This window comes from Streptomyces sp. NPDC015144, from assembly GCF_043079735.1.
Taxonomy (GTDB): Bacteria; Actinomycetota; Actinomycetes; order Streptomycetales; family Streptomycetaceae; genus Streptomyces.
Genome location: NZ_JBIBUU010000008.1, coordinates 1 through 56973 on the forward strand (window position 1 = coordinate 1; position 56973 = coordinate 56973).

Genomic DNA, 56973 nt, shown 5'->3' on the forward strand with positions numbered 1-56973 from the left:
CGGGGGGTGCCGGTGGTGACGGTGAAGCCGAACTCGGCGCCGGTGGAGCCGTCGGCGGCCGCGGGTGCGGTCGAGGCGCTGGAGGTGGAGTTCGGTGAGGTGTCGCGGGGGACGCGGGTGGTGTCGCGGACGGCGCGTGAGTCGACGGGGCGTCCGGAGCTGACGGAGGCGGCGATCGTGGTCTCGGGCGGTCGTGGGGTCAATGGTGCGGAGAACTTCGCGGTGATCGAGGCGCTGGCCGATTCGCTGGGTGCGGCGGTGGGTGCGTCGCGTGCGGCGGTCGACGCGGGCTGGTACCCGCACGCGAGCCAGGTCGGGCAGACGGGCAAGTCCGTCTCGCCGCAGCTGTACATCGCCTCGGGCATCTCGGGCGCGATCCAGCACCGGGCGGGCATGCAGACCTCGAAGACGATCGTCGCGGTCAACAAGGACGCCGAGGCCCCGATCTTCGACCTCGTCGACTACGGCGTCGTCGGCGACCTCTTCCAGGTCGTGCCCCAGCTCACCGAGGAGATCAACGCCCGCAAGGGCTGACACCCCCCGGGACGGCGAACGGGTGCGGGGCCGCGCGGTACACACCGCACGGCCCCGCACCCGTTTCCCGTCACCATTGACGCAGGTCCGGGCGCCTTATAACTTCACTATACGGATTGTTGATTCCGGGAAGCGGAAACAGCGTGACTGTGAAGGGTGTGGAAATGGGTCAGCAGGAGAAGGTGGCAACGAGCCTCGCCGGTGCGGTCAGCGAGGAGATCAGTGCTTCCCTCACCTCGGTCGACGCCGAGCTCGCGCGCCGCTACCCGGGCGACCCGGGCACCCGCCAGCCGGTCCACACCGTCTACGTCCCCGGCGACGCCTTCGCCGCCGGCACCCTCCGGTCCTGGGGCGACCAGGCCCTGGCCGCCCTCGACGAGCACGCCCCCGACGCCGCCTCCTTCGCCGCCGTCCTCGGCATCCCGGAGGAGCTGGCCGGGCCCGTCCACGACCGGGTCCGGGCCAAGCTGGAGCGCGAGCCGGTCGAGGACCTGCGCATCGACTTCGAGGACGGATACGGCCCCCGCCCCGACGCCGAGGAGGACGCGACGGCGGCCCGCGCCGCCCGACTGGTCGCGGAGGCGTACGCGAACGGCACGGCGGCCCCGTACATGGGCATCCGGATGAAGTGCATGGAGGCCGCCGTCCGCGACCGGGGCATCCGTACCACGGACGTCTTCCTCACCGGCCTGATGGAGGCCGGCGGTCTGCCCGAGGGGCTCGTCCTCACGCTGCCCAAGGTGACCTACCCCGAGCAGGTCACCGCCTTCGTCCGGCTCCTCGAAGCCTTCGAGCGGGCGCACGGGCTGCCCGACGGGCGGCTCGGCTTCGAGATCCAGATCGAGACCAGCCAGTCCATCCTCGCCGCCGACGGCACCGCCGCCGTCGCCCGCATGATCGACGCGGCCCGGGGGCGGGCCACCGGTCTGCACTACGGCACCTTCGACTACAGCGCCTGCGTCGGCGTCAGCGCCGCCTACCAGGCCAGCGACCACCCGGCCGCCGACCACGCCAAGGCCGTCATGCAGGTCGCCGCGGCGGGCACCGGCGTACGGGTCTCCGACGGCTCCACCAACGTCCTGCCGGTCGGCCCCACCGAGCGGGTCCACGAGGCGTGGCGGCTCCACTACGGCCTCACCCGCCGCGCCCTGGCCCGCGCCTACTACCAGGGCTGGGACATGCACCCGGCCCACCTGCCGACCCGCTACGCGGCCGTGTACACCTTCTACCGCGAGGGCCTGGAGCAGGCCGCCGCGCGGCTCGCCGCGTACGTGGCCAAGGCCGGCGGCGACGTGATGGACGAGCCCGCCACCGCCAAGGCGCTCAGCGGCTACCTCCTGCGCGGCATCGACTGCGGCGCCCTCGACATCGCCGAGGTCGCCCGGCTGACCGGTCTGACGCGCGAGGACCTGGACGGCTTCGCTTCGCCCCGCCGGGCCGGCCTCACCGTCACCGCGCCGTAGCGGGTCCTTTGCGAGGGCCGCACCGGCCGCGTGGCTCAGGCGGGCGGAAGCTCGCCCGAGCCACGCGGCACGAGCCGGGTCGGCAGCTCCACCCGGGCCGGGGCGTGCCCCGCTCCGTCGAGCCGGCGGAAGAGGTGCTCGGCCGCGGTGCGCCCGGCGGCCGCGGCGTCCTGGGACACGACGGTGATGCCGAGCAGGTCGGCCAGCTCGATGTCGTCGAAACCGACCAGGGCGACACGGCGCTCCAGCTCGGCGAGGACCCGCACCACCGTCACCGTCACCCGGTTGTTGCCCGCGAAGATCGCGGTGACCGGCTCGGGGCCGGAGAGCATCCGCTCGGCGGCGTCCCGCACCCGCGCCGGGTCGGTCGGGCCGAGCGACACCCAGGCGTCCCCGGCCTCCGTACCCGCCTCCGCCAGCGCGGCACGGTAGCCGCGCAGCCGCTCGGCGGCGGTGTGGATGTGCGGCTGGTCGCCGATGAAGCCGATCCGGCGGTGGCCGTGCGCGATCAGGTGCGCGACGCCCTCGCGGGCACCGCCGAAGCTGTCGCACAGGACGGTGTCGGCGTCGATGAGGCCCGCCGGGCGGTCCACGAAGACGGTGGCGACGCCCGCCCTGATCTCCGGTTCCAGATAGCGGTGGTCGTCACCGGCCGGGATCACGATGAGCCCGTCCACCCGGCGGGCGCACAGCGCGAGCACCAGCTCCTGCTCGCGCTCCGGGTCCTCGGCGCTCGACCCGTTGATGAGCAGGGCGCCGTGGGCCCGCGCGACCTCCTCCACCGCGCGGCTCAGCGGTCCGTAGAACGGGTCGGCGAGGTCCTCCAGGACCAGGCCGATCGAGGCGGTGCGGCCCTTGCGGAGCACCCGCGCGCTGTCGTTGCGGCGGAACCCGAGCGCCTCGATGGCCTCCTGGACCCGGCGCTCGGTGTCGGACGTGACGCCCGGCTCGCTGTTGACCACACGGGAGACCGTCTTGAGGCCCACTCCGGCGCGGGCGGCCACGTCCTTCATGGTCGGCCGGTTGCCGTAGCGGGACTCGGAGTGACGGGCGGTCTCGGCCACGGTGCGCTTGTCCTGTTCTCTGGTGCGGATCGGCCGGCTCCCGCACGGGCGGTGCCACGGAGCGGGCCGGGTCGTGTGCGGTCGAGCATAGGCCCTGGACAACGTTGTCAGCGGCAGGGAGACTGAGCCGGACCGTTTCCGGAAGCCGCAGGTCCCCGCCCCCTACCCACGGAGCCGTACCCATGCCATCCGATCTCGTCGCCGCGCTGGACATCGGCGGCACCAAGATCGCCGGAGCGCTGGTGGGCGGCGACGGCACGCTGGTGGTCCGGGCGCGGCGTCCGACGCCGGCCCGGGAGGACGCCGGGACGGTGATGGGCGCGGTCGCGGAGGTGCTGGCCGAGCTGACCGGATCGCCCCGGTGGGCGCGGGTGACGGCGGTCGGCATCGGCAGCGCCGGCCCGGTCGACGCCTCGGCCGGTACGGTCAGCCCGGTCAACATCCCCGGCTGGCGCGGCTTCCCGCTGGTGGAGCGGGTGGCCGGGCTGGTCGGCGGGATGCCGGTCCGGCTGGTCGGCGACGGGGTCGCGATGACGGCCGCCGAGCACTGGCTGGGCGCCGCCCGGGGGTACGGCAACGCGCTGTGCATGGTCGTGTCGACCGGCGTCGGCGGCGGGCTCGTACTCGACGGCAGGCCGCACCCCGGCCCCACGGGCAACGCCGGACACATCGGCCATGTGAGCGTGGAACTGGACGGCGACCCCTGCCCCTGCGGTTCGCGCGGTTGCGTCGAGACCATCGCCAGCGGCCCCAACATCGCCCGCCGGGCGCTGGCGGACGGCTGGCGGCCCGGACCGGACGGCGACACCTCGGCGGCCGCCGTGGCCGCCGCCGCGCGGGCGGGCAACGGGGCGGCGCTGGCCTCCTTCGAGCGTGCCGCCCAGGCGCTGGCCGCCGGGATCGCCGCCACCGCAGCCCTCGTCGAGATCGACATCGCGGTGGTCGGCGGGGGAGTGGCCGGTGCGGGCGACGTCCTCTTCGTACCGTTGCGCCGGGCGCTGGCCCGGTACGCCACGCTCTCCTTCGTCCGCCGGATCGAGGTGGCCCCGGCGCTGATGGGGGCCGACGCGGGCCTGGTGGGCGCGGCGGCGGCGGCCCTGGGGGCGGGTCCGGACGGCGGGCCCGCCGCCCGCGGCTGACCGGTCCGCCGTGGTGCGGTGCACGGGACTCGTCCGGGCGGGCCCGCGGATGTCCGGTTCCGGGGTACGGGGATGCGCCGGGCGGGCTCCGGGGCGCGCGGTACGCGGCAGCCCGCCCGGCGATCCGTCAGCAGGTGATCCGCAGGTCCGCCCAGTCCGCGTGGTCGGAGTCGGTGCCGTCCCCGCCGTCGGTGACGACCAGGCGCACCACCCGCGCGCCGCTCACGTCCGCGGCGATCGGCTGCGCGGGCATCGCGTTGGTCAGCACGCCGGTGGACGCGGCCGCCCTGTCGTCGGCCCGGATCTCGAAGGCGACCGATCCCTTGGCGCCCTTCTCGTCGTCCACGCCGACCCGCGCCGTCACCGTGGAGCAGGCGCCGCCCGTGTAGAACTCGACGGAACTGTGGGCGTGCACACCGAGCCCCTTGGCGAAGACCGTTCCGCCGATCGTCATCGGGTTGCCGTCGCCCGCCGCGCTCTCCCCGTTGCTGGTGTCCCGCTCGACGGGGCCCCAGCCGTTGCTCGCGGAGAGCCGTGGCAGATCGCTCAGAAAGCTGGTGCCCGCCGGGGGCGCGACCACCACATGGGCGCCGAGCGGGACGGCGGACCGCGCGCGGGTCCCGTTCGGCGCGCGGTAGCGGACGTCGAGGGTCAGACCGTACGCGCCGGCGGGGGTGGACGCCGGGGCCGTCACCCGCCAGCGGGTGGTGAGGGAGCGGCCGGTGGGCAGGGCGGGCGCGCCGGTCGGCGACACCGCCTCCACCCGCCAGCCCGAGGGACCGTCCAGCCGGGCCGTCACCGCCTTGGCCGGGGTGCGGCCCAGATCGGTGACGGTGGTGGTCAGGGTGGTGGTGCGGCCGGCCTCCAGCAGGGGCGCGGAGTCGATCCCGAGCCCGACCGCGGGTGGGTACGCGGCCCAGCCGTCGTCGGCGGCCACCCGCAGCAGCACGGTGCCGTGGGCCGGGACGGTCGCCGCCAGGGCGCCCGCCGTGTTGTACGTCCGGTGCTCCCACAGGTCGCGCACCGTGTAGCCGTCGGCCTTCGGCAGCCCCGCCCCGGCTGCGGTCGTCGCGATGTGCTGGGCGCTGTCGGTCTCGTTGAAGAGGGCGACCGCGCGGCTGCCGTCCGCCATCTCCTTGGCGACCACCCAGCGTCCGTCGGTGGAGGACAGCACGGTGCCCTGCTTGCCGAGCGGGTCCTGGTCGACCGCGACGACCTCGCGGTTGGAGAGGATCTCGTAGGTCTCCGCGCTCGCCCCGCGCAGGTCGGAGCCGATGAGCAGCGGTGCCGCCATCACGGACCACATGGAGAAGTGCGTGCGGTACTCGGTGTCCGTCATGCCGCCGTTGCCGACCTCCAGCATGTCCGGGTCGTTCCAGCGGCCGGGTCCGGCCGCCGCGGCCAGTGGCAGGTTCTGCTTCATGATCGACAGCATGCTGCCCCAGCTGTCGTTGATGTCGCCGGTGGTGCGCCAGAGGTTGCCGACCTCACCGGCCCATTCCCAGGGCTTGTTCTGGCCCCATTCGCAGATGCTGTAGACGATCGGGCGGCCGGTCGCCTCCAGCGCGTCCCGCATCGTCCTGTAGCGCTGCCTGGCGTCGACGCCCTGGTTGTTGCAGTTGTCGTACTTGAGGTAGTCGATGCCCCAGTCGGCGAACTGCCGCGCGTCGCTGTACTCGTGGCCCAGCGCGCCCGGGAGGCCGACGCTGTCGCAGGTCCTGGTACCGGCGCTGGTGTAGATGCCTATCTTGAGTCCCTTGGAATGGACGTAGTCCGCGACGGCTTCGATGCCGTTCGGAAAGCGCTTCGGGTCGGCCTCCAGCTTTCCCTCCGCATTGCGCTGCGGTGCGGCCCAGCAGTCGTCGAGATTGATGTACTGATATCCCGCGTCCTTGAGGCCCTTCTCGACGAAGATGTCGGCGATCCCCTTGACCATCGACTCGTTGAACTCCGCCCGGCAATGCGTGGAGTTCCAGTTGTTGAATCCCATGGGCGGGGTGAGCGCAAGGCCGTTTTCGGACTGCGGGGCGGCGCGGTGCGGCGCGGGGGAGTCCGCGGCGCCGGCGGGTACGGCCGTTCCCGCCGCGCACAGCAGCCCGGCCGCCAGCGCTCCTGCGGCCCGGCGGGCCGCCCGAGCGGTTCGGGTTGTACGGGTTGGAAGATGACGCATCGTCACGTTCCTCCACACTCGCATGATCGGATGGCGACATGTGCACGCCAATGAGTGCGATTACGTTAGGGCGTGTTGGAGTCTGTTGGAAGAGGAGTGGTGCCAGTTAACTGGCATCTCGTCAAAACCCTTGACGGCATGAATAGTTGGGGGTGAGATCCAAGCGCACGTTCGGTTGTGTTGGGTTGCATCTCCGAGGGAGTCGGGCATGACGCAGTCTGATGACGGCAGGTACACCGTGCCGGGAAGTGTGGCGGGACACCGGATGTCCCGGCGGAGTCTGCTGCGGGGTGCGGCCGTCGGTGCCGGAGCCGTGGCGCTGCCCGCACTGCTGACCGCCTGCGGCAGCGGGCCCGGCGGCGACGGAAAGACGATCACCCTCGGGTCGAATTCCTCCGATCCGGTGCCGAAGAAGGCATTCGCCGACGCCTTCGCCGCGTACGAGGCGCAGTCGGACGGCCGGAAGGTGAAGGTCAACACCGTCGACCACAACACCTTCCAGGAGAACATCAACCGATATCTGCAGGGCAAGCCGGACGACGTCTTCATGTGGTTCGCCGGAAACCGGATGCAGTTCTTCGCCGAGAAGGGTCTGCTGCACGACATCAGCGATCTCTGGCAGGAATACGAGGGCTTCTCCGACGCGCTGAAGGCCCAGTCCACCGGGGCCGACGGAAAGCAGTACCTCACGCCGTACTACTACTATCCGTGGGCCGTTTTCCACCGCAAGAGCCTCTTCGCCGACCGCGGCTACCAGGCGCCGAAGACGCTCGACGCGTACGTGGCGCTCGCCCGGCAGATGCGGAAGGACAAGCTGGACCCGATCGCCTTCTGCGACAAGGACGGCTGGCCCGCCATGGGCACCTTCGACTACATCGACATGCGGACCAACGGCTACGCGTTCCACAAGAGCCTGATGGCCGGCGAGGTGGCCTGGACCGACCGACGGGTCAGGGAGGTCTTCGACACCTGGCGGCGGCTCCTCCCGTACTGCCAGCCCGGCGCCAACGGCCGTACCTGGCAGGAGGCGGCCGCAGGCCTCCAGAAGAAGGAGGCCGGCATGGGCGTCTTCGGACTGCCGCACCCCGGCGCCCAGTTCCCCAAGGACGAACAGGACGACCTCGACTTCTTCCCCTTCCCCGTCATCGCACCGGAACACGGGCAGGACGCCGTCGAAGCGCCGATCGACGGGTTCCTGCTGGCCGCGAAGTCGAAGAACCTCAAGAACCGCAAGACCCTGGAGAGCGCCAAGGACCTGCTCAGGTGGCTGGCCACCGGAAAGGCCGAGGACATCTACCTGAAGAGCGACCCGAACAACATCGCGGTCAACGACCGGGCGGACATCTCCGCGTACTCGCTGATCCAGAAGAAGGCGGTGGAACTCGTCTCCGGGGCGAAGCAGATCTCCCAGTTCCTGGACCGGGACACCCGGCCGGACTTCGCCTCCACGGTCATGATCCCGGCGATCCAGCAGTTCATCAGCGACCCGAACGACGTGGACGGACTGGTCAACAGCATCGAACGGCAGAAGAAGTCCCTCTTCGCCGCCGGATGACCCCGGCCCGCCCCGACACCATCCGACCGAACCTGGAGCCCCGACCGTGTCGTTGAACCCGGCCCGGCGCGCCGGACGGCGGTCTATGCGGCGGTTCACCGGCCGCGACCTCGCCGTACTCGGTGTGCTGCTCGGCATGCCCGTCCTGCTCGACATCGTTATCGTCTGGGGGCCGACCCTCGCCTCCGTGGCCCTCTCCTTCACCGACTGGGACGGGGTCGGGGACATCGAGTGGGCCGGTACCCGGAACTACGAGAACCTCTTCACCAACTACCCGCCGTTCTGGCCCGCGGCCCGGCACAATCTGCTCTGGCTCGCCTTCCTCGGCCTGGTCGCCACCCCGTTCGGCCTGCTGCTGGCCGTACTCATCGACCGGGGCGTGCGCTTCAGCCGCTTCTACCAGTCGACGCTGTACATGCCCGTCGTGCTCTCGCTGGCCGTGGTCGGCTTCATCGCCCAACTGGTCTTCTCCCGCGACCAGGGCGCCCTCAACGCCGTCCTCGGGGACACGGCCTCGCCCACCGACTGGCTCGGCGACCCGGACCTCAACATCTGGGTGGTGCTCCTCGCCGCCGCCTGGCGGCACACCGGCTACGTGATGATCCTCTACCTCGCCGGGCTGAAGGCCGTCGACCCCTCCCTCAAGGAGGCCGCCGCGATCGACGGCGCGGGCGAGGCCCAGACCTTCTTCCGTGTCGTCCTGCCCACCCTGCGCCCGGTCAACGTCATCGTCGGCGTCATCACCGTCATCGAGTCCCTGCGCGCCTTCGACATCGTGTACGCCGTCAACCACGGCCGCAACGGACTCGAACTGCTCTCGGTGCTGGTCACCGACAACATCATCGGCGAGGCCGGCCGGATCGGCTTCGGCTCCGCCATCGCAGTGGTCCTGCTGCTGGTCTCCCTGGGCTTCGTCGTGACGTACCTCGTCCAGGAGTACCGAGGGGAGAAGAACCGTTGAGCGCCCCAGCCGCCCCCGCCCGACCCGGCCCACCGGTGCGGGCCGCCCGCCGCCGCTTCCGCCCCGGCCGCGTCGGCGTCCACCTCTTCCTGACCGCGGTCTCCCTCGCCTTCCTCGCCCCGCTCCTGCTCGCGGTGTACGCCTCGCTGCGGCCGTACGACGAGACCTCGGAGCACGGCTACTTCTCGCTGCCGCGCCACCTCTCCCTGGACTACTACCGGCAGGCCTTCACCGATTCCGGAATGACGAAGTACTTCGTCAACACCCTGCTCATCGCCGTCCCCGGGGTGCTCGTCACACTCTTCCTCGCATCGTTCGCGGCCTTCGCGCTGGCCCGGCTGCACATGCGCGGCAGCCTCGTCCTGCTCATGTTCTTCACCGCCGGGAACCTGCTGCCCCAACAGGTGATCGTGACCCCGCTGTACGTGCTGTTCAACCGCGTACCGCTGCCGTACTGGATGTCCGACTCGATGACGATGTACGACTCCTACTGGGCCGTCGTCGCCGTGCAGATCGGCTTCCAGCTCGGCTTCTGCGTCTTCGTCCTGGCCAACTTCATGCGCACCCTGCCGCAGGAGATCCTGGAGGCGGCCGTCGTCGACGGAGCGGGCGTGTGGACCCGGTACTGGCGGATCACCCTCCCACTGTGCCGCCCGGCCCTGGCCGCGCTCGGCACGCTCCAGTTCACCTGGATGTACAACGACTTCCTGTGGGCGCTGGTCTTCATCTCCGACGGGGACAAGCTCCCCATCACCTCGGCGCTGAACAACCTCAGGGGGCAGTTCTTCACCGACTACAACCTGCTCGCCGCCGGATCGGTGATCGTCGCCCTGCCCACCCTGGTGGTCTTCCTGCTGCTCCAGCGCCACTTCATCGCGGGTCTCACCCTCGGCTCGACGAAGGGCTGAGGGGCCCGGCCGCCGCCGTCGGTCCCGTCCGGGAGACAACCGCCGCCCCGGCCGGGTTTTCGCGGCGGGGTGTTGCGGGCAAGCCTCAGGGGGCTACGGAAGAGGGGGAACCGTGATCGTCTGGGTGAACGGCGCGTTCGGCGCGGGCAAGTCGAGCGTCGCGCGTGAACTGATCGATCTGATCCCGAACAGCACCTTGTACGACCCCGAGCTCGTCGGCGCGGGGCTGCGGCAGCTGCTGCCCCAGAAGAGACTCGCCGAGGTGACCGACTTCCAGGAGCTGCCGATCTGGCGCCGCCTGGTCGTGGACACCGCCGCGGCGCTGCTCGCCGAGGTGCCCGGGGTTCTGGTGGTGCCGATGACCCTGCTGAGACAGGAGTACCGCGACGAGATCTTCGGCGGGCTGGCCTCCCGGCGCATCCCCGTGCACCATGTCCTGCTCGCACCCGAGGAAACGATCCTGCGTGCGCGGATCGCCGAACGGGTGGAGGACCCCGACGACCCGGAGCACAGCGAACGGGTACGGCAGTGGGCCTACCAGCACATCGAGCCCTACCGGGCGGCCCTCGGCTGGCTCACCCGGGACGCGCACCTCATCGATTCCGGGGCGCTGACCCCGTACGCGACGGCCGAGCGGATCGCCGAGGCGGTCGGCGACGGCACCGCCGCCCCGTGCGAGATCGTCCAGACCCCCGAGCCGACCGCGGAGACCGTGGCCGCCGGGGTGCTGCTCTTCGACGAGCACGACCGCGTGCTGCTCGTCGACCCGACGTACAAGCCCGGCTGGGAGTTCCCCGGCGGGGTGGTGGAGTCCGGGGAGGCGCCGGCCCAGGCCGGTATCCGCGAGGTGTTCGAGGAGATCGGCATCCATCTGGACCGGGTGCCCACGCTCCTGGTCATCGACTGGGAGGCGCCCGACCCGCCCGGATTCGGCGGGCTGCGACTGCTCTTCGACGGCGGGCGGCTCACCGGGGCGGACGCCCGGCGGCTGCTCCTCCCCGGCTCCGAACTGCGCGGCTGGCGGTTCGTCACCGAGGAGGAGGCGGCCGACCTGCTGCCACCCACCCGGTACGCACGGCTGCGCTGGGCACTGCGGGCCCGGGAACGCTCAACCGTGCTCAATCTGGAGGCCGGGGTCCCCGTCGGCTGAGGCGCGCAGCACCGCCGCCGCGCCCCCGGCCACCGGATCGCCGTGGCCGAAGCAGACCGTGTCCGGCTCCAGCGCGGCCAGCCGCCGGAAGGAGGCCAGGGCCAGGTCCGGGTCGATGTTGAAGACACCCAGCATCACCCGGCCGACACCGGCCACGCAGTCCCCGGTGAACAGCACACCGTGCTCCGGCAGATGGATCCCGATCGAGCCGGGGGTGTGGCCCGGGGCGTGCACCACCCGGGCCCCGCCGCCGAACCCGAGCACGTCCCCGTCGGCCAGTTCGCGGTCGACCCGGGTCGGCGGGGCGGCGGGGACGGTCCGCGTCCGCTCCCACAACGGGCGTTCCCAGTCCAGGAGCACGGGGGCCGCCATCGTCTCCTCGCCCCGGATCACCGCCGCGTCCGCGCCGTGCGCGAGGATCTCGGCACCGTGCCGGTCGGCGAGTTCCCGCGCGGCGCCGTAGTGGTCCTCGTGCCCGTGGGTGACGACGATCCGGGAGACATGGCCCGGGTCCAGGCCCAGTTCGCGTATCCCGGACTCGATCGCGGGCGCGGCGTCGGCGTCGCCCGCGTCGATCAGCGTCAGATCGGAGCCGTCACGCCACAGATAGGCCTGACCGATGGAGAAACGGAACATGTGCAGCCGGGGAAGCACTTCGACGAGGTCCATGCCGCGAACGTACGTCTCCGGCCCGCCCCGGGACCCCGTTCTACGCTCTCGGCGAGCTTCGCCGAACGCGTAGAGGGACCCGGAACGGGCCGGACGGGGGCGGTCAGCCCTGCTTGGACTCCGCGTAGTTCCGCAGGAACAGGGCCTCTGCGAGGGAGAGCCGCTCCAGCTCCTGGGGCGACACGCTCTCGTTCACCGCGTGGATCTGCGCCTCGGGCTCGCTCAGCCCGATGAGCAGGATCTCCGCCTCGGGGTAGAGGGCGGCTAGGGTGTTGCAGAGCGGGATCGAGCCGCCCATCCCGGACGTCTGCATCTTCTCGCCGGGGTACGCGAACTCCATCGCCCGCGCCATGGAGGTGTACGCGGGGCTGGACGTGTCCGCCCGGAAGGGCTGGCCCTGGCCGACCTGCTCCACCGAGATCCTGGCCCCCCACGGGGTGTGCGCCCTGAGGTGGGCGGTCAGCAGTTCCGTCGCCTCGACGGCGTCCTGGCCCGGCGGGACCCGCAGGCTGATCTGGGCCCGCGCGCTCGCCTGCACCGAGGGCGTGGCCCCGAGCACCGGCGGGCAGTCGATGCCGACGACGGTGACGGCGGGCCGGGCCCAGATGCGGTCGGCGACCGTGCCGGTGCCGATCAGCCCGACCCCGTCGAGCACCTTCGCGTCCTTGCGGAAGTCGGCCTCCGGGTACTGGAGTCCGTCCCACTCGGTGTCCTGGGCGAGCCCGTCGACGGTCGTCGTGCCGTCCTCGGCGCGCAGCGACGCCAGCAGCTGGATCATCGCGGCCAGGGCGTCCGGGGCGGCGCCGCCGAACTGCCCGGAGTGCAGGTTGCCCTCCAGGGTGTCGAGGGTGACCCGCAGCATCGTCATGCCGCGCAGCGTCGCGGTGACCGTCGGCAGCCCGACCCGGAAGTTGCCGGTGTCGCCGATGACGATGGTGTCGGCGGAGAGCAGTTCGGGGTGCGCCTCGGCGTACCGCTCCAGACCGCCGGTGCCCTGCTCCTCGGAGCCCTCGGCGATCACCTTGACGGAGACCGGCACGCCGCCGTTGGCCCGGAGGGCGCGCAGCGCGAGCAGGTGCATGATGAAGCCGCCCTTGCAGTCGGCCGCGCCGCGCCCGTACCAGCGGCCGTCGCGCTCGGTCAGCGTGAACGGCGGGGAGAGCCAGGCGGACTCGTCGAGCGGCGGCTGCACGTCGTAGTGCGCGTACAGCAGCACGGTGGGGGCGCCGGCCGGGCCGGGCAGGAAGCCGTAGACCGAGCGGGTGCCGTCGGGGGTGTCCAGCAGGGCGACGTCCTGGAAGTCCTCGGCGCGCAGCGCGTCGGCGACCCAGTCGGCCGCCGCCTCGCACTCGCTCTTCGGGAACTGCGCGGGGTCCGCCACCGACTGGAAGGCCACCAGCTCGGCCAGCTCCGACTTGGCGCGGGGCATCAGCGAGGAGATGGTCTCGGCGATCGGACGGGCGGTCATGGGCACGCTCCTCGTGGGTGCGACGTTATCTGGACGAATCCGGCCGCATGCGCACCGAGTGTGCGGCATCGCACGCAGGACGAACGTACGGTCGATCCTCCCACAGCGGGGGCCGGGGGAGACGCGCCGTAGGATGCCGTGAGCAGCATGGGCCACTGGTGGGATCGGGAGCAGAAGCACATCGTGAGCAGCGAGAACGCAGACGCCGTACAGGAGCACGAAGAGTCGTCCGTGTGGGACGTCGTCGTAGTCGGCGGCGGACCGGCCGGGGCCTCGGCGGCATACGCGGCGGCAGTCGCCGGTCGGCGGGTCCTGCTTCTGGAGAAGGCGGAGCTTCCCCGGTACAAGACATGCGGCGGCGGCATCATCGGGTTTTCGCGCGATTCGCTGCCGCCCGGGTTCGAACTCCCGCTGCGGGACCGGATCCACGCGGTCACCTTCTCGCTCAACGGCCGTCTGGCGCGGACCCGCCGCTCCAAGCGGATGCTCTTCGGGCTCATCAACCGCCCCGAGTTCGACGCGGGCCTGGTCGAGGAGGCGCAGAAGGCGGGCGCCGAGCTGCGCACCGGCGCGACGGTGACGCGGGTGGAGCAGCACGGTGCCGCGGTGCCCGACCGGCGCACGGTCGCCGTGGTGCTGTCCGGCGGTGAGACGGTGCTGGCCCGCGCGGTCGTCGGCGCCGACGGGAGCGCGGGGCGGATAGGAGCCCATGTCGGCGTCAAGCTCGACCAGGTGGACCTCGGCCTGGAGGCGGAGATCCCGGTGCCGCCCACGGTCGCGGAGGACTGGGCCGGCCGGGTGCTCATCGACTGGGGCCCGCTGCCCGGCAGTTACGGCTGGGTGTTCCCCAAGGGCGACGTGCTGACCGTCGGTGTGATCTCGGCGCGCGGCGAGGGCGCGGCCACCAAGCGGTACCTGGAGGACTTCATCGCCCGGCTCGGTCTCGCGGGCTTCGAGCCGAAGATCTCCTCCGGCCATCTGACCCGCTGCCGCAGCGACGACTCGCCGCTCTCCCGCGGCCGGGTCCTGGTCTGCGGCGACGCGGCGGGGCTGCTGGAGCCGTGGACCCGCGAGGGAATCTCCTTCGCCCTGCGGTCGGGGCGGCTGGCCGGTGAATGGGCGGTCCGGATCGCGGAGTCGCACGACGCGGTGGACGCCCGTCGCCAGGCGCTGAACTACGCGTTCGCCATCAAGGCCGGCCTCGGTGTCGAGATGGGTGTCGGGCGGCGGATGCTGAAGCTGTTCGAACGCCGTCCGGGAGTGCTGCACGCCGTGCTGACGGGTTTCCGTCCCGCCTGGAACGCGTTCGCCGGGATCACCCGGGGCACGACCTCGCTCGGCGAGCTGGTCCGTACGCACCCGCTGGCGCAGCGCGCCCTGTCCGCGATGGACCGTTAGCCCCGGCCCCGTTCGTCGGCCCCGGCCCGTTCGGGCGTACGGTCACCGCTCCACGGCGATCCGGAAGACGGGGTGGTCCGGGCAGGCCGCCAGCAGTTCGGCGTCCGAGGACTGCGCCGTGACGCCCTTGAAGTAGTCCTTGACCTCCCAGCCCCAGCGTTCCAGGTAGGCGCGGACGACGAGCGCCTTGTGCTCGTCGTCCGCGATCTCCACGGCCGTGAACGCGTGGACCTTCCGGCCCACCCGCAGTTCGCCGCCGCCGGCCGCGCGCATGTTGCGCACCCACTGGGAGTGGCCCCGCGCGGAGACCAGGTACCGCGCGCCCTCGTACGTGTGCGGGTTCACCGGGATGCGCTGCATCTGCCCGCTCCTGCGGCCGGGTACCGACAGCTCGGCGGAGCCGAAGAGGCTGAGACCCCGGCGGGCGAGCCAGCCGATCAGGCCGTTCATCCGGACGTTCATCGCGCTGCCACGGAGGTAGTACGGCTGGGACATGGGGACTCCTCGACTTTGTGAGAGCGGTGCTCTCGCTTGAGATCAGTGTGCACGAGTGGGGTGCCGTAAAGCAAGAGCACTGCTCTCGTTCTTGGTCGGTGCTCTTCCTCCATGGCAGACTGGGGGCATGAGCACTGTCCGAGGAGTCAGGGAACGCGCCCGCGCGGAGATCACCGCGGCGATCAAGGACGAGGCGAAGAGACAGCTCGCCGCCGAGGGCGCCGCGAAGCTCTCGCTGCGCGCCGTCGCGCGCGAGCTGGGCATGGCCTCGTCCGCCCTCTACCGTTACTTCCCCAGCCGGGACGAGCTGCTCACCGCCCTGATCGTCGACGCGTACGACTCCGTGGGAGGGGTCGCCGAAGCCGCCCACCGCGCCGCCCTCGCCGAGGACGCCCCGCATCTCGCACGCTGGCTCGCGGTCGCCCGGGCGGTGCGCGGCTGGGCCCTGGCCCACCCCCACGAGTACGCCCTGATCTACGGCTCGCCCGTGCCCGGCTACACCGCGCCCCAGGCCACGATCGGCCCCGCCGCCCGGGTCGGCCTCGTCCTGATCGCCGTGGTCGCGGACGCCCACCGCGCGGGCGAGCTGGCCCCGCCGCCGCTCGCCGGTGATCTCCGCGCCGAAGCGGAACGGCAGGTCGCGGACCTCGCCCCCGACCTGCCCCCTCAGGCCGTGGTCCCGCTGATCGCCGCGTGGTCGCAGCTGTTCGGACTGGTCTCCTTCGAGATCTTTGGCCAGTTCCACCGGGTGGTGGACGACCGGGAGGTCTTCTTCCGGGAGGCCGTCACCGCACTCGCCCGCACGGTCGGCCTGCCCGGCGCCTGAACGGTCCGGCCGGAGGGCCGCCCCGGCTTTCGCCGAGTTCACCGCGCGCTCCGGGGCGCCCGCGCGGGCGGTCGGGCCGGACCGGCTCACCGAACGGGAATTGCCCGGCGGCCGGCTCGAGTGACGGCGGGCGGTGACGGGTCGTGTACGGTGCGCGGGTTCAGCCGTGCGTCGCGCCGCGGGCCCCGTATCCCAGCGCCGCCGCCGCGACGGCCAGCACCGCCACCGTGGTGAGGGCCACCGGGAGCGAGGACCACTCGGCCAGGAAGCCGATGGCGGGCGGCCCGAGCAGCATCCCGCCGTAGCCGAGCGTCGATGCGGCGGCCACCCCGCCGGGCCCGGCCAGCGCACCGGCCCGGCCGACCGCGACCGGGAAGATGTTGGCCAGACCGATACCGGTGACCGCGAAGCCGAGCAGCACCGCCCACGTGCTGGGCGCGAGCGCGCCGAGCAGCATTCCCGCCGCGGCGGTCGAGCCGCCCATGACCAGGGTGCGGGTCTGGCCGAGCCGCTCCAGCAACGCCGTGCCGCTCAGTCGCCCCGCCGTCATCGCCAGCGCGAACAGGGAGTAGCCCGCGGCGGCCACGCCGGGGTGGGCGTGCAGGTCCTGCTCCAGGTGGAGGGCGCCCCAGTCGGCCAGCGCGCCCTCGCCGTACGCCGTGCAGAGCGCGATCACACCGAACAGCAGCACCAGGCGCCTGGTCCGCCCGCTCATCCCGGGCGCACCGGACCCGGTCGCCCCGGCCACGGGCGGTGGCGCCGGACGGCTCAGCAGCACCGGCCCGGCCACCGCGGTGACCAGCAGCCCGATCACGGTGAGGGCGAGGAGGTGGGTGGCGGGGGAGAGGCCGCCCGCGACCAGCCCGCCGAGCCCGGCGCCGACCATCCCGCCGAGGCTGAACGCGGCGTGGAAGCCCGGCATCACGGGGCGCCGCAGGGCGGCCACCAGATCGACCGCCGCACTGTTCATCGCCACGTTCATCCCGCCGTACGCGGCGCCGAAGAGCAGCAGCACCAGCCCGAGCGAGAGGGCCGAACGCGTCTGTGCGGGCAGCGCGATGGCGAGTGGGAGCAGGACACCGCAGGCCACGGTCACCGGATGGCTGCCGAAGCGGCGGCAGAGCCGCCCGGTGAACATCATGGTCACCACGGCCCCGGCGGACACCCCGAGCAGGGCGAGCCCCAGCGTGGCGGCGGAGGCGCCGGTCTGCTGCTTGATCGCGGGGATGCGGACCACCCAGCCGGCGAAGAGGAAGCCGTCGAGGGCGAAGAAGAGGGTCAGGGCAGTACGGAGACGGGGCGGGGGAGGCGCGGCGGGGTCACCGCCGGGGTCCCCCGGAAGAGCCGTCCGCAGTTTGTTTAGTTGCGGCACAAATTGAGGATAGGGGCGCCCCGGCGGTCGACGCAAGACGGCTGCGGGCAGCCTCCCGGCGCCACCGGGGGGTCCGGTGCGGCCCGGGAATCATGGGAGACTCGCCCCCATGAACGGCAAGGTGTCCACCACCCGGACGAAGTTGGAGAGGGGCCGCAGCGCGCTCGGACCCGCGCTGGAGCTGGTCCACACGGGACGCGCGCCCACCCGCGCCGTGCTCACCTCCGAGCTCGGCGTCACCCGGGCGACGGCCGGTGCGGTCGCCGCCGAACTGGAGGCGCTCGGCCTGATCCGGGTCGACTCCCGGCCGGGCTCCGCCGCCGGATCGCAGGGGCGCCCCTCGCACCGGCTGGCGGTACGGGAGGACGGGCCCGTGGTCATCGCCGCCCAGGTGCACGCCGACGGGTTCCGGTCCGCCCTCGTCGGGCTCGGCGGCCGGCTCGTGGCCACCGCCCCGGGCCGTGTCGCCGTCACCGCCGACCCGGCCCAGGTCATCGGCGAAGTGGTCGACGAATGCGCCCGGTTGCTGCGCGACAGCGGACTGCGCTGCGTCGGCGCGGGCCTCGCGGTCCCCTCGGCGGTCGCGGAGCCGGAGGGCACCGCGCTCAACCCGCTGCACATCGCCTGGCCGGCCGGTGCCCCGGTCCGCGAGATCTTCGCCGACCGGGTACGGGCGTCGGGCATCCCCGGCCCCGCGTTCACCGGCAACGACGTCAACCTCGCCGCCCTCGCCGAGCACCGGCACGGCGCGGGGCGTGGCGCCCGGCACCTGCTCTGCGTGGCCACCGGCCACCGGGGCGTGGGCGGCGCCCTGGTCCTCGACGGCCGCCTGCACACCGGGAGTTCGGGGCTCGCGCTGGAGGTCGGCCACCTCACGGTCCACCCCGACGGCCGCCCCTGCCACTGCGGCGGACGCGGCTGCCTGGACGTGGAGACGGATCCGCTGGCCTTCCTGCTCGCCGCCCGTCGCGACCCCGGCCCGGAGGAGTCGCTGCTCAAGCAGGCGGGCGACCTGCTCCGCACGGAGTACGAGGACGCGGCGGTACGGGGGGCGGCCGAGGAACTGATCGACCGGCTCGGCCTCGGGCTCGCCGGACTGGTCAACATCCTCAACCCGGACCGCATCGTCCTCGGCGGCCTGTACCGCGCGCTGCTCGACGCCGACCCGGAACGGCTGCGTGCGGTGGTCGCCGACCGGAGCCTGTGGGGCCGCAGCGGCAGCGTGCCCATCCTGCCGTGCACGCTCGACCACAACAGCCTGGTCGGCGCGGCCGAACTGGCCTGGCAGCCGGTGCTGGACGACCCGCTGACCGTGCTGGCCTGACCCGGCCCCGCCGGGGTGGTCCCGAGGAGGACCCGTACGGCCATCGGCGGTACGACGACACCGCCCCCGGTCCGGGCGAGGCCAGGGAGTGCCGGGAACCCCGGCCGCGCCACCCGAACCGACGCGCCGCCCCGGCCGAACCGGCGCCGACCGCCCTGCTCGCCGGCGCTTCGCGGCCGGGGAGATCGACGAGGGCGAGTACGGGCGCCGGCTCTCCGTCCCGGGCGAACGGTTCGGCCGGGGGCAGCGGCGGCGGAAGCACGGCCTGATCGTCGCCGGACGGGTCAGCCGACCGCCACGGACCGCTCGGTGGACGGCGCACGGCTCCCCAGGTCCATGACGGGACCCAGCGCGAAGGGGCCGTCGGTGGTTGCTCCGTACACCGGGCCGGATGGCGGGACGGCGAGGAAGGGCGGGGCCGGAAGGGTGAACCAGACCACCTTCCCGGCTCCGCCGCTCGGCCGGACCCCCCAGCTCTCGCTGACGGCGGCGATCAGCGCGAGCCCACGTCCCGAGGTGCTGGACATGCTGGGCGGGCGCACGGTCGGCAGCCTCGGATCGTGGTCGTGGACGGACACCATGAGCCGTTCGAGCAGCAGCTCGATCTCGACGGTGCACGACTTGTCCGGCTGGGCGTGCCGGTGGACGTTGGTCAGCAGCTCGGTGACGCCGAGTGCGGCTTGGTCGATCAAGGGTTCGAGATGCCAGGAGCGCAACTGCGCCGAGACGATTCTGCGGACCTGGCCGATCCGCGACGGCAGGGCCTGGAGCTCCACCGTGCAGTGCCTGCTTGGGTCGGTGATCACGACTGCGACTCCCCGAAAGAGGTCCGGAAGAAGACGAAGAAACGGATCCAGCAGTTGGCGGCTGCTGATGTGGTGCCGGCGGAGCGTCCTACCGTCACCGCCGGTGAACCGTGAGTGACGTGTTCAATGTCACTCAGGGGTCACCGCTCCGCAACTCGCGGCCTTCCGGCGCCGCGGGTCCCGCGTCAGGTCGTCCGGCCGCCCGCGCTGCGCAGCGTCTCCAGGAACCGGCGGGCCGGTCCGGTCCGGTCCGGCCCGTGGTTGCGCTGTCCCATCGTGAGCCGGTACCGCGTCCCGTTGAGGCGGGCCACCGTGGCGTCGGACCCGGCGAACCAGGGCCGACCTGCGCTGACGGTGCCCACCGGGGCGCTGTCGATCTCCCGGCCGTTGCTGGTCAGCAGTGCGAGTCTGCCGTCCTTGACGACCACCTGTCCGGCCCGCGTGAGCGAACGGGCCCACCGCTCGATGCGGACTCCCGTCGCGCTGAACTCCGTTTCCTTCATGACTGCTTCGCCCCCTTCATGACACCTCTGATGGGCAGTCTGCACAATGCCGGGCCAGGACGCCAGGCCGCGTGCGGGCCGGGTGTCCCGGCCGTCACGGCCCGGGGGTCCAAGGCAGTGCTATGACCTGCCAAAGTGAACGTTTTTGCAGGTGGGGAGGGTAGGTTGCGGGAGACGGCGACAGCGGCACGAGGAGGAACGGGCTGATGGGCACCAAGACGCACGAGCACGCCGGACGGGTCATGGAGACGGTCGACGTCGACCGCTCCGACGCCGAGTACCGGGCCTGGCTCAAGGAGGCGGTACGCAAGGTCCAGGCCGACGCCAACCGGTCCGCCGACACCCATCTGCTGCGCTTCCCGCTGCCCGAGGCGTGGGGCATCGACCTCTACCTCAAGGACGAGTCGACGCACCCCACCGGCAGCCTCAAGCACCGGCTGGCCCGCTCACTCTTCCTGTACGGGCTCTGCAACGGCTGGATCCGGCCGGGCAAGCCGGTGATCGAGGCGTCCAGCGGTTCCACCGCCGTCTCGGAGGCGTACTTCGCCAAGCTGATCGGCGTCCCGTTCGTCGCCGTGATGCCCCGCACCACCAGCCCCGAGAAGTGCCGGCTGATCGAATTCCACGGCGGCCGATGTCACTTCGTCGACGACTCCCGGAAGATGTACGAGGAGTCCGCCAGACTCGCCGCGGAGACCGGCGGGCACTACATGGACCAGTTCACCTACGCCGAGCGGGCCACCGACTGGCGCGGCAACAACAACATCGCCGAATCGATCTACCAGCAGATGAGGCTGGAGCGCTATCCGGAGCCGACCTGGATCGTCGCCACGGCCGGAACCGGCGGCACCTCCGCGACCATCGCCCGCTACGTGCACTACATGCAGTTCGACACCCGGATCTGCGTCCCCGACCCGGAGAACTCCTGCTTCTTCGACGGCTGGACCCACCACGACCCCCTGGCCACCAGCGACTGCGGCTCCCGGATCGAGGGCATCGGCCGCCCCCGGATGGAGCCGAGCTTCGTGCCCGGGGCGATCGACCGGATGATGAAGGTGCCGGACGCCGCGAGCGTCGCCGCCGTACGCGCCCTGGAGCGGGCCATCGGCCGCAAGGCGGGCGGCTCCACCGGCACCGGGCTCTGGAGCGCGTTCACCCTGGTCGCCGAGATGGTTCGACAGGGCGCCACCGGCAGTATCGTCACCCTGATCTGCGACCCCGGCGACCGCTACCTCGACAAGTACTACTCCGACGCCTGGCTCGCCGAACAGGGCCTGGACATCGCCCCGTACGCGGCGACCATCGACTCCTTCCTGGCCGACGGCGACTGGCCCTGACCGGTCGGCCGCCCCCGCGGGGCGGCTCCGTCCCCGGAGGTCCGGCCCGGCCGGCCCGGGGCCGTCGGGTCGTTCGCCAAGCTGCCGCCCGCCGGCGGACAGGAGCGCGGACAGGCGCTCGCGGGTCCGGCGGAGGCCGTCCCGCTGGGCGTCGATGCGCCCGGCCAGGGCCTCCAACTCGGCCCGGAGCGCCGGGCACATCTCCAGCGGGGCCCCCTCGCCGTCCGGGCGGAGGCAGTCCAGGTAGCGGCCGATCGCCTCCGTTCCCAGGCCCGCGTCGATCATCGTCCTGATCCGCGCCACCCGGTCGACGTCGGTGTCGGAGTAGATCCGGTAGCCGTTGCTGTCGCGAGCCGGGACCAGCAGCCCGCGGTCCTCGTAGTGGCGCAGCGCGCGCGGGCTCACCCCGGTCCGCTCGGCGAGTCCGCCTATGAGCACGGCTCCTCCTCGGTGACTTGACCTTCACGCCGACGTGAAGCCGTACCGTCCGGCGTCATGACACACACCTCAACCGAACGGCGCGCCTCGATCATCCACGGCTACGGGGCGACCCCCGAGGACCACTGGTTCGGCCGGCTGGCCGGGCAGTTCGAAGCCGATGGCATCCGCACGGCGGTCCCCGCCCTCCCGGACTCCGGGGCCCCGGACCCCGACCGGTGGGCGGCGGCCGCCGGAGCCGCCCTGGGCACGCCGGACGCGGGCTCGATCGTGGTGGCGCACAGCCTCGGCTGCGTCACTGTCCTGCGGCATCTCGGCTCACTGACCGGGCCGTGGCGCCTGGGCGCGCTGGTGCTGGTGGCGGGGTTCGTCGACCGGCTGCCGGACCTCCCGGAGCTGGACGTCCATGTCGACGGGGTGCCGGACCCGACGGGGATCGGCGGCCACGTCGACCGGCTCACCGTCCTGCGGTCGGACGCCGACCCGATCGTGCCGACCGGCCACACCGACCGCCTCGCCGGCCTCCTGGGCGTGTCCGCGCTGGTGGTCCCCGGCGCCGGGCACTTCCTCGCCTCCGACGGCGTGACGTCGCTCGACGAGGCGCGGAGGGCCGCCCTGGGGTGACCGTCCGCACCGCGGGGGCGTCCGCTACGCGGCGGCCCCCGCCAGCCGCCGGTCGAGAGCGCGCACCGCCTCCCTAAAGGCCCGGCCCACCCCCGGCCGGGCCAGCCGCATGAGCAGCCGGTAGGGCGCCGGACCGTCCACGGCGAACGTCCATTGCACCCGGGTGCCCGCACCCGCCGGAGTCAGCCGCCACTCCTCCAGCAACGCCCGTACGGCGGGCGCGTTGACCAGGTCGGCCCGGTAGGCGTACCGCTCGCCGGGCTCCGCCGCCATGATCGTCTCGTGGGCGGTGAAGCCGCCCTTGAGCCGGACCACGCGGCCATCGCCGTCCGGGGTGGGGCGGGCGGACGTCACCGCCGTGAACCACTCCGGCCAGCCCGGCACGTCGTCGGCGAGCGCGCGGTACACCGCCTCCGGGGGCGCGGACACCCCGGCGGAGAAGACCAGCCGCACCGGGGCGGTGTCGATGAATTCCAGCTCCACGGAACGGAGTCGGCGCGGCATGGAACATACCTCCCGTGCGGTCGTGGGACCGGTCGGCCACACCATAGCTGACGCGATATCAGATGTCTTGTGCCAGAAGGCCGTCGAGGACCCGGCCGAAGACCCGGCGCCCCGCGCGGGCGAGCGCCGGATCGCACCACCGGGGCAGCGGACGCACGGTCAGCTCCTCCACCCACACCACATGCGAACCGGACCCCGTCGGGGACACCTCGATCGATGCCCGGCCCCGCACCAGCGCACCGCGCTTCTCCAGCCGGCACGACCCCGCCCGCCCGGCGACGGGCGGCACCCACCGCACCACTTCCATCGGATCGTCGAACGCCAGCGGCCCCAGCCCGGTACGCGCCACGAAGACCGTCCCGACCCCGGCCGGCGAATCCTCCGCGACCGTGATCCCGGTCAGCGGGACATGCGCGGCGTGCCGCTCCCAGTCCGTCACCCGGCGCCAGGACTCGGGGGCGGGGAGTGAGGTGAAGCGCTCGATCCGGAAGACGGCCACCCCGCGATTCTACGGAGTGTCCGACAAGTCCGGCACGCGCCCCGCCGGGCGGCGGGGATCAGGCGCCGCCGTCCGGGCCCCGCCCCGCCACCACCAGCCCCGGCAGATGCTCCTCGATCTCCGCACGGGCGGCGGCCGACAGCCCCGCGTCCGTCACGAACGTGTCCACCTGCTCCAGCGCCGCGAACGAACTCAGGCCCACCGTCCCCCACTTGGTGTGGTCGGCGACCACCACGACCCGCCGCGCCGACTGGACGAACCGGCGGTTGGTCTCCGCCTCCGCCAGGTTCGGCGTCGACAGCCCGGCCTCCACGGAGATCCCGTGGACTCCCAGGAACAGCACGTCGAAGTGGAGGGAGGCGATCGCCTGGTCCGCGACCGGACCGACCAACGAGTCCGAGGGCGTCCGCACCCCGCCGGTGAGTACCACCGTGGCCGCCCCGGGCCGCGCCCCGGACGTCCCCGACGGCCGCTGCGCGGTGTGGAAGACATCGGCGACCCGCACCGAGTTGGTCACCACCGTCAGATCGGGCACCTCCAGCAACCGCTGGGCCAGCGCGAACGTCGTCGTACCGCCGGAGAGCGCGATGGCGCTGCCCGGCACCGCCATGGCCGCGGCCACCCGCGCGATGTCCTCCTTGGCCGTCAGTTCCAGCGCCGACTTCGCCTCGAAACCCGGCTCGTGCGTACTGGCCTCGACCACCGGCACGGCCCCGCCGTGCACCTTCTCGACGACGCCCTGGCGGGCCAGCGCGTCCAGGTCACGGCGCACCGTCATGTCGGAGACATTGAGCCTGCGCGTCAACTCGTTGACCCGGACCCCGCCGCGCCTGCGTACCTCGTCGAGGATCAGCGCACGCCGCTGCTCCGCGAGCAGGTTCTGGTTCTCGCTCAACGCCGGTCCGCCCCTTTCCTCCGTGGCCGTGCGGCGGTCATGTCGAACGGGGTCATCCTGCCACGCGGTGTGGTCCACCGCCGCACTGGGGAGATTCCGTGAGAGCGGCGCGGACACCGGCCCCTTCCACGATCCTGGTGACACCGCGTCAACACCCCCCCATGAACCAGAGAGCGAGTCACCCTCGTGCCACCTGCCTCCCAGGCCCCGCAGAGTCCGGGGCCCGCGCTGGAACTGCTGGTCCACGGGGTGGGCGGCACCACCCCCCAGGAGATGCTCGACGATCCGCGCACGGTCCGGATCACCGGCGACGCGACCGCCGCCATCTACCGGCGGGCCGAGGACACCGACGCCGAACAGCACCCGGAGCGCTACCGCGACCGCCCCATCCCCGAGGCGTACTGCTGGTCCAATTTGACCTCGGGCAACGGCTCCCGCGCCCTGTGGCTGCTGCTGCTCCCCTTCATGGTGGTCAACCTCGCCCACTGGATGCGCCCCACCGCCCGCGCCCGCACCCGGGCGGTGCGCCTGTACGGGGTGGTCGTCCGGCTCGTCGCGCTCAGCCTCACCGCGCTGCTCACCGCGGCCGCCTGCGAGGTGGCGCTCGACCTGGTGGCCTGGCAGTGCGCGGGGGTCCCGGCCTGCTCCGACCAGCGCTCCTGGCTCGGCTTCCTCTCCACCGCCCAGGGCGGCTGGTGGTCCCAGCCGGGCCGCCGGCTCGCGCTCGCCGCCGTGGTGCCCACCGCCCTGGTGACGCTCCTGTGGTTCCTCTCCAACCGCACCTGGAGCGCGTACGAATCGCAGCGCACCCTCACCGGCTCCGCCCCCGACGACGACACCTACGACTCCGGTGCCGGCACGCCCTCCGGCGTCCCCGCCCTCGCCCGGCCCGGATTCTGGTACGGCCGCCGGCTGGTCGCCCGGCTGCGCGCCGCGCACACCGCCGCCGGCTTCCTGACCGTCGCCGCGTCGGTCGCGGGCGCCGCGGCCCGTCACGACCGCTCCGTCGCGAGCCCCGTGCCGGGCTTCGTCGGCCGGCTGATCGAGGCGACGCTGCTGCTCTGCGGGTTCGTGGTGGTCTGGGTGGTCTGCCGCCGGGGCCGCAGCGAACGGCGCCTGGACAACAAGCTCGACCGCGCCCTCATCACCTACCTGCCCGGCGTCGCGCTGGCCCTGCTCGTCCTCTCCGCCGCGTACGCCGCCTGGTCCCGCCCCGGCTGGGTCTCCTCCGGCACCCTCCCGGGCGACTTCGCCTTCAGCTTCCTCGCCATCGGCCAGGGAACCCTCGTCGTGGTGCTCGCCGCCGTCTCGCTGGGCCTCTACCACCGCACCCCCGAAGCCCGCACCGTCCTGTACGGACTGGGCGGCCCGGTGGTCGCCATGCTCGCCTGCGCCCTCGGCGGGGTGATGAGCGGCGGAGTCTCCCAGCGCGTCGCCGACTGGCTCGACGGCCCCGGCACCCCCGGCATGGGCAAGGGCTCCGTCATCCCCGGACCGCCCGTCCTGCTCAGCTGGCAGGCATCGATCATCCCGGTGCTCCTGGTGCTGCTCGCCCTGCCCACCCTGTTCCTGCTGGCACGGACCTGGCGCACCGCCCGCGCCATGGAGCCCGGGATCGACCGGGAGTACGCCGAGGGCCGGCCGGAGCCCGCCCGTACCCGGCAGATCGCCCGCGTCCGGGCCGCCGCGGGGCTCACCGACTCCGTGGCCTGGATGCTCGGCCCCCTCTGCGGGGCCGCCCTGCTGCTCGGCGCCGGGGCGGTCCTCGGAGCCTGGGCGACCGGGGAGGTCCCCGGGCTCGCCATGAAGGGCAGCGGCGCGTTCCTCGAATCCCTCGCCGACGCCGCCCAGTCCACCGGTTCCTGGATGGTCGGACTCGGCTTCATCCTCTTCGTCACCTGGGGCCGCCGCGCCTACCGCGACGCCTCCGCCCGGCGCACCATCGGCATCCTCTGGGACGTCGGCACGTTCTGGCCGCGCGCCGCCCACCCCTTCGCCCCGCCCTGCTACGCCGAGCGCGCCGTCCCCGACCTGGCCTCCCGGATGTCCGGCTGGACCGGACTGACCCACGGCAGGCTCGTCATCTCCGGGCACTCCCAGGGCAGTGTGCTGGCCGCGTCCGCGGTCTGGCAGCTGCCCGCCCACACCCGCGGCCGGGTCGCCCTGCTCACCTACGGCTCACCGATCGAGCGGCTGTACGGGCGTTGGTTCCCGGCCTACTTCGGGACCGGGCCGATGCAGGTGCTGCACCGGTCCGTGCACTGCTGGCGCAACCTGTGGCGGGCCACCGACCCGATCGGCGGCCGGATCCGCCTCGACGACGTCACCGGCCCCGAGGTGGACCGAGGTCCGCTGCGCGACCCCCTGGTCTACGGCCGGACCCCGGAGCATCCGCTGCCCGAGGCGATCCTCGGGCACGGCGACTACCAGGCCGACCCGGTCTTCGCCGAGGAACGGGCCGCGCTGCTGGAGCGCCTCGACCCGGTCGTTCCCCGGCAGACGGCCGGGACGGACGAGGCAGGAGCGCCGCAGGGTCAGGGCAGTTCCGGCAAGTCCTCCGGGTAGAGCAGGGTGAGGTCGTCGGTGCTCACCTCGTCGAGCTGGGCGACCCGTCCCGCGTGCCGCTCCACCATCGACTCGAAGGTCTGGCGCGCGGTGCGGCCGTTGCCGAACGCCGGCCCCTTGGGAAGCTCGGTGAAGTACTTCAGCAACGCCTCCCCGGTCCCGGAGGCCAGACGGTACTCGTGCTCGTCGGCCTGCTGCCCGACGATCCGCAGCAGCTCGGCGGGCTCGTAGTCGCTGAACGTGATGGTCCGGGAGAAACGGGACGCCACACCGGGATTGACGGTCAGGAACCGCTCCATCTCGTGGGTGTACCCGGCGACGATCACGACCACCGCGTCCCGGTGGTCCTCCATCAGCTTCACCAGGGTGTCGATCGCCTCCCGGCCGAAGTCCCGGCCGGAGTCCTCGGGCGACAGGGCGTACGCCTCGTCGACGAACAGCACCCCGCCACGCGCCCGGTCGAACGCCTCCTGGGTACGGATCGCGGTCGAGCCGATGTGCTCACCGACCAGGTCGACCCGGGACACCTCGACCAGATGGCCCCGCTCCAGCACCCCGAGCGAGGCGAGGATCTCGCCGTAGAGCCGGGCCACGGTGGTCTTGCCGGTGCCGGGGGAGCCGGTGAAGACCAGATGGCGCCGGACCGACGCGGCCTTCAGCCCGGCCTCCTGGCGGCGCCGGCCCACCTCGATCATGTCGGTGAGGGCCCGCACCTCGCGCTTGACGCTGTCCAGGCCCACCAGCGCGTCCAGCTCCGCCAGCACCGCGTCCGAGGGGCGCGCGGGAGCCTCGGGTGTCCCGGCCGGGGCGGGCTCCACCGCACGCTGGCCGGGAACCCCGCCGAGCAGCCCGGAGGAGGACTGGGTGGCCGTCAGTACGGTGGGCGCCGGGGGAGCGGAGGAGCGCAGCGCGCTCTCGTCGCTCGTGCAGTCCTCCACCACCGGGCCGGTCCCCTGGCCGTCGCCACGGGTGACGGGCGGCTCGGCGAACTCGTACCCGCCGCGGGCGCACCGCTCGGTCCGGCAGCGGGTCAGCGTCGTACGGCAGCCGTCCATCACATGGAATCCGTAGCCGTCGCTCCCGGTGACCCGGCAGCCGTTGAACGTGCCGCGGCCCTCGGCGGAGACGTAGAAACCGGCCTCGGCGGGCGAGGTGACCGTGCAGCGCTCGATCGTCGGGTCGGCGCCCTTGGTGACGATCACGCCGGTCTGGACCGTGTCGACGGTGCAGTTGTTCAGCGTGCCGCCGCTGCCGTGGTCGCGGAACCAGGCACCGGTGGACGTCTCGCGGATGCGGCAGTCGTCGAGCTGCGCGGTGGCCCCGTCGCTCACCGACACGGCGGTGTTGCGGACCTGGGAGAGATCGCTGTCGACGACGTCGGCGCGCGAGCCCCGGTCGAGGACGAAGAGAGCGTCCGGCACGTCGTGGACCCGGCACGAGTCCAGTATCACCGTCGCCCCGTCGCTCACCCAGACCGCGGGGTAGTCGCCCGTACTGTCGTGGATCTCGCACTGGTTGGCGTCGACCCGGGTGCCGGGGTCCCAGACCGAGAGGCCGTTGCGGCCGAAGCGGCGCACCGTGGACCGGGTCAGGGTGAGCACCGAACGGGACCGCAGGTCGACCGCGTTCTCCGGGATGTCGTGGATGTCGCAGTCGGCCAGCGTCAGTACGGCGTCGGTGTCGAGCGTCACCCCGTCCGCGGACGTGCGGTGCACCGTGCAGTCGGTGAGATGGGCGGACGCCCGGGAGGTGACCTGGACACCGCTGCCCTTGATCTCGTACACCTCGCAGCCGAAGCCCTCCAGGCCGCTGCCCTCCCCGGTGACGCTCAGCCCCGCGCCCGAGGCGTGGTGGATCCGGCAGCGCTCGAGCCGGGGGTGTGCGCCGTCGCGCACCGAGACGCCGGACTGCCCGGCGGAGACCACCTCGCACTCCTCGAACACGCCGCCCGCCCCCTCGAGTACGGCGAGACCGGCACCGGCGGGGTTGTCGACCGTGCACCGGCGCACGGTCGGACGGGCGGCCCCGCGCACCTCGATCCCGGCGGCGGAGCGGGTGACGATCCGCAGGTCCGCGATCTCCGGCGCCCCGTCCTCGATCAGCAGCGCGGGCGCCGTCGAGTCCTGGCCCTCCACATGGATGTCCGAGACGACGGCGGAGGCGCGGACGGTCAGCGGCACACCGTCGACCGGCGCGATCCGCACGGAGCCGACCGAGCCCTCGGTGCCGCGCAGGGTCACCGCGCGGTGCAGGACCAGATTCTCCCGGTAGGTGCCCGGCGAGACGGTGAGGACGTCCCCGTCGGCCGCGGCCTCCAGGGCCGCGGTGAGGGAGGGGTACTCGCCTGTGCGGCGCCGCCACCGCGAAGTTCCGGTGTGTGTCACCTGGACCGTGCCCTGTGCCATGGCGCTGTTGTGTCCCCACCTCGTGCGTGCCTGATGCCCTGGTCACCGGCCTCGCGGCAGCGGTGGGTCCCCGGGACCGCCCACCGGGAAACCGGGCGGGCCGGTCCACCGTAGCGCGCGCGGCGGGCGGGAGTTGCCCCGATCAGCAGCCGATCAACTGCCGGTACCGGTCCTGCCCCAGTCCGGACCGGTGCTGGCCCACTCCTGGTCGATCCGGTCGTACCGCGCCTTCTTCAGGCGACGGACGATCAGCTGCCGGACCCCCTCGACCGCGCCGGCCGCCAGCAGCCCGGCACCGATCCCCGCCAGCACCGCGTGGGCGCGGGCGGTGGCCGCGTCCATCGGACGGGGGACGGGGCGGCCCGCGTCGTCCGTCCAGATCTCCACCCGGGCGCCGGGGGCGGTCCGCCGGGACTCGATCGTCACGGTGCCCTGCCGCTCCGTGCCGTCGGGGGACCGCCAGCGCGCCACCACCGAGGACGGCAGGGTGTGCCGCGGGGCCGTCTCGGGGTCGGAGGGAAAGCGGGGGCCCTGCGGCGACCGGCGCACCACGACCGCGGTGGTGGCATGACGTCCGGCCCGCTGCGCCCGCGCCGACTCCTGCAGCGCGTCGTCCGTCCGCGCCCCGCACGCCCAGCCCAGCGCGGGCGCCGCCAGCACCATCAGGAGCAGCGAGGCCAGGGCCGTCCACGCCTCGCGCCGGTCCGTGGCACGGCGCAGCGAATTGTGCCGCCAACGCCAGACACCCGTCACCGCTCGCACTGTCCACGCCCCCTTCCGTATCCGTCTTAGCCCGGTACGGGATGCTTCATGCGCGGAGGAGGGGGCGAGAATGAGCCCTCTCTCCGCTCGGCGTGCGGAGCTCCCCCGCCCCGCCGCCCGGCTGACGAACCGTCCACTGACGCTCCATCCACTGACGAGCCGTCCGGTACCGACACGGAAGCCGCCGCCGAGTCCCCATGGCCCGGCGGCGGCTCCGTACGACGGCGCATGTCCCGGTTCAGTACCCCCGGCCCTGGTAGGGGCGGTTGTACGGGTCCTCGTAGGGCGAGGGGGCCGGGCGGGGTGCCGGGGCGGGCGCGGGGCGCGGCGCCGCCGGGCGCATCGCCTCGTAGCCGGTACCGGGCGCGGGGCGCTGCGGCTGCTGGGGATGGGGCGCCGGGTAGCCGCCGCGGGCCGCGGCGGGCTGCTGCGGGATGTACGGCGCCGGGGCGTGTTGCAACGGCGCGGGCGGCGCGGGCGCGTACCCCTGCGGGGGCGCGGGCTGCGGATAGCCGTACGACGGCGCGGGCGGGGTGGGGGTGGGGGCCGCGGGAAGAGCCGGCAGCGCCGCCGGGAGGGCGGGCAGATAGCTGTTGCCGGTGTCGTAGGCGGCCGGGACTCGGATCGGAGCGATCTGAGGAGTGCCCCGCTCCGCGACCAGGGAGTCGTAGATCGGAGTGTCGGGGAACGACGGTGCGGCGTAGTAGCCGCCGCCGAAGGTGGAGCGGGGGGACGTCATGACACCTAAGTTAAGCCCACGATGTGCCGGTTGGGGAGTCCCCATCTCGGGGGCATCCGATTTACGCTGATTCTGTCGGCGCGAGCCGCTGTAAAGATTGCTAAATCCGCTGTGAACACGAGGTCATTTCCGGTGGTGGGCGCGATGGTTCACGAGAAGTGGCCGCCGGGCCGCAAAGGGTGACATCCGCGTAGCGGTGCCCGGAGCGGAGATCGCCGGCCCGGAACGCTTTCGCCGGGCCGGTTAAATGCGGGATAAGGGTTCCGTCGGTGAAATTTCCGCGCGGCAAGTGCCACCAGTATCTTGGGCCGATGACCGAACTACCGCCGCCCGGCGGCACCGTGGCCGACTTGGACGAAGTGGAGGCCCGCTGGGCGGGTGCCTGGCGGCCGGAGCGGATCACGGAGCGGTTGCGCGGAATCGAGACCCCGTGGTGCGTCGCGGCGGGATGGGCGCTGGATCTCTTCCGCGGGGAGCAAACACGGGCGCACGGCGATCTGGAGGTCGCGGTGCCCGCCGCGGATTTCCCCGGGATTCGGGACCGATTCCCCGATCTTGTCTTCGACGCGGTCGGCTGGGGGCGGATCTGGGAAGAGGCGGGAGCTGGGGTTCTGGCGGCCACGCATCAGACGTGGGCGCGGGATCCGGAGACCGGCCGGTTCCTGTTCGACGTGTTCCGCGAGCCGCACGACGGCGGTATGTGGATCTGCCGCCGCGACCCGGAACTGCGGCTGCCCTACGACGAGATCATCGAGTGCACACCGGACGGCATCCCTTATCTGGCACCCGAAGCCGTGCTGCTCTTCAAGGCGAAGGCGGCGCGGCCCAAGGACCGGGCGGACTTCCGCGGAGTGCTGCCGCTGCTGGACCCGGCGCGACGGCACCGCCTGAGCGCCTGGCTGGAACGCGTCCATCCCGGGCACGTATGGCTGACGGAGCTGACGGAGCGGTAGTCGGAGCCACGCGACGGACGACGGCGAGGAGCGGCACGATGAAGGACACCGGCACGACGGCCACGGCCCTGGTGGTGCAGCACGACTCCGGAGGCGGCCTCGGCCGCTGGGCCGCCTGGCTGGCGGAGCGGGGCGTCACGGCACGGGTGGTCCGGGCCCACGAGGGCGACCCGCTTCCGGACCGGCTGGAGGATTCCGCGCTCATCGTGCTCGGCGGAGCCTTCCTCCCCGACGACGACGTCCGCGCGCCCTGGCTCCCCGCGACCCGGGAGCTGGTACGGCAGGCCCTCGCCGCACGGACGCCGGTGTTCGGCATCTGCCTCGGGGGCCAACTGCTCGCCCAGGTCGCCGGTGGCGAGGTGCGCGGCAACCACGGAACGCCCGAGTTCGGCAGCACCCGGCTCGACCTGCGCCCCGAGGCGGCCGACGATCCGCTGTTCCACGGACTGCCCGCCCACCCCTCGGCCATCGAGAACCACGTCGACGCCGTCACCGCGCTCCCCGCCGGCGCCCACTGGCTGGCCCGCAGCGAGGACTGCCCCTACCAGGCGTTCAGGATCGGCTCCGTGGCGTGGGGCGTGCAGTTCCATCCGGAGACCACCGCCGAACGGATCCGCGGCTGGAACCGCGACCGCCTGCACCGCAACGGCGCGCCGGACCCGGAGACCCTGCATGCCCGGGCGGTGCGGGACGAGCCCGAGTCCACCGCCACCTGGCGCACCGTCGCCCACCGCTTCGCCGACCTCGCGGCCGGGGCGGCCCCCGGCCCGGCGGCGTGACCAGGTGACGGGTACCGCTTCGACGCCGTGGATCACACGTCGGCCGAGCACGCTCTCGTCGGGAAAGCCGGGCGGCGGGTCGGCGGAACCGAGAGGGGGCACGCGGTACTTCTCCCGAAGACCGGCCTCGTGTGCGGGGCGGGCCGCGCCCGGACCCGCCGGGAACACCCGATCGGAAGACCGGAGCGGACCGGGGAGGCTCCGGACCCCGCGCGGACGGACGGGTCGTCGGGCCGGCCCGGTCTCCGCGCCCCGTGCGCCCGCCCGGCGGGTTAGGTTTGCGGGGAAGAGATTGTGGACCGCGGGACTCGCGATGGGGGCGAGCATGACCATGCTAAAAGGGGCCAATGTTCCGGTGCCGGCCCAGGCCGTGCGGGTCGAACTGGGGTGGCGTACCGCCCCGGGCACACCGGACGTCGACGGCTCGGCGCTCCTTCTCGTGTCGGGAAAGGTGCGCGGCGACGCCGACTTCGTCTTCTACAACCAGCCCTCGCACGCCTCCGGGGCGGTGCGCCACGAGGGCAAGCGCCCGTCCGCGGAGGGAATGACTGACAACCTCGCGGTCGATCTCGCCCGCGTCGAACCGGCCATCGACCGGGTGGTCCTGGCGGCCTCCGCGGACGGCGGCACCTTCGGCCGGGTGTCCGGGCTGTACGTACGGATCACGGACGCGGAGAACGGCGGGGAGATCGCGCGCTTCGACAGCGCGGACGCCACGGTCGAGACCGCGTTCATCCTCGGTGAGCTCTACCGCCGCCAGGGCGCCTGGAAGTTCCGGGCCGTCGGCCAGGGGTACGACACCGGCCTCGCGGGTCTCGCGACCGACTTCGGGATCTCCGTCGACGAGCCGCAGCAGCCGCCCCGGCCGCCGCAGTCTCCCTCGTACCCGCCGCCGCCCCAGTCCCAGCAGCCTCAGGCGTACCAGCCGAACTCACAGCCCCAGCCGCCCCAGCCGTCCTGGGCTTCCCAGCAGACGCAGAGCGCGACCATGCCTCCCGCCCCGCCCGTCCCGCCGGCTCCGCCGGCCGCCGCCCCGGTACGCCTCTCCAAGGTGACGCTCACCAAGGAGGCGCCGCGGGTCTCCCTCGCCAAGCAGGGCGGCACGTCGGGGGCGCTCCGCGTCAACCTCAACTGGGAGGTGCGCAAGCAGTTCAAGGGCTGGGGGAGCAAGCTCGGCCGGGCCATCGCCCAGCACGCGGACCTCGATCTCGACCTCTGCGCCCTCTACGAGCTCACCGACGGCAGCAAGGGCGTCGTCCAGGCCCTGGGGAACGCCTTCGGCGCCCTCCACCAGCCCCCGTACATCCATCTCGACGGGGACGACCGGACCGGTGCCGTGGCCACCGGGGAGAACCTCACCGTCAACCTCGACCACATGGACAGACTCCGCCGCGTCCTGATCTTCGTCACCATCTACGAGGGCGCCCGGAGCTTCGCCGACCTCCACGCGACCGTCACGCTCCAGCCGCAGCACGGCGCGCCGATCGACTTCTCGCTCGACGAGTGCACCGTCCCGTCCACCGTCTGCGCCCTGGCCCTGCTGACGAACAACGGGGGAGACCTCACCGTCCAGCGCGAGGCCCGCTATCTCGTCCCCGAGCGCGGAGTGAGCCCGCAGCGCACCATCGACCACGCCTACGGGTGGGGCATGAACTGGACCCCCGGCCGCAAGTGACCCCGGCGGGGCCGGTCCACCGCCGGCCCCCCGCTCACGGCTCCGGCGCGGCCTCGGGACGGGCGTACGTACGCCCCTTCCAGGCCGCGCCCCGGCCCCGGTAGTGCCGCACCGCCGAGTCGACCGTCATCAGCAGGTAGAGCAGGGCGGTGAACGGCAGCAGGGGCGCCCACCAGGGCGACTGCCGGTAGTAGCGGAGCATCGGGAGGTACGTCCCGGCCATCACCGCCCATGCCAGACCGCCCGCGCATGCCGCCACCGGGTCCCCGCCCAGCAGCCCGGCGGCCAGCGCCAGCGGGGGCGCGAGATAGACCAGCGCCAGCCCCAGCACCGTCCCCACCAGCAGCGGCGGGCTGTGCCGCAGCTGCGCGTACGCGCTCCGCGCCACCATCCGCCACAGATCCCCGAGCCGGGGATACGGCCGCACACTGTCCACCCGCTCGGCGAGCCCCAGCCAGATCCGTCCCCCGCTGCGCTGCACCGCCCGTGCCAGCGAGACGTCGTCGATCACCGCCTGCCGGATCGACTCCGGCACCCGGGCCCGCTCCGCCGCCCCGGTCCGCAGCAGGACACAGCCACCGGCCGCGGCGGCCGTCCGCGCTCCGGCCCGGTTCACCCACCGGAACGGGTAGAGCTGCGAGAAGAAGTAGACGAAGGCCGGGACGACCAGCCGTTCCCACCCGCTCGACACCCGCAGCCGGGCCATCTGCGAGACCAGGTCGTAGCCGCCGGACTCGGCGGCGGCGACCAGCTCGCGCAGACTGTCCGGCTCGTGCGCGATGTCGGCGTCCGTCAGCAGCAGGTACGCCGGCCTGCGCAGCCGGGCGCGGGCGATCCCGTGCCGCACCGCCCAGAGCTTGCCCGTCCAGCCCGGCTCGGGCTCACCCGGCGACAGCACCGACACCGGCAGCCCGCCGTACCGGACGGACAGCGCGCGGGCGACGTCGCCCGTACCGTCCGTACTGCAGTCGTCGACGAGGAAGACCTCCGCACGCCCCGGGTAGTCCTGCGCCAGCAGGGACGGAAGGGTCACCGGCAGCATGTCGGCCTCGTCACGCGCGGGCACCACGACGGCGACGGACGGCCAGCGTCCGGGGTCCTCACGACGGGGCAGCCGCTGGCCGGTCAGCCAGAAGAACCCCTGTCCCAGCAGCAGCCACACCCATGCGGCCAGCGAACCCACGGCGATCCAGGCAACGGCGCTCATTCGCCGCAGTCTGCCCCACCCGGACGTAACCGCACGAGCCGTCGACTATGGTGACCGGGTGAAGATCGCGCTCATGGACTCGGGAATCGGCCTCCTCGCGGCGGCCGCCGCGGTGCGCCGGCTGAGGCCCGACGCCGATCTGGTGCTGTCCTCCGACGCCCCCGAGCACACGCCCTGGGGGCCGCGTACGCCCGAGTACGTGACCGCCCACGCGCTGGACGTGGCCCGCGCGGCCGCCGCCCACCGGCCGGACGCACTGATCGTCGCCTGCAACACCGCCTCCGTCCACGCCCTGCCCGCGCTCCGCGCCGCGTTCGAGCCCGCGCTGCCGGTCATCGGCACCGTCCCCGCGATCAAGCCGTCCGTCGCCACGGGCGGTCCCGTCGCGATCTGGGCGACGCCCGCCACCACCGGCAGCCCGTACCAGCGCCGGCTCATCGCGGAATTCGCCGACGCCGTCGACGTCACCGAGGTGCCCTGCCCGGGTCTCGCCGACGCCGTGCAGGAGGCCGACGAGGCCGCGATCGACCGTGCGGTCGCCGCCGCCGCCGCCCACACCCCGCCCGACGTGCGGGCCGTGGTCCTCGGCTGCACCCACTACGAGCTGGTCGGCGAGCGCATCCGCGCCGCCGTGGGGCGGCCCGGCCTGCCGCCCGTCGCGCTGTACGGATCGGCCGGGGCCGTCGCCGCCCAGGCACTGCGCCGGATCGGGGCCGAACCCGCTCCGTCGGCCGAATCCTCCGGACGCGTCTCGGTGCTCGTCGGCGGAGACCTCACCGACCTCCCCGAGGCCGCGCCCGCCTACCCGGAAGGGCGTCTGCTGGGAGCCGTCAGCCCGGTCCGCTGACCCGGCGCGGGCCGTTCGACCCCTGCCCGGCGTGCGGATTCCTGAGTACGCTGCTGGACATGAGGGACGACTCCCGCGAATCCCGTCACAACGGAACAGATCCCCACCCCGCCGTCTGGACCGGCCGGGCCACCAACCGGGCCCAGTGGGTCCTCGCGGCCGGGGGAGCGGCCTGCCTGGCGCTCGGCGTCCAGCTGGCCGTGAGCTCCAACTGGACCTCCGGGGTCGCCCCCCTGCTGATGTCCGTGATCGGCTGCGTCGCCGCCGGACTCCTCATGCTGTTCGGCACCCTCGCCTTCGTGAACGTGGCCGTCCGGATCGACGGGGACGCCCTGGAGGTGCGCTGCGGCCACATGGGCCTGCCCCGGCGCCGGATCCTGCTGACCCAGGTGGTCGGCGCCGAGTTCGCCCCCGAGGTCACCCCACGCCAGTGGGGCGGCTGGGGCTACCGCTGGCGCCCCGAGCAGGGCACGGCCGTGGTGGTCCGCCGGGGCGAGGGGCTGGTGCTCCGGCTCGGCGACGGCCGGACGTTCACCATCACGGTCGACGACGCCGAGGCGGGCGTCCGGTTCATCCGCGAACGCCTGCGGCTGACCACGGGCGGCGCGACGGCCGGAGCCTGACCAGGGGCACTTCCTGCCGGGAGGGACTCCCGGGCGCACAGCCACCCACCGTAGACTCCGCCGGGTGAGCGCCACCATCACCCCCGTCGGAGCCGCGCAGCCGGTTCCCTCCACCGTCTCCCGGCGACAGCGCCTGGTGCGACCCGCCGCCGCAGTGATCGCGGGCGTGCTGCTCTATCTGAGCTTCCCGCCCCGCCCCCTGTGGTGGCTGGTCCTGCCCGGGTTCGCCCTGCTCGGCTGGGTACTGCACGGCCGACGGCTGCGCGCCGGGTTCGGGCTCGGTCTCCTCGCCGGCCTCGGCTTCATGCTGCCGCTGCTGCACTGGACGGGCGAGGACGTCGGCCCCGTGCCCTGGCTGGCCCTCGCCACCGCCGAGGCACTGTTCATCGCGGTCGGCTGCCTCGGGATCGCCGCCGTCAGCCGGCTCGCCTGCTGGCCGCTGTGGGCCGCCGCCGTCTGGGCGCTCGACGAGGCGGTCCGGGCCCGGGTGCCGTTCGGCGGCTTCCCCTGGGGGAAGATCGCGTTCGGCCAGGCGGACAGCGTGTTCCTGCCGCTGGCCGCCCTGGGCGGCACCCCGCTGCTCTCCTTCGCGGTGGTGCTGTGCGGCTTCGGCCTCTGCGAGGCGGTGCTCCGCTTCCGGGCGTACCGGGCGACCGGGACCGTGCCGCGCGGAGCCGCCGTCGCCGCGGCCGCGGCCGTGCTCGTCCCCGTGGCCGGGGCCTTCGCCGCACTGCCGCTGGTCGACGACTCCGCCGAGGACGGCACCGCGACCGTCGCCGCGATCCAGGGGAACGTGCCCCGGCTCGGGCTCGACTTCAACGCCCAGCGCCGCGCCGTCCTCGACAACCATGTGCGCCGCACCGAGCAGCTGGCCCGGGAGGTGAAGCAGGGCAAGGCCCCGCAGCCCGACTTCGTCCTGTGGCCCGAGAACTCCTCCGACCTCGACCCCTACCGCAACGCCGACGCCCGCATCCTGATCGACGAGGCGGTCAAGGCGATCGGCGCGCCCACCGTGATCGGGGCGGTCGTCGAGCCCGACACCGGGAACCTGCGCAACACCCTCATCCAGTGGAACCCGGGCAAGGGCCCGGTCGACACCTACGACAAGCGCCACATCCAGCCGTTCGGCGAGTACATGCCGATGCGGTCCGTCGCCCGGGTCTTCAGCTCGGACGTGGACAGGGTGCAGCGCGAGTTCGGTCCCGGCAGGAAGGTCGGCGTCTTCGACCTGGCGGGCACCAGCGTCGGGCTCGTGACCTGCTACGAGGCCGCGTTCGACGACGCCGTACGGGACACCGTCATGCACGGCGGCCAGCTGATCGCCGTACCCAGCAACAACGCCACCTTCGGCCGCAGCGAGATGACCTACCAGCAGCTGGCCATGTCCCGGGTGCGGGCCGTCGAGCACAGCAGGTCCGTCGTCGTCCCCGTCACCAGCGGGGTCAGCGCGGTGATCCGCCCGGACGGGACGATCGTCCGGCAGACGGAGCAGTTCACCCCGGACGCGCTCGTGGACAAGGTGCCGCTGCGCTCCTCGCTGACGCCCGCGACCCGGATGGGCCCGCTTCCCGAGGGCGTCCTCGTCCTGATCGCCGCGGCCGGGCTCGGCCTGGTCGCCCTGCGCGCGGTCCGCGCCCGGAGCACCCGGTGACCGGCAGCCGCACCACGTAGGGTCGGGGCCATGGCTACTCCTGACTTCATCCGTGAGATCCGCGCCACCGCGGGTCGGCAACTGCTCCTGCTGCCGGGGGTCACCGCGATCGTCTTCGACGACGAGGGCAGGGTGCTGCTGGGCCGCCGCACCGACACCGGCAAGTGGGCGGTGATCGGCGGCATCTGCGAACCGGGGGAGCAGCCCGCGGCGACGGCGGAGCGCGAGGTGTTCGAGGAGACGGCGGTGCGCTGCGTGGCGGAGCGGGTGGTGCTCACCCAGGCCCTGCAGCCCGTGGAGTACGCGAACGGCGACCGCTGCCAGTACCTGGACGTGACCTTCCGATGCCGGGCCACCGGCGGCGAGGCCCGGGTCAACGACGACGAGTCGCTGGAGGTGGGCTGGTTCTCGGTGGACGCGCTGCCGCCGCTGGACGAGTTCGGGCTCTTCCGGATCAAGCAGGCCCTGACCGACGAGCCCACCTGGTTCGAGCCCACCCCGCAGCCCTGAGCGGGACCGTCCGCCGGGCGGGCCGTGCACGCGGCCCCGCCCGGCGGACGGCGCTTCAGGCGGTCCGGGCGTCCGCCGCCCGCACCTCGGAACCGTCCGGGTCGGAGGCCGTCGCCCCGATCTCCGCGAGGTCCCGGTGCCGGGTCTCCCGGGCGCAGCCGACCGCGAGCAGGGTGATCAGGGCCGCGGCGATGACGTACAGCGAGACCGGCGTCGAGCTGTCGTGGTCCGCGAGCAGCGCGGTGGCGATGAGCGGGGCCGGGGCACCGGCCGCGACCGAGGAGAACTGCGCGCCGATCGACGCGCCCGAGTACCGCACCCGGGTCGCGAACATCTCGGAGAAGAACGCCGCCTGCGGCGCGTACATCGCACCGTGGAACACGAGCCCGACGGTGACGGCGAGCAGCACGTTGCCGAAGCTCCGGGTGTCGATCAGCGCGAAGAACGGGAACGCCCAGACCGCGACGCCGACCGCACCGACGAGATAGACCGGCTTGCGGCCGACCCGGTCCGAGAGGGCACCCCACATCGGGATGACCGCGAAGTGCACGGCCGAGGCGACGAGCACCGCGTTGAGCGCCGTCTGCTTGCTCAGGTCGGCCGCCGTCGTCGCGTAGACCAGCACGAACGCGGTGATCACGTAGTAGCTGATGTTCTCGGCCATCCGGGCGCCCATGGCGATCAGCACATCTCGCCAGTGATGCCGCAGTACGGCGACGAGCGGCATCTTCTCCACCGCCCCGGCGGTGGCCCGGCGGGCCGCGGCCCGGGCCAGCGCCTCCTGGAAGACCGGCGACTCGTCGACGGAGAGCCGGACCCACAGGCCGAGGAGGACGAGCACACCGGAGAGCAGGAACGGGATGCGCCACCCCCATGCCCCGAAGGCGGAGTCGGACATCAGCGCGGTGAGCGCGGAGAGCACCCCGGTGGCGAGCAGCTGCCCCGCCGGGGCGCCGGTCTGCGGCCAGGAGGCCCAGAAGCCGCGCCGCCGGGCGTCGCCGTGCTCCGAGACCAGCAGTACCGCCCCGCCCCACTCGCCGCCGAGCGCGAAGCCCTGCACCAGCCGCAACACGGTGAGCAGCACCGGGGCGGCGGACCCGACGGTGGCGTGGGTCGGCAGCAGCCCGATCGCGAACGTCGCCCCGCCCATCATCAGCAGGCTGATCACCAGCAGCTTCTTGCGGCCGAGCCGGTCGCCGTAGTGCCCGAACACCAGGGCGCCGAGCGGCCGGGCGGCGAAGCCGACCGCGTAGGTGAGGAAGGACAGGAGCGTGCCGACGAGCGGGTCGGACTCGGGGAAGAACAGCTTGTTGAAGACGAGGGCGGCGGCCGAGCCGTACAGGAAGAAGTCGTACCACTCGACGGTGGTGCCGATGAGGCTGGCGGCGACGATGCGTTTGAGGTTCGAGGATGCCGGTGGGGAGCTTGCTGGGGCGGCCATGGACACCACTTCCGGAGGGTGGGGACGGTTCCGTGTCGCCACACCGTAGGAAGGGCCGCATCGGCGGCGTATGTGGTGGGGCACCATAGTTCGGGTTGCCGATGTGCGGGCCGGTGCTACGGGGAGGGGGGCGCGAGCCCGATTCCGCTTCCTGGGGCGGGCGGGAGAGGACCGTCCGAGTTGCACTGTTCGGTATGTTTCGCGAGGGTGGTGCTGACTCCCTTGCTGGTTTGGTGCTGACTAAAAGCCCACGTCATCACCCGTCTTCACCTCTCCCGTGCTGACTTGGTGCTGACTACTCAGCGTTGAACTCCGCCATCTGCGGCAGACCGGTTCCGAAGGATGTGCCCAGGTCGGCCGTGGGTTGCGATCCCCCATGTGCGGCGCTGTTGGCCCCGCGGTTCGGCTAAGGGCTGTCCCGCAAATGATCTCCGGGCCGCCTCGGCCATGGTTGATCACGGTGAAGCCCGTTGGTCTATCCGGCGAGAGCGAGGTTGTGCATCCGGGCGATGCCGAGCATCGCGTGGTGGACACCGTCTCCCTTGAGGCGGCAGACGCGGAGGATCTTCCAGGTCTTCATGCGGGCGAAGACGTGCTCGACCCGGGCCCGAACCTGCTTGTGGGACCTGTTGTGCTCTTCTTTCCAGCCCGGCAGTTCGGTCTGACCGCGCTCGCGACGGTGTGGGATGACGAGGCCGGTGCCCGGGTAGCCGCCGTCGGTGATCACGGGGGTCTTGCCGACAGCGGCCTTGGCGCCGGATTCCTCCCAGGCCCTGCAGTCGTTGCGGTTCCCGGCGAGCGGTCGGCCGACCACGACGACGCGCCTTGTGTCGGCGTCGATGACGACCTGGTGGTTGGTGGAGTACCGGTAGTTCTTCGACCGCTCGGCAATGCTGTGGTCCCGGGTGGGGACCAGGGTCCCGTCCACGATGAGCACCGTGTTCCTGGCGAAACGCTGACGGGGCTGGAGCGCGAGCATCGGCCCGAGGTGGTTGATGATCCGGTCCGCGGCAGACTTGGACACCCCGAACAGCGGGGAGAGCTGGCGCATGGTCAGGTTCGTGCGCCAGTACGCGGCCACCAGCAGGGCCCGGTCCGCCAGTGGAAGGCTCCACGGCCGGCCCTTGCGGATCACATCCGCACCCTCACGTCGAAGCACGGTCACCAACTTCCCGAAGGCGCGAGGGCTCAGCCCGGAGAACGGGGCTGTCCAGGACGGCTCCGACGCCGTGATCACACCAGCCGCACCGTGATCGTTCCACCCAAGGGAGGTCGAGCAAGTGCTCTTCCGCCCAAGCGCCGGCGGCCATCGGGCCTGTGCCTGCAGGTATGGCCGGTCCAGAATGCTGCCGTGACCGAAGACGAGCGGAGCGGCATAGAACCGCGTTCATTCCTGACATGCGTGACAGAGGTGGCCCGGCTGCTGGGCGTCGGAGACGTCAGCATGGAGCCGAAGGATCGACATGCCCGCCACCTTGCCCATGCGGTGCGTAAGCCCCTGCTCGAGCGTGCGAGTCTGCCCGAGGAGTGGTTCGCCCCGCTGATGGCGGCAGCCGTGTACGACCCGGATCCCAGCTTCTGCCGCTGGTTCGTCGAGCCAGCGGTCTACGCATTCGGACGCCGCCGTGTGATGGCGGCATTGGTCGACTACTTGCGGATCGGCACGGACGCCGAGCGGGCTGGTGCCACGCGCGCCTGGTACAGCGCCCATATGCCCTTGCGTGCAGATCGGACTCCAGCGTACGGGCCCGGTGGGGTACGTGATCCCGCTCTGGACGAGTCACAGGACATCAAGGCCGCCTGGCTGGAGACATCCCTGCGGGTGTTCGCCGAAGCCACCGACCTGCAGATGCGCCACCGTGTCCTGCTGGGCCTGCCTACCTTCCGCGCGGCATACCCGCCACCCCTGCACGAACTACTTGAAAGCACACTCGCATCCGCCCGCGTCCATCCCGACCCACACATCCGTCGCTGGGCCGCAGCAGCAGACCAGCCCGCCTCATACCCCTCCCGACAGTTGCGGGACAGCCCTTACCCAAAGCACACTGCGTGACTGCCTGCTGGACCCCGTTCGTACTCCCCGCCCCCCCCGTTGCCCTGAAGCGCGGACCGTGCTCAGGTAGAGCCTGCTGGTGAGTCTGCAGACTGGGCGGCCCAGGCGCTCACCACCAGTTCGGCGTGCCGGTGCTGTCCGGGATGAGGACGTGGTGGTGCTCCGGACGAGATCCGAAGCGTTGGAACCTATTGCCGGGCTCATACAGCGGCAGCACGTATGCCGAACAGGTCGGCATGGACGTGGCGGCCGGGCTACTGCACGAGTGCTCCGAGGGTGATATGAAATTGGTGCTCGCCACGGCCGTGGCCGACGAGGCGAAGCACTCCGCCGTCTTCCACCACCACGCGCACACCGTCGCCGGATCCGTCAAAGAGCCCGGTGAGGCCCAGCAAGAACTGTCGCGCGACCTGTGGTCCCTGGACGACTACACCGCCCGCTTCCTGGCCCACACCCTGGCCGAGGGGTTCGCGGCTGACGAGTTCCGGTGGTTCGTCGAAGGGCTGCGCCAGGACGGCCTCGGTGATGTGTATCGACTGGTGCGCCGGGACGAGTCACGCCATGTCGCACTCGGCATGGCCTACCTCACCCGCGGCCCCGGCGCGGAGCAGCTGCGCCGGCTGCCGACCGACCTGCTGCTAGCTGCCGAGCGGATCGTGCTGAAGCACAACGACGTTTACGGCCTTGCCGCGTTGGTGCACCGGCTCCTGCCCGGTACGTCAGCGGAGAAGGTCGCCGCCTGGCTCAAAGCGCGGCACACCACCCGTATGCGGGTGCTCCTGAATGTCCGGGACGACCGTGCGGAACTGTTCCGGCGCCACCAGCACATTCGACAGATCATGGAGGTCTGATGGAGATCAAAAAGGTCGCGGTCCGTGCCCAGACGAAGGCGGCCAACAAGTACAGCGTGGGCACCGCCCGTCGTGTGAGCGACAACGCCAAGCGCTAGTCCGCACCAAGGCGGCCGTACCGTCGCGGTACGGCCGCCTCTTGAGAGCCGGGAAGGCCAGGAATGCGCATCGCGCTCGTCTCCATGCCGTGGCACGCACTTGAGATGCCGTCGCTTCAAGTGGGCCTCTTGCACTCTCTCCTCACCAGGGAACGACCTGCTGCCGACACAGTCACGGAATACCACGGGTGGCTGCGCCGGGCCGAGTTCCTGCTGACGCACAGCGACGGTGAATTGACGCCCCGGGAGTACATGACCGTCGCGGACGACCAGGTGTTCGACGGCTTCGGTGACTGGGTCTTCTCGGGCTGTCTCTACGACGACGAGCAGTGGGGCGTCGAACAGCTGACCGCCTACGCGGCCAGGACCGGGACATCCGTCGACAGCGTGCTGCGCATGCGGCCGTACGCCTCACCGTTCATCGCCGAAGCGGCTCGGGAGGTGCTCGCCTCGGACCCCGATGTCGTCGGGATGACCAGCACCTTCCTCCAGAACGTACCGTCAATTGCCCTAGCCCGGGAGATCAAGCGCATTCGACCCGACGTCGTGACCGTGCTCGGCGGGAGCAACTGCGACGGCGTCATGGGCCATGCCCTGCACCGCAATCACCCCTTCCTGGACTACGTCGTACGGGGTGAGGCGGAGAAGACCTTCCCCGGGCTCCTTGCGCATGTCGAACGCGGCACCGCACCCGCCGACGTACCCGGTGTCTGCTCATGGGACGGCGGCACGTCGCGCGCCAACAGGGAGGCCCAGGGCACCCTGCCCATCAGGCTCCTGCCCAGCTCCGATTACGACGCTTGGCGGGAGGACATCGAATCCTCGCCGGTGGCCGAGTTCGTGGAGCCCAAGCTGGTGGTGGAGGGCGCCCGGGGCTGCTGGTGGGGAGAGAAGCACCACTGCACGTTCTGCGGACTCAACGGCAGTCTCATGGAGTTCCGTTCAAAGTCCGGCGAGCAGTTGTGGTCGGAGATCACGCGCCTGGTGGAGCGGCACAAGCTCCTGGACGTCATCACCGTGGACAACATCATCAGCATGGACTACTTTCGCGACTTCCTGCCCCGGGTCGCCGACAGCTCCTGGGACCTGCGTATCCACTACGAAGTGAAGTCGAACCTCTCCAGGGAGCAGATCGCCCTCCTGGCCCGCGCCCGGGTCACCCATGTCCAGCCCGGCATCGAGAGCCTGAACAGCCGGGTGCTCGGCCTGATGGACAAGGGAGTCAGCGGCGCCCGCAACGTCCGCACGATGCGCGAGTGCGAGAACTACGCGCTGACCTGCGTGTGGAACTATCTGTACGGCTTTCCCGGCGAACGCGACGAGGACTACACGGACGTCATGGATCAGCTGCCGGCCCTGCGCCATCTCCAGCCGCCGAACGGCGCCACACGCATCGCACTGGAGCGGTTCAGCCCGCACTTCATGAATCCCGCCCTGGGCTTCACCACCCGTCGGCCTGCCGACATCTACCGGCACGTCTACCAGTTGCCGATGGAGGAACTCGCCGACCTCGTCTTCCTGTTCGACGCACCGGCGGCCGGTATCCGGGGTGAGGTGGAGCAGCGGCTGGTGGAGGAGATCGACCGGTGGGCGGCTGCCTACCCGTCGTCCCGGCTGTTTCTCGAACCGTCGGCGGACGGCGACGACGCCCTGGTCATCCACGACGAACGTCAGGGCTGGCCCCAGCGCACCCACCGGCTGACGCACTGGCAGGCAGCCGCGTTCCGGGAGCTCGACCACGGCCGTACACTCCTCGCCCTCCGACGACACCTGGCCGGAGCCGGGTATCACATCCCCCTGGACACGCTCGACGGGTGGTGCCGGCAACTCCTCGCGGACGGGCTGGTGTTCCGGGACGGCGAGACAGTCCTCGCGCTGCCCACCCAGGCGGTGGCCGTCCGCGCCCCCGGCCAGGACATCTGGCTGCGCACCGGCAGCCCCGCACCGGAAGGGGTGGCGTGATGCCCGCCGCGAAGCCGTCCCTGGCGGCACCCGACCGGCCGGACCTGCCGGACATCCTGCCGTACCGGATGAACGGCCACCACGTGGTCGTCATCGGGCTGGTGCCGTTCGGCGCGGGCGGGAGGCCCACGGCACAGGCCGTCCAGTTCCTGCGGGAGTGCCAGAGCCACGCGCTCACGGTGACCTGGTCGGTGCCGCGGGACGACACCGTACGACACACCCCCGCGGCCCTGGACTTCTCCCTCCGCCTACTCCACCATCTGCCGCCGCCGGACGGAACTGCGGTGAACGACTGGCGGACCGCCCATGAATACGGGCGGTTCTATCACCGGCAAGGACCGGGCTTCGTCCAGATCAAGGACCGCCGTGACCCGGACGCCGCGGTCCGCTTCACCATCGACCACCCCGATCTGGTGTCCACCTTCGAGAGCTGCCTGCAACCGACTGCCCTGGACGATCTCAGCGGTACGGCGCGGGAAGCGGTGTCCGTGCTGGCTGCCGAGGGCGTCGTCCTCGTCACCCGAGGCTGGGCGGTGACCTTGCCTCCCCCGCATCCGCCACTGGCCCGTACCCGACACAGGAATCTGATACATGGGATCGTCCTCGGCCACCGAACCGTCCCCACCCCCGGAGTCCGGCCCGCCCGCACCGGCGCCCCCGGACCGAGGGTCCGTGCCGCTGCGCCGGCACCGTCCGCTGCTGCTCCTGGTCATCGAGCAGCTGACGAGTTCGGTGGGGCGACAGGTCACCGCCCTGGCGCTTCCGCTGCTCGCCATCGCCCATCTCAACGCCGGTCCGCTGGGCGCCTCCACGCTCATGGCGATGACCTATCTGCCCGGTGTCGTGCTGAGTCCGCTGATCGGAGTCGCCGTCGACCGAACCCGGCTGCGCCGTCTGCTGGTGACCACCACCTGGGTCCAGGTCCCCGTCATCGGCAGCGTGACGCTCGCGGCTGCCTCGGACGGACTGACCTGGCCGCACCTCCTCGCCGCGGCCGCCGTCTCCGGCACCCTGAACTCCACGCAGAGCGTGGCCCTGCAGTCCTGTTTGCCCCGCGTGGTGCCCTCGGAACAGCTGCTCCCGGCCAACACCTCGCTCGCCGGGGCCCGGACGATCGGCCTGATCGGGGGACCCGCGCTCGGCGGCATCCTGATCGGCATCATCGACCCGGCGCCGGCGCTGCTGGTGGAGTGCGCCGCCTACATCATCGGCGGGAGCCTGTTCCTCGCTCTGCCGATGGCGCTGAACCGGTCGGTGAACGACGCCGACGCGAACCCGAAGTCCAGGATCGACGCCCTCAGAGAAGGACTTGCGGTGATCCGGCGCGAGACGCTGCTGCGTCGTCAGGCGCTCGCCGCGGCCGGACTCAACCTGGGCGGTGGTGCGGGCAGTGGGTTGTTCATCCTGTACGCGGACCGAGAACTGGGACTCCCTAACTGGCAGTTGGGCGCGGTGTACGCCGCGTACGCGGTCGGTATGGGGGCCGGTGTGCTCGTCGCGACGGCGGCCACCCGTGCGCTGGGCATGGCCCGGGCCATCCAGGTGTGCGCCCTGGGCGCGGGGGCAGCCCTCTTCCTCATCCCCGCGGCCTCCCTGGGGCTGGCGTTCCCGGTGCTGGTGCTGTACGAGCTGCTGTTCGGGCTGATGGCCACCGTGTGGTCGATCGCCATGGTCACGGGGCGGCAGCTCATCACGCCGCCCCATCTGCTGGGCCGCGTCAACTCATTCCTCCAGGCGGTCCTGACCGCCACCCTGCCGGTCGGCGCCTTCGCGGGAGGGTGGCTCGCCTCCCGGGTCGGCATCGTGCCGGTGCTGATCGGGGCGGCAGCGGTCGCCCTGGCGGGCGCGAGCAGTCTGTGGTTCCCACGCGATCTGCTCGCCGATGTCGAACGGGCGGCGGAGAAGTCCTAGCCGCGGGGAAGTTCTGGCCACCAACGAACAGGAGCACATGGATGTCCGGTACAGCGGGGACAGCACTGGTCACTGGGGCGAGCAGTGGCATCGGAGCGGCCACAGCCCGTCGGCTCGCCGCCCGCGGATACAACCTGATCCTGATCGCGCGGCGCGAGGAGCGGCTCAGGGCGCTGGCCGGGGAGTTGTCGGCCGAGCACGACGTCACGGGCGTCGCGGTGCCCCTCGACCTGGAGCGAACCGACGAGTTGTCAGACGCGTTGACCGACGTGCTCGCGACCGCGTCGCGCCCGCTCACCGCCGCCGTGCTGGCCGCGGGGCACGGCCTCGGCCACGGACCGGTGCGGGAGGCCGATGCAGAGCCGTGGGAGTCGCAACTACGGCTCAACCTCCTCGCCCCCATGCTCCTGGTACACCGGCTCCTTCCCGAACTGGACGCAACGGGCGGGGACCTGGTGGTGATCGGCTCTCTGTTCGGCACCCGGCCGCAGCCCGGCTACGCGGCGTACGCGGCGACAAAGCACGGGCTGACGGGATTCGTCCGCTCGCTGGCCGAGGAGGAGCGCCCCTCCGGGGGCTGCCGGATCACCTTGATCTCGCCCGGCGCGACCAATACCGAGTTCTCGTCGGTACTGGCGGGGGCCGAGAATCCGTGCGTCCACGACGTCAGCGACTGGCCATACCACCCGCTGCTCGCTGAGGACGTGGCGGCCGGCGTGGAGTGGGTGATGAGCCGCCCCGCGCACGCCCGCGTCACCGAACTCACGGTCGATCCCATCGACGCCCGGTACTGAACTTCTCGCACCCGACTGGGGGAAACGTGTTCGAAGACTTCGGCTACGAGGTGGCGCGCTGGGACCTGGCCCGCTAGCGGGCGCGGTCCCTGCAGGACAGCTTCACGGTCTTCGACCGGGAGTGGACCCTGCTTCCCGAGGTGTGGCCCGGAAACGCCGTCGCCACAAGGCTGTTCACGGCCTGGCTGCCGTACGAGGACGCCGCCAGCTTCCTCGAAGTGGGCTGCGGGGCAGGTGTGACCTCCGTGACCGCCGCGCTACGCGGCTGCTCCCGGGTGTGTGCGCTCGACATCAACGCGGCTGCGGTGGAGAACTCCCGGCTGAACGCGGAGCGGCACGGTGTGCAGGACCGTGTCAGTACGCTGAAGAGTGACCTCTTCTCCGGGCTCGGCCCGTCCGACCGGTTCGACCTGGTCTACTGGAATTCCCCCTACGCCGACGCCCCGCCCGGCCATGCGTACGACAGCCAGCTCGACTACGCCGTCTTCGACGCCGACTATGTGATGCACCAGCGGTACTTCGCCGACGCCCACCGCCACCTGACCGACGGCGGCCGGTTGTTCCTGGGCTTCAGCAACGCCCTGGGCAACGGCTCCCGGTTGCGGGAAGTGGTGGCGATGGCGGGGTTCACGGGGTCGGTGTTCCGGCGCGAAGTGTTCAGCTTCGCCATCGACGTACCCGGTGTGCGGACATCGGACAGTGAGACCGAGGTGGACTATGTCCTCTACGAGTTCCGGCGAGCGTGACGGCAGACGTGATGGGCAAGCGTGTCGATCACGAATTGCGGGTCGGACGTGCCGGTGGCCGGAAGGGGCTGGAACGGGTCGACGCCGCGGGCCGCGTTGCCTCTTCGCCGCGGGCTCTGTGCATCAGCTCCTGGAAGGTCGGCGCCCTCGACCCGCCCACGCGCTGGACGGTGTTCGCGGACATCCCCATCAGCCGGTGACGGCTTCCTCGCCGACGGCTCGTGCCGCAGCGACGGATCCGCCAGCCGGGACGACTGCCGTTCGGTTCAACGTCGAGCCGTCGGTGGCCGCACTCATCGGCGTGCTGGCGCGGACTTGCCAAGCTGAACCCCGGCGGCCCCACGGAATTTGCGGCGGCGGAAGGGCCGCGGGGCGGAGACGTCTGCGAGCCGCTCGCCAATGTGTGGGTGCGGGCGACGGGTAGTCGGCCCTGCCGTCTCCGGCGCGGCGCCTGCTCTGCCAGCAGTTCGGTGACCGCGGTGATGTAGGCGTGGATGGTGGCGACGGATATCCCGAAGGGCCGGCGGCCTACGCGGCCCTGATCCATCTGCGCGGTGACGCCCCCCGAAGCGAAGGCCGGGTCGCGGCGGCCTTCACTCTCACTCGGCTCGGTCGGCTGCGGCCCGACGGAGCTCCGCGCGTCTTCCTGCACGAGATGAAGCTGAGTCCTGTCCACCGCGGTGTCGGCATGAAGGAGGACATCTTCTTCTGGCTGCGCAGCGACCTCGGAGCCGGCCGCGACATCGAGGTGCTCGCTCTGACACCCCAGGACCACCAGCCCTCGGCGATGGCCCACTTCGGCCTTGCTCGTTCCCACCACGTGTACAAGTGGCCGATTGCCCCCGTGCAGGAGACCTCATGAGCAGCACCCCGAAATTGGCGGACAGCACTGAGTTCACCATCTGGCTCGACGGACTCCGCACCTGGGCGGCGGTGCTGCCGAGGACGAGCGGGCGTGGAAGTCGGCCGGCGCGCAGGGCGTGTTCTCGCTGCCTCTGTCCGCCGAGCGGGGCGGCACCGGCGCCGGGTACCTCGCCAGCTGCCTCGCGATGGAGGCCATGGCCGACGCCACCGGTCGCTCCGGGCTGCCCTTCGCGTTCTCCGCCCACATGTGGGCCTGTCAGGAGCCGATCGCCGCATTCGCCGACGCCGCACAGCTGAGCACCTGTCTGGGGCCGCTCGCGGCCGGGACCACGGTGGGTGCCTTCGCCGCCACTGAGTACGATGCTGGCTCCGACCTGCTTTCGCTCACTACCCGGGCCACCCCGCGCGACGACGGGGACTGGACCCTCGACGGCGTGAAGACCTTCGTGACCAACGGCCCCGTCGCCGACACATTCGTCGTCCTGGCCCGCACTGCCGAGGGCAGCGCACTGTCCGGTCTGAGCGCCTTCCTGATCCCGCGCACGACCCCCGGGCTCAGCGTCGGCCCCGCCTTCGAGAAGACCGGCCTGCCGGGCGCCCAGATCGGTTCGCTGCGCCTGGACGGCTGCACGGTGCCGGCATCGGCCGTGCTCGGTCCGGTGGGCGGTGGCTATGCGGTTCTCATGCGCGCGATGCGCTACGAGCGCGCCTTCATTCTTGCGCCGGTGCTCGGCCTGATGTCCCACGCGTTGCGCAAAGCCATCGAACACGTCCGCATGCGAAGCCAGTTCGGCTCACCCCTGAGCACCTACGACTCGATCCGACAGCGCGTCGTACGCATGCACCTGAGCCTCACCAGTGCTCGGGAGGTCCTTGTCACGACCGCGCGCGCCGCGGACTGCGGCGAACTCAGCCACAATCGGGCCTCGTTGACGAAGCTCCACGTGAGCAGGGAATTCAACGCCTTCTGCCAGGAGCTTCCCGACGTCTACGGCGGATACGCACTGCTCCCCGAGACCGGCGCCGCCCACCTCATGTCGGACGCGATCGCCAGCCGGTACTACTCGGGCACCTCCGACATGCAAATGAAGATCATCGCTGAAGGGCTGGGTTTGTGATGGCGCAGGATTCCGTGCTGGCCACCGTGCGGAGCATTGTCGAGGAGACGGCGGCCGGTCAGCAGGTGACGGACGAGACTCCGCTCATTGCGCACAGGATCATAGACTCCCTCTCCCTCTTGACCGTCGTATCCCGGCTCGAGGACTCCTTCGGTATCAGGATCGACGACACGGAGGTCCTGCCGACCCACTTCGAGACCATCACGGCGATCCGCTCGTTCCTCACCTCGAAGGGGCGATGATGGGTGTCGGCACTTCCCTCAGCGACGACTTGCGGGCCGCGGCCAAGGTGCACGCGGACCGGCCCGCCGTCATCGACGGCGACGTGACCCTCAGCTACACCCAACTGGACGGAGCGGCGGAGGCCGTCGCGCTCGCCTTGCGCGACCTCGGAGTTCGCGACGGCGACTGTGTGGTGTGGCACGGCCGCAAGTCGTCGGCCGGCGTCGCGACTGTCCACGGCATTCTGCGCTCCGGCGCCGGATACGTACCCCTCGACCCCGACGGGCCGATCGCCCGCGCCGACCTCATCACCCGCTCCTGCGCTCCCCGCGCCGTCGTCGCCGACGGTGCGGCCCGCGCCCAGTGGGGCGCACTGGCTCCTGGTCTGAGCTGGACCCCCCTGCCCGAGCTACCCGGCGCCGATGGTCTGTGGGCCCACCTGCGGGAGGGCGACTCGCGCCCGCCGGTGGACGACCTCGCTTACGTCTTGCACACCTCCGGGAGCACCGGCATCCCGAAGGGCGTCATACACACGCACGCGAGCGCATCGGCGTTCGTCGACTGGGCCGTGGCCGAACTCCTCCTCTCGTCCGACGACGTCATCGTCAACTCCGCTCCACTCCACTTCGACCCCACCACCCTGCACCTGTTCGCCGCCGTCAGGTCGGGTGCCGCAATCGCCTTGATGCCCGCCGCCGCGGCGCCCTTCCCCGCCGCGTACATCGACTTCTGCCGACGTTCTGGCGGCACCGTGCTGTATGCGGTGACATCGACCCTCGTTTGGCTGGTGCGGCACGGCACCTCGCTGCTGCCCGGCCTCATCGGGCTCCGCTCCTTCGTCACCGGTGGGGAGATCCTGCACCCTGTGGACGTCAATACCCTGCACGCTGCCCTGCCGGCGATGCGGCTCCTGAACGTGTACGGTCCCACCGAGAGCAACGTGTGTACCTTCCACGAGATCAAGCCCCCCTTGGAACCCGAGGACGAAGTGCTCATCGGGCGCGTACTGCCCGGCGCGGAGATTCTGGTCGTGGACGACGACCTGGACGAGGTCGCACCGGGAGAGCCGGGCCAACTCCTCGTGCGCGGAGCGATGCTGATGACCGGCTACCTTGACCCCGCGCAGACCGCGCGGTCGATGGTGCGGACCGCCGACGGTCGCGAGTGGTATGCGAGTGGCGACCAGGTATGCGAGAACCCAGACGGTGACCTGCGGTTCATCGGGCGGGTGGACGCGCAGATCAAGTCGCGCGGCTACCGCGTGGAGCTCGGCGAGGTGGAAAAGGCCGTACGCCGCTGCGAGGGCATCCACGAGGCGGTGGCCGTCGCCACCCCGGACCCCGTCTTCTCCAATCTGATCACGGTATTCGTCACCGCAGAAATCGAAGCGGCTCGCGCACTCCGCGGACGACTGACGGAGTACCTGCCGCCCTATATGCTCCCGCGTCACGTCGTGCACGTCGACGGAGAACTCCCCAGGCTCAGCAACGGGAAGGTTGACCGGAAATCACTCTCTGAGTTGGCGAGTTCTCCGCGGCTGCCCATAATGAGCGGCTTCGCGATCTTCAACTAGTTGATGGGGACGCTCTGGTGGTGGCGACAGAGGATAAAGCCGAATCCGAGTCCGAAGTCCTTCGGGTTCCCGGCTTCAGGCGACTGTGGGGATCGAACGGGCTCCGGTTCTCCGCGGCCGAGATCGCCAGCTTCGCCCTCCCTATCACAGCAGTGACGTTGCTGCACGCGAACCCGTTCGAAGTCGGTCTGATCTTCGTCTTCAGCCGCCTCGGCTACCTGTTGGTCGGTTTGCCCGCCGGCGTCTGGGTCGACCGCTGGAACCGAAAGTCTGTCCTGCTTTGGTCGGACGCGATCTACGCGGTCAGCTTCGCCAGCATTCCGCTCGCCTACGTCTTCGACGCCCTGACCGTGCCGCATCTCATAGCGACGGCCTTCGTCGGCAGCGTGAGCGGCGTGTTCTTCGATGTCGCGCACAACAGCATCCTGCCGCAGCTGTTGCCCAAGCGTCAGATAGCCGACGCCAACGCCCGGCTGCAGACCTCCTCCACCACGATCATGGCGATTTCGCCCGGTGCGGCAGGCCTGGCGACCCGGGCCGTTCCCGCCCCCCTCCTGTACCTGTTCGCCGTCGTCTGCCACGTCGTGTCCATCCTGATGGTCAGAGGCATCAAGCCCGCCGAGATGGAGCGACCCCTCAATGAGAAGCGCAACTTCCGCCGCGAAGTCGTCGAGGGCGTACGATTTCTCTTCAAGCACCCCCTGCTCCGCCTGATCGTCTGCCAGGCCGCCTTGAACAACCTCGGCGCCGGCATCATGCTGGCGATGCTGCCGGTCTTCCTCCTGGACGAGATCGGCGTCTCCTCCTGGGTCTTCGGCCTGCTGTCCACGCTGGGTGCCGTCGCCGGTATCGTCGCCTCGCTGTTCTGCCCGCGGCTGCGGCGCCGGTTCGGCGAGATCCGGATGACGATGGTCTTCTCCGCGCTCGCCCCCTTCGCCCTCGTTGCCGCGCCCCTCGCCGCCGTCTTCCGCGGCGCGGCCGTTCCCCTCGTCGCCACCGCCCAGATCCTCATCGGCTTCGTCGTGGTCGGCCGCGCCGTCGCCGTCGCCGGACTGCGTGCCCGCGCCACCCCGCTCGCCTATATGGGGCGCGTCACCGCCGCCAACGGTGTCGTCACGCAGGGTGCCACCCCGCTCGGGGGGCTGATCGGCGGTGTCCTGGCCGGCGTCTGGTCGACCACGGTCGCCCTCTGGGTCGGTGTGATCGTCACAGCGATACCCGTCGTCCTTCTGTTGCGTTCGCCGCTTCGCTCACAAAGGATCTTTCCCTCGGAGTGGGAGGTCTGACGGGCTCGACACCCGCACCGCGTCGCCACACCGTAGGAAGGGCCGCATCGGCGGCGTATGTGGTGGGGCACCATACTTCCCGCGCGGCGTGTGCCCGGAGCCACCACGGCGGACGGGCCACCGGCCCGTTCGTCCCGAAGGTCCGGCCGGGGCGGGGAAATTCCTTGGCGGGAAGGAGACCCGGGAGCGAGACTCGGCCCCATGACGGAGATGCGGTTGTTCCGTGAGACGGTCACGGCGTGGGCGGCGGGCGGCCCCGAGGGCCTCGCGCGCGAGCTGGCCGCGCGGCTGCCGGTCCGGACGGTCGTCCTGCTGGAGGGGCCGAGCGACGCCGCCGCGGTCGACGCGCTGGCCGCCGCCCGGGGCCGGGACCTGGCGGCGGAAGGGGTCTGCGTCCTGCCGATGGGCGGGGCGATGAGCGTCGGACGTTTCGCCGGGCTGCTCGGCCCGACCGGTCTGGGACTGCGCCTGACCGGGCTCTGCGACGAGCGTGAGCGCGGCTACTACGCCCGCGGTCTGGAGCGGGCCGGCGCGGTGCCGCAGGAGTTCTTCGTCTGCGCGGCCGACCTGGAGGAGGAGCTGATCCGCGCGCTCGGGGTGGCCCGGGTGAGGGAACTGATCGCCGCGGAGGGCGACCTGCGCCCCCTGGAGACCTTTCTCGGCCAGCCCGCCCAGCAGGGCCGTGCCCCGGAACAGCAGATGCGGCGCTTCCTCGGCACGAAGAAGGGCCGCAAGATCCACTACGGCCGGGTCCTGGTCGAGGCCCTCGGCCCCGGCCGCGTCCCCGCCCCGCTCGACGGCCTGTTCGCCGCCCTCTGACCGTCAGCCGGGTCTCACACGGGGTACGCGTGGGTCTGCGCGGCCTTCACCGTCGCCCAGACCTCCGCCCCCGGGTGCAGGCCGAGTTCGGCGGCGGCCACCGTCGTGAGGTCGGCGGCGAGCGCGAGTCCACCGGTGAGCGAGGCGCGGATCTGGTCGCCGTGCGCCTCCAGCCCGGCGACCTCGCAGCGCCACACGTTGCGCGCGCTGGAGCCGGTGGGCCGGCTGCCGTGGAGGGTGACCGCGCTCGGCGGGAACGCCACGAAGACCTCCCCGGCCAGGACCTCCGTGGTGGTGACGGCGGGGCCGTCGTCCAGCCGTACCGTGTGGCCGTCCGCCCGGCCCCGGTAGAGGTTGAGCCCGACGAGCTGGGCGATGTAGTCCGTACGGGGGTGGCGGGCGATCTCCGACGGGCTGCCCTCCTGGACGACCCCGCCCCGCTCCACGACGACCAGCCGGTCGGCGAGGACCATGGCGTCGAGCGGGTCGTGCGTGACGAGGACCGCCACCGCCTCGAACTCGGCCAGATGGCGCCGGAGCTGACCGCGCACCTCCAATCGGGTCCGGGCGTCGAGGGCGGCGAGCGGCTCGTCGAGGAGAAGCAGCCGCGGACGGGTGGCGAGGGCGCGGGCCAGCGCGACCCGCTGCGCCTGGCCGCCGGAGAGCCGCCGGGGCCGCATTCCGGCGTGGTCCGCGAGGCCGAGGCGGTCGAGCCACTCGGCGGCCCGGTCGCGGGCCGCCGCCTTGCCCATCCCCTGGCAGCGCGGCCCGAACGCCACGTTGTCCAGGGCCGTCAGATGGGGGAAGAGGAGGTAGTCCTGGAAGACGACGCCGACCGGCCGGGACTCCGGCGGCGTACGCTCCAGGGCCGTGCCGTCCAGCCGCAGATGGCCGCCGGTGAGCGGGGCCAGCCCGGCCAGTGCCCGCAGGGCCGTGGTCTTGCCCGCGCCGTTCGGCCCGAGCAGCGCCACCACCTCGCCCGGTGCGACCCGCAGCTCCACGTCGAGCCGGAAGGCCCCCCGCTCCACCACCAGCCGGGCGTCGAGGCCCGCCGCTTCGGCACCGGCCGGTTCGTCGTGATTCCTGGTCATCCTGCGGTCATCCAACGGTCGCGCAGCCCGGCCAGTACCGCGATGGACACGGCCAGCAGCACCAGGCTGAGGGCGATCGCCGCCTCCGGGTCGCTCTGCAGCGCCAGGTAGACGGCGAGGGGCATGGTCTGGGTCCGCCCGGGGAAGTTGCCGGCGAAGGTGATCGTCGCGCCGAACTCGCCGAGCGCGCGGGCCCACGCCAGCACCGCGCCGGCCGCGATGCCCGGTGCGATCAGCGGCAGCGTGACCCGCCGGAACGCGGTGAAGCGGGAGGCGCCCAGGGTCGCCGCCGCCTCCTCGAAGCGCGGATCGGCCGCCCGCAGGGTGCCCTCCACGCTGATGACGAGGAACGGCATCGCCACGAAGGCCTCCGCCACCACCACCCCCGCCGTGGTGAACGGCAGGGTGACGCCGAACCACGTGTCCAGCCACGTACCGACGACCCCGTTGCGGCCGAGCGCCGACAGCAGCGCCACCCCGCCCACCACCGGCGGCAGCACGAGCGGCAGCGTGACGAGGGCGCGTACGAGACCGCGGCCGCGGAACTCGACCCGGGCCAGCAGCCAGGCCAGCGGCACCCCGAGAACCAGGCTCACGGCGGTGGCGGCGGTCGCGCAGACCAGCGACAGTCGGAGCGCCTGCCACACCTCGGGGCTGGTCAGCTGCTCCGGCATGTCCTGCCACGGGGCCCGTACCAGCAGCGCGAGCAACGGCACCACCAGGAACGCCAGTCCGAGCAGTGCGGGCACGAGCAGGGGCAGCGGCGCGCCGCGGCCGCCCGCCCGGACCCGGTGACGCCGCGCCCCGCCCGGACGGGGGCCGCGCGCGGCGTCGGACTCGACGGGCGGGGTCACGGCTTCAGGAACCCGGCCCCGGTCAGGACCTTCTGCCCCTCGGCGGACCGCACCAGCGCGATGAACGCCTCGGAGGCGGCGGCGTTGGGGGCGTTCTTCAGCAGGGCGATCGGGTAGTCGTTGACGGCGTCGGCCGACTCGGGGAACTCCACGCCCTCCACCTTGTCACCCGCGGCCTTCACGTCGGTCCGGTACACGACCGCCGCGTCGGCCTCCTTCAGCTCGACCTTGGTCAGCGCGCTCCTGACGTCCTGTTCGTAGGAGACCGGGGTCAGCCTGAGCCTCGCGGCGTCGAGGGCCTTCTGCGCGGCGGCGCCGCACGGCACCTCCTTGGCGCAGAGCACCACCTTCAGGCCGGGGCCGGTGAGGTCCTTGAGCGAGGCGACCTTGTCGGGGTTGCCCGGCAGGGTGGCGATCTCCAGCTGGTTGCGCACGAAGGTGGCGGGGGTGCCGGAGGCGTCGCCCGCGTCGG

General features: G+C 72.1%; 53 protein-coding genes and 2 pseudogenes (1 of these 55 only partly in view). 34 read left to right on the top strand and 21 right to left on the bottom strand.

Annotated elements, in window-relative coordinates; genetic code table 11:
- Nucleotides 1–534, top strand: a 534-nt coding sequence (locus tag ACF08W_RS15680; RefSeq protein WP_392279542.1) for an electron transfer flavoprotein subunit alpha/FixB family protein, incomplete at its 5' end; no start/stop codon positions are given.
- 164 nt (nt 535–698) lie between these two features.
- Nucleotides 699–1997 (top strand): DUF6986 family protein, encoded by a 1299-nt coding sequence (locus ACF08W_RS15685; protein ID WP_392279543.1) that lies wholly within the window; start codon nt 699–701, stop codon nt 1995–1997.
- A 35-nt stretch (nt 1998–2032) separates the two neighbouring features.
- On the opposite strand, the gene ACF08W_RS15690 is transcribed toward ACF08W_RS15685, so the two are convergent.
- Nucleotides 2033–3061: a LacI family DNA-binding transcriptional regulator gene (locus ACF08W_RS15690; RefSeq protein WP_385212659.1), complete on the bottom strand. Its 1029-nt coding sequence runs from the start codon at nt 3059–3061 to the stop codon at nt 2033–2035.
- A 182-nt stretch (nt 3062–3243) separates the two neighbouring features.
- Between ACF08W_RS15690 and ACF08W_RS15695 the strand changes: the two genes are divergently transcribed.
- Entirely contained in the window at nt 3244–4200 is a 957-nt protein-coding gene (locus ACF08W_RS15695; protein ID WP_392279544.1) for an ROK family protein, read from the top strand.
- 127 nt (nt 4201–4327) lie between these two features.
- On the opposite strand, the gene ACF08W_RS15700 is transcribed toward ACF08W_RS15695, so the two are convergent.
- Nucleotides 4328–6370: an NPCBM/NEW2 domain-containing protein gene (locus ACF08W_RS15700; RefSeq protein ID WP_392279545.1), complete on the bottom strand. Its 2043-nt coding sequence runs from the start codon at nt 6368–6370 to the stop codon at nt 4328–4330.
- Between the two features lie 265 nt (nt 6371–6635).
- Between ACF08W_RS15700 and ACF08W_RS15705 the strand changes: the two genes are divergently transcribed.
- The 4 genes from ACF08W_RS15705 to ACF08W_RS15720 all read left to right on the top strand — a co-directional run bounded on the left by ACF08W_RS15705 (nt 6636) and on the right by ACF08W_RS15720 (nt 10944).
- Nucleotides 6636–7925 carry an ABC transporter substrate-binding protein gene (locus ACF08W_RS15705; RefSeq protein ID WP_392279710.1) on the top strand — a complete coding sequence of 430 codons (1290 nt, stop codon included), beginning with the start codon at nt 6636–6638 and terminating at the stop codon, nt 7923–7925.
- An 85-nt stretch (nt 7926–8010) separates the two neighbouring features.
- The gene (locus ACF08W_RS15710; RefSeq protein ID WP_385212679.1) at nt 8011–8886 is read left to right on the top strand and encodes a carbohydrate ABC transporter permease; all 876 of its coding nucleotides are present in this window, start codon (nt 8011–8013) and stop codon (nt 8884–8886) included.
- On the top strand, nt 8883–9794 hold the full coding sequence (locus tag ACF08W_RS15715) for a carbohydrate ABC transporter permease (RefSeq protein ID WP_392279546.1): 912 nt from the start codon (nt 8883–8885) through the stop codon (nt 9792–9794). The genes ACF08W_RS15710 and ACF08W_RS15715 overlap by 4 nt, the downstream gene beginning before the upstream one ends.
- A gap of 112 nt (nt 9795–9906) precedes the next feature.
- Nucleotides 9907–10944, top strand: a complete 1038-nt coding sequence (locus ACF08W_RS15720) for an NUDIX domain-containing protein (protein WP_385212651.1) — start codon at nt 9907–9909, stop codon at nt 10942–10944.
- On the opposite strand, the gene ACF08W_RS15725 is transcribed toward ACF08W_RS15720, so the two are convergent.
- Nucleotides 10903–11613 (bottom strand): MBL fold metallo-hydrolase, encoded by a 711-nt coding sequence (locus tag ACF08W_RS15725; protein ID WP_385212649.1) that lies wholly within the window; start codon nt 11611–11613, stop codon nt 10903–10905. The two genes, ACF08W_RS15720 and ACF08W_RS15725, sit on opposite strands and share 42 nt — an antisense overlap.
- Before the next feature lie 103 nt (nt 11614–11716).
- On the bottom strand, nt 11717–13081 hold the full coding sequence (locus tag ACF08W_RS15730; RefSeq protein ID WP_392279547.1) for a dipeptidase: 1365 nt from the start codon (nt 13079–13081) through the stop codon (nt 11717–11719).
- A gap of 183 nt (nt 13082–13264) precedes the next feature.
- On the opposite strand from ACF08W_RS15730, the gene ACF08W_RS15735 reads away from it, so the two are divergent.
- Nucleotides 13265–14479, top strand: coding sequence for a geranylgeranyl reductase family protein (locus ACF08W_RS15735; RefSeq protein WP_385212645.1), 1215 nt, complete (start codon nt 13265–13267; stop codon nt 14477–14479).
- Nucleotides 14480–14521: 42 nt separating this feature from the next.
- Here the strand turns inward: ACF08W_RS15735 and ACF08W_RS15740 are convergent, their stop codons facing one another.
- Nucleotides 14522–14974, bottom strand: coding sequence for a nitroreductase/quinone reductase family protein (locus tag ACF08W_RS15740; RefSeq protein WP_392279548.1), 453 nt, complete (start codon nt 14972–14974; stop codon nt 14522–14524).
- Nucleotides 14975–15101: 127 nt separating this feature from the next.
- Here ACF08W_RS15740 and ACF08W_RS15745 point away from each other — a divergent pair, with 127 nt between their 5' ends.
- Nucleotides 15102–15800, top strand: a complete 699-nt coding sequence (locus ACF08W_RS15745) for a TetR/AcrR family transcriptional regulator (RefSeq protein WP_392279549.1) — start codon at nt 15102–15104, stop codon at nt 15798–15800.
- Nucleotides 15801–15960: 160 nt separating this feature from the next.
- Here the strand turns inward: ACF08W_RS15745 and ACF08W_RS15750 are convergent, their stop codons facing one another.
- On the bottom strand, nt 15961–17172 hold the full coding sequence (locus ACF08W_RS15750; protein ID WP_392279550.1) for an MFS transporter: 1212 nt from the start codon (nt 17170–17172) through the stop codon (nt 15961–15963).
- Between the two features lie 109 nt (nt 17173–17281).
- Between ACF08W_RS15750 and ACF08W_RS15755 the strand changes: the two genes are divergently transcribed.
- Nucleotides 17282–18496: an ROK family protein gene (locus ACF08W_RS15755; protein ID WP_352277824.1), complete on the top strand. Its 1215-nt coding sequence runs from the start codon at nt 17282–17284 to the stop codon at nt 18494–18496.
- Nucleotides 18497–18780: 284 nt separating this feature from the next.
- Here ACF08W_RS15755 and ACF08W_RS15760 read toward each other — a convergent pair whose 3' ends face one another.
- Nucleotides 18781–19302 (bottom strand): ATP-binding protein, encoded by a 522-nt coding sequence (locus tag ACF08W_RS15760; protein ID WP_392279551.1) that lies wholly within the window; start codon nt 19300–19302, stop codon nt 18781–18783.
- Nucleotides 19303–19487: 185 nt separating this feature from the next.
- Entirely contained in the window at nt 19488–19805 is a 318-nt protein-coding gene (locus tag ACF08W_RS15765) for a hypothetical protein (RefSeq protein WP_352277827.1), read from the bottom strand.
- 206 nt (nt 19806–20011) lie between these two features.
- On the opposite strand from ACF08W_RS15765, the gene ACF08W_RS15770 reads away from it, so the two are divergent.
- Complete coding sequence (locus tag ACF08W_RS15770) at nt 20012–21142, top strand: PLP-dependent cysteine synthase family protein (RefSeq protein ID WP_392279552.1); 1131 nt, start codon at nt 20012–20014, stop codon at nt 21140–21142.
- Nucleotides 21143–21391: 249 nt separating this feature from the next.
- On the opposite strand, the pseudogene ACF08W_RS15775 reads toward ACF08W_RS15770, so the two are convergent.
- Nucleotides 21392–21580 (bottom strand): annotated as a pseudogene (locus tag ACF08W_RS15775) (MerR family transcriptional regulator); the annotation flags it as partial.
- A 57-nt stretch (nt 21581–21637) separates the two neighbouring features.
- Between ACF08W_RS15775 and ACF08W_RS15780 the strand changes: the two are divergent.
- Nucleotides 21638–22204 carry an RBBP9/YdeN family alpha/beta hydrolase gene (locus ACF08W_RS15780; RefSeq protein WP_392279553.1) on the top strand — a complete coding sequence of 189 codons (567 nt, stop codon included), beginning with the start codon at nt 21638–21640 and terminating at the stop codon, nt 22202–22204.
- Between the two features lie 24 nt (nt 22205–22228).
- Here the strand turns inward: ACF08W_RS15780 and ACF08W_RS15785 are convergent, their stop codons facing one another.
- The 3 genes from ACF08W_RS15785 to ACF08W_RS15795 are packed head-to-tail and all read right to left on the bottom strand — an operon-like array spanning nt 22229 to nt 24102.
- Entirely contained in the window at nt 22229–22708 is a 480-nt protein-coding gene (locus tag ACF08W_RS15785; RefSeq protein WP_392279554.1) for an SRPBCC family protein, read from the bottom strand.
- 58 nt (nt 22709–22766) lie between these two features.
- On the bottom strand, nt 22767–23207 hold the full coding sequence (locus ACF08W_RS15790; protein WP_392279555.1) for an SRPBCC family protein: 441 nt from the start codon (nt 23205–23207) through the stop codon (nt 22767–22769).
- A 58-nt stretch (nt 23208–23265) separates the two neighbouring features.
- Entirely contained in the window at nt 23266–24102 is an 837-nt protein-coding gene (locus ACF08W_RS15795; RefSeq protein WP_392279556.1) for a DeoR/GlpR family DNA-binding transcription regulator, read from the bottom strand.
- Between the two features lie 186 nt (nt 24103–24288).
- Here ACF08W_RS15795 and ACF08W_RS15800 point away from each other — a divergent pair, with 186 nt between their 5' ends.
- Nucleotides 24289–26667, top strand: a complete 2379-nt coding sequence (locus ACF08W_RS15800; protein WP_392279557.1) for a hypothetical protein — start codon at nt 24289–24291, stop codon at nt 26665–26667.
- Here the strand turns inward: ACF08W_RS15800 and ACF08W_RS15805 are convergent.
- The 3 genes from ACF08W_RS15805 to ACF08W_RS15815 form a co-directional block, all read right to left on the bottom strand.
- The gene (locus tag ACF08W_RS15805; RefSeq protein WP_392279558.1) at nt 26637–29072 is read right to left on the bottom strand and encodes a right-handed parallel beta-helix repeat-containing protein; all 2436 of its coding nucleotides are present in this window, start codon (nt 29070–29072) and stop codon (nt 26637–26639) included. The two genes, ACF08W_RS15800 and ACF08W_RS15805, sit on opposite strands and share 31 nt — an antisense overlap.
- A 153-nt stretch (nt 29073–29225) precedes the next feature.
- The gene (locus ACF08W_RS15810; RefSeq protein ID WP_385212623.1) at nt 29226–29825 is read right to left on the bottom strand and encodes a hypothetical protein; all 600 of its coding nucleotides are present in this window, start codon (nt 29823–29825) and stop codon (nt 29226–29228) included.
- Between the two features lie 247 nt (nt 29826–30072).
- Nucleotides 30073–30573, bottom strand: a complete 501-nt coding sequence (locus ACF08W_RS15815; RefSeq protein ID WP_352277838.1) for a DUF6643 family protein — start codon at nt 30571–30573, stop codon at nt 30073–30075.
- 311 nt (nt 30574–30884) lie between these two features.
- Here ACF08W_RS15815 and ACF08W_RS15820 point away from each other — a divergent pair, with 311 nt between their 5' ends.
- The 3 genes from ACF08W_RS15820 to ACF08W_RS15830 all read left to right on the top strand — a co-directional run bounded on the left by ACF08W_RS15820 (nt 30885) and on the right by ACF08W_RS15830 (nt 33980).
- Nucleotides 30885–31526 carry a nucleotidyltransferase domain-containing protein gene (locus ACF08W_RS15820; protein ID WP_392279559.1) on the top strand — a complete coding sequence of 214 codons (642 nt, stop codon included), beginning with the start codon at nt 30885–30887 and terminating at the stop codon, nt 31524–31526.
- A gap of 38 nt (nt 31527–31564) precedes the next feature.
- Entirely contained in the window at nt 31565–32305 is a 741-nt protein-coding gene (locus ACF08W_RS15825; protein WP_392279560.1) for a type 1 glutamine amidotransferase, read from the top strand.
- 313 nt (nt 32306–32618) lie between these two features.
- On the top strand, nt 32619–33980 hold the full coding sequence (locus tag ACF08W_RS15830; RefSeq protein ID WP_392279561.1) for a TerD family protein: 1362 nt from the start codon (nt 32619–32621) through the stop codon (nt 33978–33980).
- 34 nt (nt 33981–34014) lie between these two features.
- Here the strand turns inward: ACF08W_RS15830 and ACF08W_RS15835 are convergent, their stop codons facing one another.
- Entirely contained in the window at nt 34015–35187 is a 1173-nt protein-coding gene (locus ACF08W_RS15835; RefSeq protein WP_352277844.1) for a glycosyltransferase, read from the bottom strand.
- A 58-nt stretch (nt 35188–35245) separates the two neighbouring features.
- Here ACF08W_RS15835 and ACF08W_RS15840 point away from each other — a divergent pair, with 58 nt between their 5' ends.
- The 4 genes from ACF08W_RS15840 to ACF08W_RS15855 all read left to right on the top strand — a co-directional run bounded on the left by ACF08W_RS15840 (nt 35246) and on the right by ACF08W_RS15855 (nt 38818).
- Nucleotides 35246–36034, top strand: a complete 789-nt coding sequence (locus ACF08W_RS15840) for a glutamate racemase (protein WP_392279562.1) — start codon at nt 35246–35248, stop codon at nt 36032–36034.
- 59 nt (nt 36035–36093) lie between these two features.
- Nucleotides 36094–36657 (top strand): hypothetical protein, encoded by a 564-nt coding sequence (locus ACF08W_RS15845; protein WP_352277848.1) that lies wholly within the window; start codon nt 36094–36096, stop codon nt 36655–36657.
- Nucleotides 36658–36721: 64 nt separating this feature from the next.
- Entirely contained in the window at nt 36722–38308 is a 1587-nt protein-coding gene (gene lnt, locus ACF08W_RS15850) for an apolipoprotein N-acyltransferase (RefSeq protein WP_392279563.1), read from the top strand.
- Nucleotides 38309–38338: 30 nt separating this feature from the next.
- Entirely contained in the window at nt 38339–38818 is a 480-nt protein-coding gene (locus ACF08W_RS15855; RefSeq protein ID WP_352277849.1) for an NUDIX domain-containing protein, read from the top strand.
- Between the two features lie 55 nt (nt 38819–38873).
- Here ACF08W_RS15855 and ACF08W_RS15860 read toward each other — a convergent pair whose 3' ends face one another.
- Together ACF08W_RS15860 and ACF08W_RS15865 are read right to left on the bottom strand one after the other, a co-directional pair.
- A complete protein-coding gene (locus ACF08W_RS15860; protein ID WP_392279564.1) occupies nt 38874–40259 on the bottom strand; it encodes an MFS transporter in 1386 nt (461 codons plus the stop codon).
- A 475-nt stretch (nt 40260–40734) separates the two neighbouring features.
- On the bottom strand, nt 40735–41496 hold the full coding sequence (locus ACF08W_RS15865) for a transposase (RefSeq protein WP_392279565.1): 762 nt from the start codon (nt 41494–41496) through the stop codon (nt 40735–40737).
- 114 nt (nt 41497–41610) lie between these two features.
- Here ACF08W_RS15865 and ACF08W_RS15870 point away from each other — a divergent pair, with 114 nt between their 5' ends.
- The 14 genes and pseudogenes from ACF08W_RS15870 to ACF08W_RS15935 all read left to right on the top strand — a co-directional run bounded on the left by ACF08W_RS15870 (nt 41611) and on the right by ACF08W_RS15935 (nt 54556).
- Nucleotides 41611–42312, top strand: coding sequence for a hypothetical protein (locus ACF08W_RS15870; protein WP_392279566.1), 702 nt, complete (start codon nt 41611–41613; stop codon nt 42310–42312).
- A 287-nt stretch (nt 42313–42599) separates the two neighbouring features.
- Complete coding sequence (locus ACF08W_RS15875; protein ID WP_392279567.1) at nt 42600–43163, top strand: hypothetical protein; 564 nt, start codon at nt 42600–42602, stop codon at nt 43161–43163.
- A 161-nt stretch (nt 43164–43324) separates the two neighbouring features.
- Nucleotides 43325–45223, top strand: a complete 1899-nt coding sequence (locus ACF08W_RS15880; protein ID WP_392279568.1) for a RiPP maturation radical SAM C-methyltransferase — start codon at nt 43325–43327, stop codon at nt 45221–45223.
- Between the two features lie 68 nt (nt 45224–45291).
- A pseudogene (locus ACF08W_RS15885) lies at nt 45292–45729 on the top strand (DUF5825 family protein); the annotation flags it as partial.
- 85 nt (nt 45730–45814) lie between these two features.
- Nucleotides 45815–47134 (top strand): MFS transporter, encoded by a 1320-nt coding sequence (locus tag ACF08W_RS15890; RefSeq protein WP_392279569.1) that lies wholly within the window; start codon nt 45815–45817, stop codon nt 47132–47134.
- A gap of 41 nt (nt 47135–47175) precedes the next feature.
- On the top strand, nt 47176–47928 hold the full coding sequence (locus ACF08W_RS15895; RefSeq protein ID WP_392279570.1) for an SDR family oxidoreductase: 753 nt from the start codon (nt 47176–47178) through the stop codon (nt 47926–47928).
- Between the two features lie 140 nt (nt 47929–48068).
- Complete coding sequence (locus tag ACF08W_RS15900; RefSeq protein WP_392279571.1) at nt 48069–48674, top strand: methyltransferase; 606 nt, start codon at nt 48069–48071, stop codon at nt 48672–48674.
- Entirely contained in the window at nt 48671–48874 is a 204-nt protein-coding gene (locus ACF08W_RS15905) for a hypothetical protein (protein WP_392279572.1), read from the top strand. Before ACF08W_RS15900 ends, ACF08W_RS15905 begins: the two co-directional genes overlap by 4 nt.
- A gap of 455 nt (nt 48875–49329) precedes the next feature.
- Nucleotides 49330–49536 (top strand): hypothetical protein, encoded by a 207-nt coding sequence (locus ACF08W_RS15910; RefSeq protein WP_392279573.1) that lies wholly within the window; start codon nt 49330–49332, stop codon nt 49534–49536.
- A gap of 61 nt (nt 49537–49597) precedes the next feature.
- Nucleotides 49598–50656, top strand: a complete 1059-nt coding sequence (locus ACF08W_RS15915; protein WP_392279711.1) for an acyl-CoA dehydrogenase family protein — start codon at nt 49598–49600, stop codon at nt 50654–50656.
- A 14-nt stretch (nt 50657–50670) separates the two neighbouring features.
- Nucleotides 50671–50898 (top strand): acyl carrier protein, encoded by a 228-nt coding sequence (locus ACF08W_RS15920; protein ID WP_385212588.1) that lies wholly within the window; start codon nt 50671–50673, stop codon nt 50896–50898.
- Nucleotides 50898–52451, top strand: a complete 1554-nt coding sequence (locus tag ACF08W_RS15925; RefSeq protein ID WP_392279574.1) for an amino acid adenylation domain-containing protein — start codon at nt 50898–50900, stop codon at nt 52449–52451. Before ACF08W_RS15920 ends, ACF08W_RS15925 begins: the two co-directional genes overlap by 1 nt.
- A 17-nt stretch (nt 52452–52468) precedes the next feature.
- The gene (locus ACF08W_RS15930) at nt 52469–53737 is read left to right on the top strand and encodes an MFS transporter (RefSeq protein WP_392279575.1); all 1269 of its coding nucleotides are present in this window, start codon (nt 52469–52471) and stop codon (nt 53735–53737) included.
- Nucleotides 53738–53938: 201 nt separating this feature from the next.
- On the top strand, nt 53939–54556 hold the full coding sequence (locus ACF08W_RS15935; protein WP_392279576.1) for a TOPRIM nucleotidyl transferase/hydrolase domain-containing protein: 618 nt from the start codon (nt 53939–53941) through the stop codon (nt 54554–54556).
- Between the two features lie 14 nt (nt 54557–54570).
- Here the strand turns inward: ACF08W_RS15935 and ACF08W_RS15940 are convergent, their stop codons facing one another.
- The 3 genes in view from ACF08W_RS15940 to modA are tightly spaced (each overlapping or abutting the next) and all read right to left on the bottom strand, a layout consistent with a single transcriptional unit that may run on beyond the window.
- Entirely contained in the window at nt 54571–55647 is a 1077-nt protein-coding gene (locus tag ACF08W_RS15940; RefSeq protein WP_392279577.1) for an ABC transporter ATP-binding protein, read from the bottom strand.
- Nucleotides 55644–56501: a molybdate ABC transporter permease subunit gene (modB, locus tag ACF08W_RS15945; RefSeq protein ID WP_392279578.1), complete on the bottom strand. Its 858-nt coding sequence runs from the start codon at nt 56499–56501 to the stop codon at nt 55644–55646. The genes ACF08W_RS15940 and modB overlap by 4 nt, the downstream gene beginning before the upstream one ends.
- Nucleotides 56498–56973: the 3' portion of a molybdate ABC transporter substrate-binding protein gene (gene modA, locus ACF08W_RS15950; RefSeq protein ID WP_392279579.1), read on the bottom strand. The gene runs 343 nt beyond the window's last position; the window shows 476 of its 819 coding nt (coding positions 344–819); the start codon falls outside the window, past its right edge; it ends in the stop codon at nt 56498–56500. Before modA ends, modB begins: the two co-directional genes overlap by 4 nt.

Excerpts from the sequence above, each read along its gene's own strand:
- ACF08W_RS15685 (WP_392279543.1), top strand. The coding sequence starts at position 699 with ATGGGTCAGCAGGAGAAGGTGGCAACGAGCCTCGCCGGTGCGGTCAGC.
- ACF08W_RS15695 (WP_392279544.1), top strand. The coding sequence starts at position 3,244 with ATGCCATCCGATCTCGTCGCCGCGCTGGACATCGGCGGCACCAAGATC.
- ACF08W_RS15700 (WP_392279545.1), bottom strand. The coding sequence starts at position 6,370 with ATGCGTCATCTTCCAACCCGTACAACCCGAACCGCTCGGGCGGCCCGC.
- ACF08W_RS15705 (WP_392279710.1), top strand. The coding sequence starts at position 6,636 with ATGTCCCGGCGGAGTCTGCTGCGGGGTGCGGCCGTCGGTGCCGGAGCC.
- ACF08W_RS15710 (WP_385212679.1), top strand. The coding sequence starts at position 8,011 with ATGCGGCGGTTCACCGGCCGCGACCTCGCCGTACTCGGTGTGCTGCTC.
- ACF08W_RS15725 (WP_385212649.1), bottom strand. The coding sequence starts at position 11,613 with ATGGACCTCGTCGAAGTGCTTCCCCGGCTGCACATGTTCCGTTTCTCC.
- ACF08W_RS15730 (WP_392279547.1), bottom strand. The coding sequence starts at position 13,081 with ATGACCGCCCGTCCGATCGCCGAGACCATCTCCTCGCTGATGCCCCGC.
- ACF08W_RS15740 (WP_392279548.1), bottom strand. The coding sequence starts at position 14,974 with ATGTCCCAGCCGTACTACCTCCGTGGCAGCGCGATGAACGTCCGGATG.
- ACF08W_RS15745 (WP_392279549.1), top strand. The coding sequence starts at position 15,102 with ATGAGCACTGTCCGAGGAGTCAGGGAACGCGCCCGCGCGGAGATCACC.
- ACF08W_RS15755 (WP_352277824.1), top strand. The coding sequence starts at position 17,282 with ATGAACGGCAAGGTGTCCACCACCCGGACGAAGTTGGAGAGGGGCCGC.
- ACF08W_RS15765 (WP_352277827.1), bottom strand. The coding sequence starts at position 19,805 with ATGAAGGAAACGGAGTTCAGCGCGACGGGAGTCCGCATCGAGCGGTGG.
- ACF08W_RS15770 (WP_392279552.1), top strand. The coding sequence starts at position 20,012 with ATGGGCACCAAGACGCACGAGCACGCCGGACGGGTCATGGAGACGGTC.
- ACF08W_RS15780 (WP_392279553.1), top strand. The coding sequence starts at position 21,638 with ATGACACACACCTCAACCGAACGGCGCGCCTCGATCATCCACGGCTAC.
- ACF08W_RS15785 (WP_392279554.1), bottom strand. The coding sequence starts at position 22,708 with ATGCCGCGCCGACTCCGTTCCGTGGAGCTGGAATTCATCGACACCGCC.
- ACF08W_RS15805 (WP_392279558.1), bottom strand. The coding sequence starts at position 29,072 with ATGGCACAGGGCACGGTCCAGGTGACACACACCGGAACTTCGCGGTGG.
- ACF08W_RS15815 (WP_352277838.1), bottom strand. The coding sequence starts at position 30,573 with ATGACGTCCCCCCGCTCCACCTTCGGCGGCGGCTACTACGCCGCACCG.
- ACF08W_RS15820 (WP_392279559.1), top strand. The coding sequence starts at position 30,885 with ATGACCGAACTACCGCCGCCCGGCGGCACCGTGGCCGACTTGGACGAA.
- ACF08W_RS15825 (WP_392279560.1), top strand. The coding sequence starts at position 31,565 with ATGAAGGACACCGGCACGACGGCCACGGCCCTGGTGGTGCAGCACGAC.
- ACF08W_RS15830 (WP_392279561.1), top strand. The coding sequence starts at position 32,619 with ATGGGGGCGAGCATGACCATGCTAAAAGGGGCCAATGTTCCGGTGCCG.
- ACF08W_RS15835 (WP_352277844.1), bottom strand. The coding sequence starts at position 35,187 with ATGAGCGCCGTTGCCTGGATCGCCGTGGGTTCGCTGGCCGCATGGGTG.
- ACF08W_RS15845 (WP_352277848.1), top strand. The coding sequence starts at position 36,094 with ATGAGGGACGACTCCCGCGAATCCCGTCACAACGGAACAGATCCCCAC.
- ACF08W_RS15855 (WP_352277849.1), top strand. The coding sequence starts at position 38,339 with ATGGCTACTCCTGACTTCATCCGTGAGATCCGCGCCACCGCGGGTCGG.
- ACF08W_RS15860 (WP_392279564.1), bottom strand. The coding sequence starts at position 40,259 with ATGGCCGCCCCAGCAAGCTCCCCACCGGCATCCTCGAACCTCAAACGC.
- ACF08W_RS15880 (WP_392279568.1), top strand. The coding sequence starts at position 43,325 with ATGCGCATCGCGCTCGTCTCCATGCCGTGGCACGCACTTGAGATGCCG.
- ACF08W_RS15890 (WP_392279569.1), top strand. The coding sequence starts at position 45,815 with ATGGGATCGTCCTCGGCCACCGAACCGTCCCCACCCCCGGAGTCCGGC.
- ACF08W_RS15895 (WP_392279570.1), top strand. The coding sequence starts at position 47,176 with ATGTCCGGTACAGCGGGGACAGCACTGGTCACTGGGGCGAGCAGTGGC.
- ACF08W_RS15910 (WP_392279573.1), top strand. The coding sequence starts at position 49,330 with ATGAAGCTGAGTCCTGTCCACCGCGGTGTCGGCATGAAGGAGGACATC.
- ACF08W_RS15925 (WP_392279574.1), top strand. The coding sequence starts at position 50,898 with ATGGGTGTCGGCACTTCCCTCAGCGACGACTTGCGGGCCGCGGCCAAG.
- ACF08W_RS15935 (WP_392279576.1), top strand. The coding sequence starts at position 53,939 with ATGACGGAGATGCGGTTGTTCCGTGAGACGGTCACGGCGTGGGCGGCG.
- ACF08W_RS15940 (WP_392279577.1), bottom strand. The coding sequence starts at position 55,647 with ATGACCAGGAATCACGACGAACCGGCCGGTGCCGAAGCGGCGGGCCTC.